This window comes from Haloferax denitrificans ATCC 35960 (genome assembly GCF_000337795.1).
Lineage (GTDB): Archaea > Halobacteriota > Halobacteria > Halobacteriales > Haloferacaceae > Haloferax > Haloferax denitrificans.
The window spans coordinates 1-55,308 of record NZ_AOLP01000012.1 but is presented as its reverse complement, the minus strand read 5'-3'; the positions used below and the strand labels follow the sequence as shown (position 1 = coordinate 55,308).

The window sequence follows — 55,308 nt, the reverse complement described above, 5'->3', positions numbered from 1 at the left end:
GTCGTCCTCGGGATGGACGAGGCGCACAACTTCCTCACCGACGCCGACTCGGTGCAGGCGCGGAAGGTCATCCAGAAGTTCACCGAGGCGGCAAAGCAGGGCCGAAAGGAGCGACTCGGGCTGTTTCTCATCACGCAGGACCCACAGGACATCGCCGACCCGGTGTTCAAGCAGGTGAACACGAAGGTCGTGCTCAACCTCGGCGACGAGGACGCCATCAAGAGCGTCAACATCCCGCCGAACCTCGAAGACAAGGTGCCGTACATGGAGAAAGGGCAGATGGTCGTCTACTCGCCCGACAACTCCGAACCCGTCGAACTGACGGGGCTTTCGACCTGCGTGACGCGACACGGCGACTGACGGCCGCGACGCGGCGCGCCGACCGCAGTTCCCTCGGGACGGGCGCACTCCGACGCGGCGCGCTCGCCGGGCGGCTTTTTAGCGGTCGGCCGAGTAGTCCGCGACATGGCCGAACACGTGCTCGTTCCGACCGACGGGTCGCCGCAGTCGGTCGCCGCGGTTCGCTTCGCCGCCTCGGAGTGGCCCGACGCCGAACTCACGCTCTTGAACGTCATCAACCCCGCCGACGCCGACTACAGAGAGCGGGCGCTCAGCGGCTCCGAAGAGTGGTTCCAAGCGGAGAAACGGAAGGCGAGAGAGACGTTCGCCGAGGTGAAAGCCGAGGTCGGAATCGTCGACGCCGACAGGGCGGTGACCGACCGCATCGAAGTCGGCAGTCCCCAGAAGGTCATCGTCGAGGTGCTGGGCGGCGACGACGCCGACTACGACCACGTCGTGATGGGGAGCCACGGCCGGACCGGCGTCTCGCGCATCCTGCTCGGGAGCGTCGCGGAAGAGGTCCTCCGGCGGTCGCCCGTGCCGGTGACCATCGTCAGGTGAGCCGCGACGGGCGGACGCCGTCAGCGCGCCGCGTCTCCGACCGCCCACGGTAACACCGACGCCACCCGGTCGCGTTCCGATACGAGGACTGCGAGCACACCGGAATCGGCCGGTTCGACCGGATTGCAACGCCCTATTTCCGTTCCGTCCCTGTCGGGAACCGATGGATTTCACAGAGGTCGTGACGACCCGCCGCTCGATTCACGAGTACGCCGACGAGCCGCTCGACGACGAGACCCTCCGGACGATATTCGAAACCGCCGTGCAGGCCCCGTCGAGCTACAACCTCCAGCCGTGGGAGTTCGTCGTGCTCCGCGACGACGAGACACAGCAGGCGCTCCGCGAGGCGGCCTACGACCAGGAACACGTCACCGGTGCCGCCGCGTCCGTCATCGTGCTCGGAAACAAGGACCCCGAGGCGCACGCCGAGACCGTCGCCGACGACATGCTGGAGAAGGGCTACCTGCCCAACGAGGAGGTCCGCGACGGTATCCTCGAGAACATCGCCGGCATGGCCGACCTCCCCGAGCAGGAGCGCCGCGTCTGGACCGTCCGCTCGACGTCGCTCGTCGCGATGTCGCTCATGTACGCCGCGTGGGACGAGGGCGTGGCCACCTGCCCCATCGGCGGCTTCGACGCCGACGCCGTCATCGACGCGTTCGACATCGACGGCGAGCGCTACGAGCCCGTGATGCTCCTGACGATGGGCATCCCCGCCGACGACGCCGGCGAGTTGCAGGCGGAGCGCAAGTACCGCCGCCCGGTCGACGAAGTCGTTCACTTCGAAAGCTTCGAGGAGCAGTCGGCGGAGCCCGCGCCCGCCGACGACTGAGCTATCGACGCCGACGGCGCTTCCGACGGCGTTTCCGACGACGCTTTTTTCTTCGCCGCGGAGGCGCGTGTCCGAGGCCGACGCCGCCGGAAGGCGGAACGCCGGATGCGGGGTCAGAAGATGTTCGCCTGCTGGTAGACGCTGAGACCCTCGTTCGTGAGTTCGTAGGGCTTGGTCTCCCGGGAGTGGTTCGCGTCGCGTATCTTCTGAATCTCGATTGCGAGCCGGGTCTCCCGGAAGTCGTCGCCGCGGACGTACTGGAGGACGAACACGGCGTCCGAGAGGTACTCGACGATGCCGTGTCGGGAGACGTAGGGGGTCGACTGGTCCGCCTCGGAGGTGAGCATCGTCGTCACGCCGGCGTCCTTCAGCGACCGCGTGAAGTTGAACACCTCGCTTCGGCGCTTCGAGGGGTGGTCGTACATCATCTCCAGAAGCGAGACGGAGTCGAGGACGAGCCGGTCGGCACCGAACTCCTCGACCAGCCGCGGGAGGTCGTTGCGGATGCTCGATAGGCTGTTTGCCATCTCGACGGGGTCGAGGTCAATGACGGCCAACCGGCCGTCGGCCTCGTGTTTCGAAAACTCCCACCCCTTCTCGTCGGCCGTGTCGAGGATGCGCTCGCGGCTCTCTTCGAGCGTGATGTAGACGCCGCTCCCGCCGTCATCGAGCGCCTTCCGGAGGAACTGCAGGCCGAACGTCGTCTTGCCGGTCCCGGCGCTCCCGATGGCCACCATCAGCGACCGCTCGGGGACGCCGCCGAGAATCATGTCGTCGAGCCCCTCGATGCCGATATCGATGCGGTCGATGTCGGAGTCGAACTCCTCGTCGTCGAAGGTCGGGGGGTCAGACCCCTCCGGGCCGGGACCGAACCCGAAGTCGTCGTCGGGCGACTCGCCGCCGAACCCGCCGCCCGCGTCGGGCGTCGGCGCGTTCTCGAACGCACTGGCGAAATCGGTCGCAAACGGGTCGTCGTCTGTCGGGCCGTCGTCGCCCTCACTCCCGCCGAACGGACCGCCGCCGAACGACAGCGGTTCGCCCTCGTCTTCGGCCGCGTCTGTCGCGTCGGGCCCGTCGCGTTCGGTCTCGGAGTCGGGTCCCACCGACACCGACGCGTCCGGCGAGTCCGAGTCCGAGTCCGAGCCCGGGCTCGGGCCCGAGTCCGCGGCCCCACCGCGACCCGCCGACCCGTCGGTCTCGCTGTCGTCGCTCTGCTCGCGTTCGTCCGGGTCCGCGTCGTCTGCGTCGGTCTCGCTGTCGTCGCGGTCGCGGAGTGCCCGCTCGAACCAGTCGTCGTCGTCACTCACGGGAACCACCACCGAACGACAGCGCGGCCGGCGTCCGTGCCTGCCATCACCTCATGGTGGGCAGGCGTCGTGATGAACGTTTCCCGTGTGGCCGCCCCGGGGCGTCCCCGTCGGGATGGGATGGGACGGGACGGGACGAGCGGACGCGAGACCGGGCGACGTGACGGTGGGCTTTTGCCCGGGGACGCCAAACCGCGGGGCATGAAGGTCGGCATCGTCGCACAGAAGGGCAACAGCCGGGCCGCGTACCTCGCCGCCGACACGAGCGAGGCGCTCGCCGAGGTCGACGCCGAGGCGGTCGTCGACGCGGCGACCGCCGAGGAGTTGGGAGTCGAGGGCGTCCCCGTGGAGTCGTTCGACTCCTGTGACCTCGTGGTGAGCATCGGCGGCGACGGGACGTTTCTCTACGCCGCCCGCGGTGCCGACGGCGTCCCCATTCTCGGCGTGAACCTCGGCGAGGTCGGCTTCCTGAACGCCGTCTCGCCCGACGACGCCATCGACGAGGTGTTGGCCGAAGTGGCCGCGTTCCGCGAGGGGGACCAGTCGGTTCGAGAGGTGCCCCGAATCGTCGCCACGGGCGACGGCTGGGAGATGGACCCGTCGATGAACGAGGTCGTCGTCCACGGCCCGCGGCGGGGGCACGGCGGCGGTGCGAGCTTGGAGGTCCGCGTGGACGGCTCGCTGTACTCCGGGAGCCACGCCGACGGCGTGCTCGTCACGACGCCCGCGGGGAGTTCCGCCTACAACCTCAGCGAGGGCGGCCCGCTCGTCCACCCCGGCGTCGAGGGGCTCGTCGTCACCGAGATGGCGGCCGACGAGGGGATGCCGCCGCTCGTCGTCCCCCAGGACGCCGCGGTGAGCGTCACCGTCACCGACGCGGCGTCGGCGGTCGTCGTCGGCGACGGCCGGACCCGTCGGACCGTGTCGCCGCCGACGGAGATTCGTATCGAGCGGTCCGACTCGCCGGTTCGACTCGCCGGGCCGACCTCCGACTTCTTCGAGGCGCTCGGCAAACTCGACTGAGCGCGCCGCCAACTACTCCGCGAGTTCTCGCTCTCGTTCTCCGTCGCCCTCGTCGCCCGCGGCCTCGGCCCGGGGGAGCGGCGTCCAGTCGATATCGACCACGTTGTCCGCCCGGCCGCGGAGTCCGGGCCGGGAGACGACCTCGAACGTCCGGTTTTCCGTCTCGCGGGTGAAAAGGGAGTGCGCGAGGACGTTCGCCACGTCGGCGCGGGGGACGCTCCCGCGGACGGAGTCGCCGCCCTCGCCGACGACCACGTCGGCGGTCGCGGGGGCGTCGGTGAGCGCGCCGGGCCTGACAATCGTGTGGTCGAGCGGCGCGTCCCGGAGTCGGGTTTCGCTTCGTTCCTTCGCCGAGAGGACGCCCGACGCGGTGAGAATCGCGCGGAGCGACAGCGGGAGTCCGCCCTTCGAGTCGCCGACGCCGATAGAGGACATGAGGACGAACCGCTGTGCGCCGGAGGCGGTCGCGGCGTCCACGAGGTTCACGACGCCCGCGCCGTCGACGAGGTCGCCGCGGATGGTTTCCAGTCCGGCGGAGACGCCGACCGCGGAGACGACGGCGTCGGCGTCGAGGACCGCCCGGCGGGCGTCGTCGGGGTCGAGGAGGTCGCCGACGACGACCTCGTCCGCGCCGCGCGCTCTGAGGTCCGACTCGGCGTCGGCGTCGCGGGTCAGCGCCCTGACGACGAGGGGCGTCTCGGCCAGCGCGTCGAGGACGTGTCGGCCCGTCCGACCCGTCGCACCGGCGAGGAGGACGCGACCGCGATTGCGTGCCATACCCGCGCATGGGGGCGCGGCTCAATAACCTTCGGGAACGCGTCAAAAGTCCGGGTCGGCGGCGGTCACCGGCCGGGAGAACGGAGAATCGGGTCGGCGGCGAGTCGAGTGGGCCGCGCGCCGTTCTGGCTCCTTACTGGCCCCAGTTGGCGACGACGCGCGGGCGGTCGCCGACCGGGAGCACGTCGATGTCCTCGTCGGCCGCGCCGCGCGCTTCGAGGGCCGCCTTCGCGGAGGCGTACGTCGAGAAGTAGCTGACCTCCTCTTCGACGCAGTCGATGAGCGTGTCGCGGTCGCGGGAGACGACGAAGTCGAAGTCGCCCTCGCGGAGCATCGTGAGGAAGTCGTCGACGTCCTCGGGCGTGAGCACCTCGTAGTACTCGCCGAAGGCGTCGAGCAGTTCCTGTCCGGCCTCGCTGTCGGCGTCGGGGAACTCGGGGTCAGCGAGGTCGACGTAGACGGTGCCGCCGGCCGGAATCGGGTCGTTGGCGGCCGACTGGGCCTTCTCGTAGGCCTTGCCGAACGTGGTCGCGGTGCCCATGACCTCGCCGGTAGACTTCATCTCCGGACCGAGACGCGGGTCCGAACCCGGCAGGCGGTCGAACGGGAGGACGACCTCCTTGACCGACACCTGCTCGGGAATCTGCTCGCTCACGCCGAGGTCGGCAAGCGAGTTGCCGGCCATGACCTTCGCCGCGAGCTTGGCGATGGGGACGCCCGTCGCCTTCGAGACGAACGGGACGGTCCGGGACGACCGCGGGTTGGCTTCGAGGACGTACACCTCGTTCGAGCCCTCGTCGTTTTTCTTGACCGCGAGTTGGACGTTCATCAGGCCGACCGTGTCGAGGGCGCTGGCGATGTCCTCCGTGACCTCGCGGACGCGGGCCATCGTCTCGTCGTCGAGCGAGCGCGGCGGAATCATACACGCGGAGTCGCCGGAGTGGACGCCCGCGGCCTCGACGTGTTCCATCACGCCGCCGATGAGGACGTCTTCGCCGTCGGAGACGGCGTCCACGTCGAGTTCGACGCCGTCGGCGAGGAACTCGTCGATGAGGATGGGCTTGTCGGGGGAGACGCGAACGGCCTCCTCGATGTACTCCTTGAGGTCGTCGTCGGAGTGGACGATTTCCATCGCGCGGCCGCCGAGGACGTACGACGGGCGGACCAACACGGGGTAGCCGAGGTCGTTGGCGAGGTCGAGCGCCTCTTTCTCGCTGGTCGCGGAGCCGCCTTCGGGCTGGAGGATGCCGAGGTCGTCCATCAGGCGGTTGAAGCGGTCGCGGTCCTCGGCGAGGTCCATCGCGTCGATGGTCGTGCCGAGAATCTCGCAGTCGACGCCGCGGCGGTCGAGTTCGGATTCGAGCGGGTGGCCGATGTTGACCGAGGTCTGCCCGCCGAACTGGAGCATGACGCCGTCGGCGTCGATGGCCTCGATGACGTCGGCGACCTCTTCTGCCGTGATGGGCTCGAAAAAGAGGCCGTCGGAGGTGTCGTAGTCGGTCGACACCGTCTCGGGGTTGTTGTTGACGACGTGCGCGTCGATGCCCATGTCGCGGAGCGCCTGCACCGCGTGGACCGAGCAGTAGTCGAACTCGACGCCCTGCCCGATGCGGATGGGACCGCCGCCGACGACGACGACGCTCTCCATGTCGCGGTCGACGCGGAGTTCGTTACCCGCCGAGTCGCCCTCGAAGGGGCCGCGGAAGAACTCGGGCTTGCGCGCGGAGTAGTAGTACGGCGTCTGCGCGGCGAACTCGCCGGCGCAGGTGTCGACCTGTTTGTAGGTGCGGCCGGGGACGTTCTGTTCGACCTCGCCGACGCTCGTGCCGGTCGCCGCGGCGATGCTGGCGTTGGTGTGGCCGGCGGAGGCGGCGGCGGCGAAGTCGCCGTCGGAGGCGGCCTCGACCGCCTCGACGACGCGGCCGAAGCGCTCGACGTACCACTCGTGGATGTCGGTCAGTTCGACCACGTCCTCCGTGGTGTAGCCGCGCTCGAACGCCTCGAAGATGGCGTACGGGCGGTCGGGCGTCGGCGTTTCGAGGTAGTCGGCTTCGAGCTCCTCGTCGGACACCTCGTCCCAGTCGGCGGCGGGGTCGTACTCGGACGACCGGAGCGCCTTCAGAAGCGACTCCTCGAAGGTGCGCCCGATGGACATCGCCTCGCCGGTGGACTTCATGGCCGTCGAGAGCTCGAAGTCCACGTCGGTGAACTTGTCCTTGGGCCACCGCGGCACCTTCGTGACCACGTAGTCGATTGCGGGCTCGAAGGCGGCGGTGGTCTCGCCGGTGATTTCGTTGGTAATCTCGTGGAGGCGCTTGCCGAGGGCGACCTTCGCCGTGACGCGGGCGATGGGGTAGCCGGTCGCCTTCGAGGCGAGCGCGGACGACCGCGAGACGCGCGGGTTCACCTCGACGACGCGGTACTCGCCGCCGGGGGTGCCGTCGTCGTGCCACGCGAACTGGATGTTACAGCCGCCCTGAATGCCGAGTTCGCGGATGACCTGGAGCGCGGCGTCGCGCATCTCCTGGTGGCCCTCGTCGGGGATGACCTGCGAGGGCGTGACGACGGTGGACTCGCCGGTGTGAATCCCCATCGGGTCGATGTTCTCCATGTTGCAGATGATGATACACGAGTCGTCGGCGTCGCGCATCACCTCGTACTCCAGTTCGACCCACCCGGAGATGGACTCCGTGATGAGCACCTCGCTGTTGCGCGAGAGGCGGAGGCCCTTGCGGACGCGGGAGACGAGTTCGTCCATCTCGTGGACGACGCCCGACCCGGAACCGCCGAGGGTGTACGTCGTCCGCGAGATGACCGGCAGGCCGCCGACGGCGTCGACGGAGGCCTCGACGCGCTCTACGAGGGCTTCCTCGGTGATGTTCTCGACCGCCTCGCCTTCCTCCAGCGAGATGGTCGTCGACTTCGGGACGGGCTGGCCGATCTTCTCCATGCGCTGGCGGAACAGGTCGCGGTCCTCCGTCGCGTAGATGGTGTCGAGCGGCGTGCCCATGATTTCCACGTCGAACTCTTCGAGGACGCCCTCCTCCGCGAGTTCGGCCGTGACGTTGAGTCCGGTCTGTCCGCCAAGCCCGGCGATGACGCCGTCGGGGCGCTCGCGCTCGATAATCTCAGAGATGGCCTCGGTCGTAATGGGCTCGATGTAGACCTTGTCGGCCATCTCGGGGTCGGTCATGATGGTCGCGGGGTTCGAGTTGACGAGGACAACTCGCGCGCCTTCCTCTCGGAGCGCGCGGCAGGCCTGCGCGCCGGAGTAGTCGAATTCCGCCGCCTGTCCGATCTGGATTGGGCCGCTTCCGATGAGCAAAATCGTCCGGTCCTCCGTGCCTTCCTGAGGTCCGGTCGAGGTGTCCTCGTCAGTCATCGTCGGAATCCAATCCGCACATCGTAATAAGTCCGGCGAAAAATTACGAGGTCCGAAACTCGATTGCGAATTTCGAAAAGCTCGCCGAACGACCGTGTCGCGGCCGGGGAAGGCTTTTGAGGGGTATCTGAGTAGCGGCTACGCATGCCCGCGGTATTCACCACACCGCCGCCGCTCGACGCCGGGAGCCGGGTGGCGGTCGTCGCGCCGTCGCGGCCCGTCGACGAATCGCATTTGGACCGTGCGTGCGCGCGACTCCGCGACGTGTTCTCGCTCGACCCGGTCGTCTTCGAGTCGGCCCGGCGCGACCGGGAGTGGCTCCGGGACAACCCGGCGGCGCGGGCGGCGGACGTGATGGAGGCCTTCGAGGACCCATCGATACGCGGCGTCATCGCGGTCACCGGCGGCGACGACCAACTGCGGGTGCTCCCGCATCTCGACCCGACCAGACTGACCGCGTCGCCGACGCGGTTCTACGGCTTCAGCGACAACGACAACCTCCGGCTGTTCCTCTGGAACCACGGCATTGTGAGCTACGGCGCGACGCTCCACCCGACGCTCACCGTCGACCCGGAGTTACACCCGTACGTCGAGCGCTACCTCCGGCGGGCGTTCTTCGAGCGCTCCATCGGCGTCGTCGAACCCGCGCCGGAGTGGACCGACGACTGGTTCGACTTCGACACCGAAGCACCGCGGGAGTGGCGCGACAACCCCGGTCGGACGTGGCGGGGCGACGAGCGCGTGACCGGGCGACTCTGGGGCGGCAACTTCAGCGTCGTGAAGTGGCATCTCCAGACGGGGCGTTACCTCCCCGACCCCGACGACCTCGAGGGCGCGGTGCTCGCGCTCGAAACCTCGGAGGACGTGCCGCTCCCGCGCGAGGTCCGCTACACCCTGCGGGCGATGGGCGAACGCGGCTTGCTCGAACGGTTCGACGGTCTCCTGATGGGTCGGCCGCGGACGTACTCGCCCGGGCTAGAGTGGGAGCCGCCGGAAAACTACGGCGAGCAACTCCGCGAGGAAGTCCTGACAGTTCTCGGCGAGTACAACCCCGACGCGACGGCGGTGTTCGACGTGGCGTTCGGCCACGCCGACCCGGCGGTGCCGCTCCCGCTCGGCGCGAAGGCGACGCTGGACCCGGCGGTCGGCCGGCTTCGAATCGACTGAAAAGCGGGGCGTTCCCGCCCGGGCGCTACATGTACGGTTCGGGGTCGAGGTCGCGCTGGGCGCGGTACTGGTCGACGAACTCGCTCACGTCGAACTGCAACATCTTCGACTCGAACTCCGAGACGACGTCGTCGTCGTCGGCGTGGCTGACGGCGTGTTCCATCAGTTCCACGACGAGCTCGACGATTATCTCGTGGAGCCGTCGAGAGTCGAAATCGGTCACCCAGACGATGCCCGCGCCGAGTTCGCCGTCCTCGGAGACGTCCTCGGAGACGACGGCCTCGGGGAACTCTTCGAGGACGATACCCATGAGGTGGGCCGTCCCGAACTCGGGCATGTCGTCGCTCGTGGTCTCGATGGTCTCCTGCAGGATTTCGACGAGGAACTCCGGGAGGAAGCGGTCGGGCGGGTGGACGTCCATGACGACGGCGTGGCTGTCGCCGCACGGACAGTCGAACTCCCGTTTGCCCAAGTCGAGTTCCCGGACGCGCTTCGTCTCGCCGCAGGGGAGGTCCAAGACGGCCCCGCGGCCGCCGGGAACGCTCGGTTCAGACATACCCGTGGGTTGCGGTTCTCGCCGTTTAAACGTCGCGTTCTTCGGAATCGGCGCGCGCAGAACGAGATGACACGGAAGGTCAGTCGCGGTCGGTCGGTCCGTCGTACTGTCGGCGAAAAACGGCGGCGGCTCGATGCGAAACGCGCGGCGGGCGTCCCCTCAGCGACGGCCCGAGACGTAGACGATGGGGCCGACGATGAGGAGCGTGATGCCGAGGAACATGTAGTGCGGCTTGCCCAGCGTCACCGGGGTCAGAAGGAAGATGAGCCCGAACAGCGTGGCGTTGATGCCGAGGACGTGCCGGGACTTCAGCGGTAGGGTTCCGACCGTCGACAGGATGAACACGAGCAACAGCGCCTGCCCGATGTTGTAGTCGAGCAGGAAGGTGTCTACGAGCTGAAGGGGAAGCATCTTGTTTTCTCGGTCGGTTCGAATCGACTATCAAAGTTCCGTTATTCTCGTTGGAAACCGGCGGTCGAACCCCCGGATATTGGGGCCGACGGGGGGTCGGTGCGGTCCCGACGCGCGGCGAACACCGCTGTCGACGCGGGGTGACCTCCGACGCGCGGCGGCGGACTACCCGGACGGACCGGTGATGTCGAGCGGCCGAAGCCACCCGTACCAGACGATAAACACCATCCCCGCGTAGCCGAGCGTGAACACGAGCATCCCGAGGCCGTTGTAGCCGGCCTCGCCGAGCAGGCGGCGAGCCACCCCCGGGAGGACGATGCCGAGCGTCACGACCGCCGCGAGAAGGAGGTTCCCCCGCGACAGAAACGACTGCTTCGTCTCGCTCATGAGCGCCACTCGGGGCCGAGGCGACGTGAATCGCACGGTTCCGAGAGCGACCCCGAACCCCGGTCCCGACGCGCCCGAATCGCTCGACTGCGCGCCCGCGGCACCGAAAACCTATATCGTCCCCCGACGCACCGCGGGTATGCATCTCCGTCCCCTGCCCGAGGAGCACCGCGAGACGTACCGCGAGTTCCTCAACTACGCCTTCCGCCCCGAGAACGGCCCCGACTGGTCGAACGAGCGACTGCCCGACCCGGAGAACCACCGCCCGCGGGGGTTCTACGACGCCCCGCCCGACGCGGCTGTCGAGGACCTCGACGCGGCCGACCTCCGGACGGTCTGTGCCTTCTACGACTTCACGGCTCGCGTCCGCGGCGAGTGGCACCCGCTCCCCGGTATCTCGGCGGTCGCGTCGCCGCCGGAGGCGCGCCGGCAGGGCCACGTCGCCGCGATGCTCGACGGCCTCCTCGCGGAGTTCCGCGACACCGGCCGGTATCTCTCGGCGCTCTGGCCGTTCGAGTACGCCTTCTACCGCCGGTTCGGCTGGGCGACCGCGAACAACTACGCGAAGACGACGGTGCCGCCCGACGAACTCGGGGCGGTCGCCGCCGGCCCGGCCGGGGAGTTCGTCCGACTCGACGCCGACGACTGGGAGCGGGTCAAAGACGTGTACGCGGCCGCGGCGACCGAGGACCTCGCGGTGGACCGAAGCGAGGGCTGGATTCGTCACCGGCTGTTCCGCGGGTGGGAAGACGACCCGTTCGTCTACGGCTGGGAGCGAGACGGCGACCTCCGCGGCTACGTCGTCTACGACGTGACCGGCGACTGGGAGTCGCGGACGCTGTCCGTGGGCGAACTCGTCGCCGTCGACGCCGAGGCCCGCGCTCAGCTGTTTCGGTTCCTGCGGGACCACGACTCACAGGTCGACGAGGTCGTCCTCTCGTCGGAACGCGAATCGACCCGGCTCATCGACGACCTGACCGACCCGCGGGCGGCGACGGTCGAACTCAAGCCCGGGCCGATGGTCCGCATCGTGGACGTTCCGGCGGCCCTCGAAGCCGTCACGTTCCCCGTCGACGCCGCCTGCGACCTCTTCCTCGCGGTCGAAGACGGCCGATGCGACTGGAACAACGGCCCGTTCAGCCTCGTCGTCACCGACGGCGAGGCGAGCGTCGAATCGGTCGGCCGCGACGCCGACCCCGACGCGACCGTCGAAATCGGGGCGCTCTCGCAACTCCTCGTCGGCGCTCGGGCCGTCGAGGCGCTCGCCCGCACCGACCGCCTCTCGGTCGCTGATGCGGAGGCGGCCGACGCCCTCGCCTCGGTGTTCACAGAGCGGGACCGCTACCTGCGCGAGGGGTTCTGAGCGAGCGGAGCGTCGAGCCCGCCACCCGACCGGGTCGGGTTTTTTCTCACCGGCCGCCGAAGTCCGGGCGTGGCATCAGTTCCGATTCTCGTCGGATTCACAGTCGCCGGCGCGATTCTCGCGTGGAAGGGCGGCGACATGCTCGTGCAGGCCTCGGACCGGTTGGGCGCGTACTACGGGCTTCCCGCCATCGTGCAGGGGGCCATCATCGCCGCCGTCGGGTCGAGTTTCCCAGAGCTATCGAGCATCGTCATCGCCACGCTCCGGTACCAGTCGTTCGACATCGGCGTCGGCGCGGTCGTCGGCTCCGCCGTCTACAACATCCTCATCATCCCGGCGGTGTCGGCGCTCGTCGGCGAGGGCCAGCGGCTCGCCTCGAACCGCGACCTCGTCTACAAGGAGGCGCAGTTCTACCTGCTTTCCATCGCCGTCCTCGTGCTCACCTTCTCGCTCGCGGTCATCTACAGCCCCGCCGCCGACACCGCGGGCCTCGACGGGTTCGTCACGCGCTCGCTGGCGCTCATCCCGCTCGGGCTGTACGGGCTGTATCTGTTCATGCAGTACCACGACACGCTGGAGCACCGCGCGGGACTCACCGCCGTCGTCAACGACGTGAGCCCGGCCCGCGAGTGGCTCGCGCTCGTCGGGTCGCTCGCGGTCATCCTCGTCGGGGCCGAACTGCTCGTCCGCGCGGCGGTCGGCCTCGGCGACGCCTTCGGCACGTCGCCGTTCCTCTGGGGGCTGACGGTCGTCGCCGCCGGTACGAGCCTGCCGGACACGTTCGTCAGCGTCGCGGCCGCCCGGCAGGGCAACGCGCCGATGAGCCTCGCCAACGTCTTCGGGAGCAACGTCTTCGCGCTCCTCGTCGCCCTCCCGGTCGGCATCCTCGTCGCCGGGGGCGCGGTCATCAACTTCGAGGAGGTCGTGCCGATGATGAGTTTCCTCACGGGCGCGTCGGTCGTCTTCTTCGCCGTCCTCCGGACCGAGATGGCACTGACGCGCGGCGAGTCGTACGTCCTTCTCGCGACCTACGCGCTGTTCGTCGCGTGGCTGGTCGCCGAAAGCCTCGGCGTGACGAGCGTCCTCGGCTGAGAGGCCGACCGGTCGCGAGCGCGACCGCCGCGACGTCGGCTCAGTCCGGCGGTTCGACCCAGACCGGGCCCGCCCACGCGGTCCCGGGGAACTCGCAGTCACGCGGGACCTGCGTGACCCGGAGATAGTACGCGTCGGCCGCCGAGCGCCGGTCGTCGTCCCAGACCGTCCCCTCGACCGGGTCGTCGTCGGTCCACGAGACGGTCGCCGTGTACGCCGAAAGCGGCGCGTCGGGGTCCGAGGTAATCGCGTGCGACCGCCACGTCTCGCCGTTTTTGACGACCTCGACGCGTTCGAGCGGGGCGGTCCCCGCGACCTCAACTTCGACCTTGCGGGGCTCGTCGCGGGCATCGAGGCGGAGTGAACTGTCGTTCTCGCCCGGTTCGACGCCGCCGACTGAGAGGGACGCGAGGATGCGGTGCGGCTGGGTCGTCCCGTAGACGCGGCGGCTCCGGAGGCTCTCGAACACCGCCTCGCGGGTGAGTTCGGGCGCGCGGAACGCCGAGAGACCGCCCGGGTAGCTCCGCTCGTTCCAGACGCGCCAGATGCTCGACCAGCCGACGCCGTCGTCGACCCACTCGCGGAGCGAGGGAAGGTGCGGGTCGGCGTGGATGAGCGAGTGGCCGGGGTGCGGGCCGTGGTAGTCCGCGCCCGCGACGAGACCGACTCGGTGGCCCATCGAGAGCGCGTCGCGGACGAAGTGACCCGGCTCGTCGGCCTCGCCGCGGCCCATCGCCAGCGGGAACGGGTTCCCCTCGTCGCCCGGGAGTTCGCCGGACCCCCACTGCGAGTACACCTCGACGAGCGGCGCGAGTTCGTCGTCGTACTCGACGGCCGAGAAATCGAACGGATACATGCGCTCGGTCGGGTGGTGCGGAATCGTCACGACCCGCGAGTCGCGGGTCGACTCGAACTCGCGGAGTCGGCTCCAGAGCTTCTCGTAGGTGTCGGTCGTCCCGCCGCGGGAGTCCAGAAGGACGGCGTCGTCGGCGTCCTCGAAGTAGACGTTGACGTGGCCGCCGCAGTTGGGCTGTTTCGTCCACTCGTAGCCGACGAGCGTCACGAACTCGCCGGGGTCGTTGAACCGCTCGGCGACGCGGCGCGAGCGGTCGAAGTACCACCCGTGCATGAGGGCGCGCTGGAGCGACGGCGGGATGAAAAACCCCATCGTGTCGTGGTCGGTGTAGGCGACTACGTCGAGGTCCATCGCGTCACGGCCGAACCGATAGCCCTTCCGCAGGCTCCCCGTCCCGTCCGAGAGCCGCGAGTGCAGGTGGATGTCACCCCAGTAGACGCGCTCGTCGGGGGAGTCGGCGGAGACGGAAACGGGGTTCGAGACGTACCGCTCATCGAAGCCGGGCCGCGAGAAGGTCAGGTAGTGGACGCCGGGCGTCTCGAAGGAGACGGAGTCGGCGAGTCTGACGTACCCCTCGTCGTCGCCGGCGAGGGAGACGCGGTCGGGATACGTCGCGCTATCGTCGGTCGCAGACACCCGCAGGTCGCCGTCGTACGCGCCGTGAAGCCGCTCGTACTCGTCCCACGCCTGCACCGTGAGGTCGAGGGATTCACCGACGGCGACGGTCGACGGGAGGACCGCGTGGACGCGGTCGAGCGAGCCGGTTCGACTGCGCAACAGGTCGCGGACTGACGGCCGCCGCTCGGCGAACACGCGCATCGTCTCCGCGAACTTCCCGAGGGTGCCGGGGGGTTCGGCGTCGAACACGTAAGGGAGTACGAACGCGTCGCTAAAGAAGGACGAGGCCGACGGGAGTCGGATATCGAAGCCACTCTCGGGAGCAGTCGCTCAGAAAACGGAAAACGGACTCGCCGCGGAAAGGGCAGTCGCGGCGAGCGAGGTTGATGACGACTGCACGCGCAGTCGGGGGGTCGGGGTCGGTCCGAATCCTGTTAGTCGCCGGGCGTGTTACCGCGCTGGTACCGGCCGACCATCTTCCACATCGCCGCGTCGAGGTCCTCGCCGTCGGCGGCGGACTCAATCTGGCGGTACAGGTGTTCGGAGACGTCGATGGTTGGCATCACCAACACGTATGGCGTGTACGGATTTAATACTACTGGGATACAGAACTGAGTAAATTTGTCCGAGGCCGCGGGACCTCGAATCGAGAAATCGGAAGACTGCGCCGCCGCTCGGGGTCGTGAGACGGTTATCTCCGAGAGAAACTCGGATTGGAAGACGTGACAGAAACCGGAATGTTCGCTACTGCCGCGCCTGCCGGAGCGACGCGCCGTCGAAGCGCTTCAACGCGAGTTCGCCCACTTCGAGCGGGTCGACGGGCGTGTCGTGTTCGTCGTCCATGTGTTCCATCACGAGAACGCCGACGCTCTCGCGGGAGTCGGCCGTGGAGGTGTGGCCGCACCCGTACAGACAGGTGAGTTCGTATTCCATGTTATTCGGTACCACAATCTATCGCGTGATATAGCTTTCTCTGTATTCGCCCGTTCGACCAGTCATGTGCCGATAAATGCAGACGATTCTGTGCAAATAGGGTCGATATTGAGCTGAATAAGCAGGTATTTGGGTCAGACATTAGTGATTCTCTGTACCGAGACAGTCGCCGCTCGGTCGGCGGAGTCGAGGCTTCGTCGCTGATTCGTCCCGACGGCACGAACGACAGACCGAACGTTCTCTCGGTCAGTGGTATCCGCAGAAGTTGGGTGGCCGGGGAGTTTCAGCCCCTGACTCGCATCGGCAACGAAACGTTATCGATGGGAGTGGGCCAACGCGGATTTGAACCGCGGGCCTCCCGGTTATCAGCCGAGCGCTCAACCTGACTGAGCTATTGGCCCAGGTAAGCGCATTCACTCGTTGTGCGCTGTTGATTTTAAGACTTTCTTTTCGGAGGCGCGTTGGTGCGTGTTAGTGAATGTCGTCGCCGTCGGTCGATTGCGGGACTCGAAACGCGCGGCAATCGCGTGGCTACGCGGATGAAACACCGGAACAGCCGACGCGAGAGCGGAGAAGACGCGCTACGTGGAGTCGTTGCGGTCACCGTCGAAGCGGTAGGAGTCGGGGTCGGCGTCGTAGACGCCGTCACCACCGCTACTCCCGCTACTGCCGCTTCCGCCGGAACCGCTCCCGCCGCTCGGGCCGGGCGAGCCGCCGGGGCCGCCGGGACCGAAGTCGCCCTGCGGGAAGCCGGTCGTCCAGACGTTGCCGGTGACGAAGCCGTCGGCGCGCTTGTCGAGGTACGGCTTGACGACGAAGCGCTTGAGCACCTCGCGGATGGGGTACCGAGTCACGGGGATGGCGAGCAGGAAGCCGATGGTGTCGGTGACGAGCCCCGGCGTGAGGAGGAACGCGCCCGCGGCGATGAGCAGGCCGCCGTCCATGACCTCGTTCGTCGGGAGGTCGCCGCCGGCGAACTTCGACTGGAGGCTTCTGAGGGTGTGTCGCCCCTCGGCGCGGACGATGAGCATCCCGACGAGCCCGGTCAGGACGACGAGCGCGACGGTCGGCACGAGGTTGATGTACTGCGCGACGACCACGAGTAGCAACGCGTCGGAGAGGGGGATGAGGAGCAAGAGCGCCATCAGCGTGCGCGTTCGCATGAGCGACACTACCGGGTCGCGGCCCATAGCCCTTTTGTCCCGCCCGCGGCGCGTCGGTCTCCCGAATCCGTCCGCGACGGTCGTCGAGGAGCTCGCGCGACCCGCCGACGGCGACCGGTCGTGCCACGAGGGCTCGAAGCGCTTACCCGCGTCCACCGCGGATGGGTGGACATGACCGACGAGACGCGCGTCGAATGGCGAGAGTGGGGCCCCGACGCGTTCGCCGAGGCGCGAGCGGCGGACAAGCCGATTCTGCTTTCGCTGTCGGCGACGTGGTGCGAGGACTGTCACGAGATGGACGCCGAGACGTACGCCGAGCCGCGCATCGCGGCCAATCTCAACGACGGCTTCGTCCCGATTCGGGTGAACGTGGACCGCCAGCCGCGCATCCGCGAGCGGTACAACATGGGCGGGTTCCCCTCGACCGTCTTCCTCGCGCCCGACGGCCACCCCATCACGGGCGCGACGTTCATCGGCCCCGACGGCATGCGGCAGGTCATCGACCGCGTGCGCGAGGTGTGGGAGAAGAAGGGCGCAGAGGCCGGGCGGCTCCCGCGGGCGCTCAGGGGCGACCTCCCGCCCGCGGGCGAGGTCTCGCCGCAGATCGAATCGCACCTCGCCGGCCAGTTGGAAGTCGCCTTCGACGAGGCCCACGGCGGCTGGGGCGACGCCGCGAAGTTCCCGCTCCCGCGGACCGTCGAGTTCGCGCTGAAGCGCGACCGAAGCCGGGCGCTCCGGTCGCTCGACGCGGTTCGCGACGGCCTGTACGACCCCGTCGAGGGCGGCTTCTTCCGCTACGCCGACGACGCCGCGTGGTCGAAGCCGAACCGCGAGAAGACGCTCGAATCGAACGCCGCGCTCCTGCGGGCGTTCGCAAACGGCTACCGCTACACCGGCGAGGACGCCTACCTCGACCCGGCCGCGGGGACCGCCGACTTCCTCGTGGACTCGCTGTGGACCGGAACCGGCTTCGCCGGGAGCATGGGTCCCGCGGCGGGAACGGACTACTACCTCCTCGGGGAGGAGGGCCGCGACAACGCCCCCGGCCCGCGGACCGACCTCACGGTGTACGCCGGCGGCAACGCCCTCGCCGCGGACGCGCTGTTGGTGCTGGCGGGCCTCACCGACGACGAACGGGCCCGCGAGTTCGGCTCTCGCGCGCTCTCGCGAGTCGCCGAGGACCTCGTCGACGACGGCGTCGTGACCCACTTCCGGTCCGGCGGCGACGCGGGTGAGGAACTCCTGCTCGAAGACCAAGCGCGCGTGGTCGCCGCGGCCTGTCGCGCCCGGCAGGTGCTCGGCGGCGAGTCGGTGGCGGGCGAACCGGTGCTCGAACTCGCCGCCGCGGTCGCCGACGCCGCCATCGACGAACTGTTCGACGAGGGCTCGTTCCTCGACGGCCCCGCGAGCGGCGAGGCGCTCCTGTCGTCGCCGCTCCGCCCGCTCGACGGGAACGTGGAGATGGCGAACGCGCTTCTCGACCTCGCGGCGCTCACGGGCGACGAGCGCTACCGCGAGGTGGCACAGGAGACCGTCGCCGCGTTCGCGGGCGCGTGGGACCGCATCGGCGTGCAGGTCGCCGCCTACGGGACCGTCGCGGCGCGGTTGCTCCGCGACCCGCTCGTCGTCGAACTCAACGACGGGGTCGGCTCCGACCTCCACCGGGCGGCGCTCCGCGTCGCGGACCACGAGGCGCTCGTCGTCCCCGAGGCCGACGCCGCCGACCTCGCCGCCGGGACCGCGCGCGTCAGCGCCGGCGAGACGACGGTGGAGGCAACCACTCCCGAGGAGTTGATGCAGGCGGTGTCGTCAGTCACGCCCGACGCCTGACTCCAACCCCTGACCGCGACCGGCGGCAACCGAACTCGGGTGTAAACATCCGGTTTGTTTATCAAGGAGAAACGTGACGGACGGTGCATGACCAGTCTGCGAGACCTCGGGCTCTCCGAGTACGAAGCCCGGGCCTACCGCGCGCTCCTGCGGACGGGGGCGACGACGGCCAAGGAGTTATCCCGCGCCAGCGACGTTCCCATGGGCCGCGTCTACGACGTGCTGAACAGCCTCGAACAGTACCACCTCATCCGGAGTCAGGCGGCCAGCCGGCCGAAGAAGTACGTCGCCGTCGAGCCCGACACGGCGCTTGACCGCCTGCTCGAATCGAAGCGCCAAGAGCTGGCCGAGAAGGCCGAACAGTACGAGAACGTCGTCGCCGAGCTGACCGACGAACTCGACGCCGCGGAGCCGGTCCACGACCAGTTCTGGACGGCCGCGGTCGGCGCGGACGAGACCATCGACCTGCTCGTCGAGCGCCTCGCGGCGGCCGACGACTCGCTCGCGATGGTCGCCGGGACGCCCTCGCCGCAGTTCGACCTCGACGCCGTCGGCGACCTCGTCGTCGACGAACTGGAGGCCGCGCTCGACCGCGGGGTCGAAGTGTCGATGCTCATGTCGCCCGGCCTCGTCGACAGCCTGCCCGAGAGCGTCGGCCAGAGCTACATGGACCGGCTGTCGAGCAGGTCGAACTTCCGCGCGCGCACCGCGGAGAACGTCACGGGCGTGTTCAACCTCATCGACGACGTGGAGGTCTGTATCGAGGTGCCGAACCCTCTCGACCCCGGCCGGGCGTTCGCCATGATCGACCTGAAAGACCCAGAGTTCGCCGCCGACCTCCGAGCGACGTTCGACCCGCGTTGGGAGGAAGCGGCACCGTTCTCGCTGTAGCGGCTCGCGGCGGCGGAAACGGGAACTGAAAATCGAGTACGGGACGGGATTCGAAAAACGAGCGTCTCGGGCGTCGAGAGCGTTCAGGCGTCGAGTTCGTCGCGGAGCTGTCCCAGCGTCACCTCGCGCTCGGCGTGGGCGTTGTGCTGGTGAATCGACTCGTCGTTCGACTGTTTCATGTGGACCACCGCGTCGTCGCCGAGGTGGTCGAGCGCGTCGATGGACATCTCGGCCATCGAGCGGACGCAGTCCTCGACGAACTTCGCGTTCGCGTGGGCGTGGTAGGTCATGTGGTCCTCGTCGGGGCGCTTTGCGAGGTTGTAGATGCGCGCCGACATCGAGTCGCGGGCGATGTCGATGAGGTCCATGAGGTCGACCTCGGGCGAGCCCTCCGTCTCGACGGTGAGCGTGGCGTGGCCGCGCTGGGAGTGCCCCGGCTGGGGCACCTTGTCGAGGAACTCCTCGATGGTGTCGTCGTCCACGGAGAGGTCCTGTAACACGTCGCGGGCGCGGGAGGCGGACATGCCCTGCGAGCAGGGACAGACGGTCATGCCGACCACTTCCGCGCCGATTTCCTCGCGGGTGCCCTCGTCGGTCGCGGTGGCGCTGGCGATGATTTGGGCGGTGCTCTGGGTGGACAGGCCGCTGGCGGGGGTGTCCTCGCGGACGACGAGCTCGGCGGTCATGCTGACCTCGGCGGTCGTCGTGTACTCGTGTTTGGCGAGGAGGCGCTCGGCGGCGTCGCCGCACATGTCCTCGACGCGGTAGGCCGGCTCGGAGACGGCGGCTTCGAGAACCTCGTCGATGACCTGCATATTTCGGCTCATGTCGATGCCCTTGCGGCCGCCGGGGAGGTCGACGAACACTTCGAACTCCGCCATCAAGACGAGGGGTCGCTTCCCGTCGCGAGCTATCTTGACGAGCTTCTCGACGCCCGTGACGCCGACCTGGCTCAGCCCGACGGTCACGTCCGGCTGGGAGGCCTGTACGTCAGGCAACTGGTGACTCATCGGAGAATAAGAAGTGCCGTTGCTGATTAGTGCTTTCGATAGGGGAACGGAATCGCGGGCGAACGCGCCGCTGTGTTCCGACTAGGGCCAGTCGTCGCGGCCCTCGTCCTCGAAGGGGTCGGCGGGGGCGTCGTCGTCGCCGGCGAGCACCCACTCGGCGGCCTCGGCGGCGTCCTCGACGGGGAGGTACTCCCAGCCGGTCTCTTCGGCCACCGCGCGGTCCTCGTCGGACGTGCCGACGAAGACGTGCCGGTCGGTGTCGAACTGGCGCATCACGTTTTCGAGGCTCTCTTTGACGCCGCGCGGGCCGGAGAAGAAGTCCTGCCGGATGCGCTCTTTCCGGGTGAAGTTCGTCACGACGTAGGTCGGCTTCTCGCTCACCACGCCGATGTACTTCGTCCACGTCCGCGCGTCCGAAAACGCCGCGTTCGGGTCGCCGAGCCGCTTGAGCGCGGAGAGTTCGAACGCGAGCGTCATCGTTCCTTGGCCGCCACCTGTTGCCATACCCGGCGATAGGCGGCGACGCGTGGAAAACGACTTCGGTCCCGGCCGTCCGCGAGCGGGAGACCGACGGCTCGACGGCGACCGAGACGGGTTGCGAACGCGGGCGACGGGGCGTGCGCAGAGAAATTACTTGACGCGGACGTAGTCGGTGAACACCACGACGTCGCCCCGCGAGAGCCGCGAGGTGGCCGGGTCGATGTCGAGCGACCCGGCGGGGCTGGCGGTCGCAAGCGCGTGTTGGGTCCGCTCGCTCAACTCGTCGAAGTGGTGGACGCGCACGCTGGGCGGGACGTCGGAGACGGGGGCGACGGTCGGCGGCGCGGTGGCGTCCGGAGAAGACGGTTGCTGTCCGTCTTTTGATGACATGTGGTAACACACTCCATGGAGAGAGATAAATGTTTGGCCGTTGGGGCGTGGGACGACGAGGGAACGGGCGGGCTGGCGACGGTGAGCGCGCCGGACGAAAGAGAGCCAAAACGGAAGCGAGCGAACCGCGGACGCGGTCGGGCCCGAGCCGGACCGAGCGGAACACGCGCAGACGCGGCTGGCCGGGTGAAAACAGCGGGAGCGGGTCCCGAGTTACTGTTCGGCCGCCGCGCCTTCGAGGTCGTCGAGCTGGAAGTCCTGCTTGACGAGGACCTCCTTCTGGCCGCTCACGTCGACCTGTTCGCGCATGAGCTTCTTGTACTTCGTCTGCGGCGAGAGGTCGCCGATGAGGACGCCGCCGACGATTTTGCCGTCCTTGATGGCGAGGCGCCGCCACTCGGTGTCGGAGTACTTGGCCTCGACGTGGTCGTCGCCGAGCGTCGGGTGGCCGAACGAGAGGAACGGGAAGTCGAAGTGGGTGATGGAGTACGACGAGACCCAGCGGAACTCCTCGGAGCCGTAGTCGACCATGTTCTTGGCCGCGATGGTGCCCTGCTCTTTGGCGGAGCCCCACGCGCCGTTCTGGGCGCGGTCGCCGAGGATGAGGTCGTGGAACTCGGTGATGTCACCGGCCGCGAAGATGTCGTCGTGGTTCGTCCGCATGAACTCGTCCGTGTAGATGCCGTTGTCGTACTCGATGTCGGTGCCACCGAGAATCTCCGTGTTGAAGTTCAGGCCGATGGCGATGCCGACGAAGTCGGCGTCGTAGCGGTCGCCGTTGGGGTCGACGGCGGTCGTGACGCGGTCGTTCTCGTCGACCTCGAAGTAGTCGACGCCGGAGTCGAAGACGGGTTCGACGTTGCGCTCGCGGAGCGCCTCGTGGATGATTTCCGCGCCCTCCTCGGAGAGCGCGTAGCGCCACCACGCCTTGCCGCGCATGAGATACTTGCCCTCGACCTCCTGAGCGGCCGTGATGGCCGCGAGGTCGATGCCGAGCAGGCCCGCGCCGATGACGACGGAGTTGTCCGCGCCCTCGATGTGCTCTTTGATGTCGCGGGCGTCCTGGAACGTCCAGAAGTGGTGGATGCCCTCGGCGTCGGAGTTCTCGACGGGGAGTTGGGTCGGCGTGCCGCCGATGGCGAGGAGGAGTTTGTCGTAGTCGTACTCGGTGCCGTCGTGGGCGGTGACGGTGTGGCCCTCGGGGTCGATGTCCGTGACGAGCGTGTTGAGTTCGAGGTCCACGTCGCGGTCGTCGTACCACGACTCGTCGTGGATGGAGATGGGGGCCTCGGGCAGTTTGCCCTTGGCGAATTCCTTGATGAGAATGCGGTTGTACAGCGGTTCGCCCTCGTCCGTGATGATGGTGATGTCGGCGTCGGGTTCCTCTTCGCGGAGTGTCTCAGCCGCTGAGGCCCCGGCGATACCGTCGCCGACGATCACGTACGATTGGCTCATGACCCGACGTTTGTATTCGGGGTTAATGTGGATTGCTATCTCCCTCATGATTGTTTCGCAGGCGGAAAACGGGGCGAGATGGGGAGACGGGAGCCGAATCGCGAGCGTTACTGCGTCTCACCGACCCGCTCGGCGAAGCCGCCGTCGGTGGCCGCGGGGCACTCCGACGGTGCCGACGCCGCGTCGTCGCCGCCGCGAGCGGGCGCGTCGCCGACGAGGCCGCGGACGCGGTCGAGAACGGCGCTGGCGGCGACCGCGCGGACGGTCCCGCGGACGCCGGCGACGCCGACGGCGAATCCGAGCGGCCACCCGAGGAACAGCGCCACGAAGCCGAGTCCCGGGGCGACCGGAGCGACGAGCGTCGCAGTGACGCCCGCCGCGAAGACGCCGATAACCGCCGCGACCGCGACGAGAGCGGTCTCCCAAAGCGTCCCGAACCGCCGCGGCATCGTCTCTCGCACGTCGCCGCGGCCGAGGTGAGTGTCGTTGACCATGGTCGTTCTCCTCGTCTGGAGAGACGACCGCCCACACCAAAGTAGTAATCTGAATTACATTTCTGTAAGCGGGCTTACCGGAGCGCACTTATGCAATTTCATCAACAGGTTCGACCGCGGAGTCGACGACCGACAGGTCGCCGTCGAGTTCGACGACGAGCGCCGCGTCGTCCTGTTCGATGCGGACGCGGATGCGCCACGGCTCCTCGGAGACGACGGTGAGCGCGTCGTCGCCGACGACCCACGGGAACCGCCAGAAGGCCGTCCCGCACACGTCGTTGCCCCGCGAGGAGAGGAAGCCGAGGACGGTCGACTCGTCGAGGAGCACCAGTCCCACGGGGGAGACGGCCTCGTAGGCGCACTGGGCACAGCGGTGGGTCACGACCACGTCGAGGTCGAACGGGTCGGCCTCGCGGGTCAGCGAGGTGCTCGTCGTCCCGCCGCACTCGGGGCAGACGCCGTCGGCGGCGAGGCAGTGGAGGTGTCGCACGCGCTGGTCGAACGCCGACAGGAGCGCCTCGGAACTGCGGCCTTCGAGGCCGCCGGGGGGGAACTCCTCGTGGGCGTGGGTGCGCGCGCAGTCGGCACAGGAGATAGTGAGTTTCTCGTCGCCGTAGTCGGCTTCGAGCGAGCCGCCGCAGGCGACGCAGGAGCCGGGTGCCGAAAAGGCGGGGAGGACGGGGTCTTCGTTGAACGTCCCCGCGAGCACGGCGCGGACGACCTTCTCGCCGGCGTGCCGGAAGTCGTAGCCCTCGTCGGTCTTGCGGACGAACTGGCCGCGGAGCTTTCCGAGGTGGTAGTTGAACCGCGCGCTGTCGTCGACGCCGACCCGGCGGCGGAGTTCGGAGAAGGGGACGGGGCGGTCGGGTGACTCCCAGAGCGCTTCGAGGATGGTGAGTCGGGTCTCGTCGGCGACGATGCCGAACGCTTCGGCCGGAGAGATGCAGTCGTCGCAGTCGAGGACCGAGTCCTCGCCGACGGATGCGGAGTCGCTCATACCCCTCACATACGGTCGAGGCGCATTAAATCACGTCGTGAAATCTCGTTCGGGAGGCCCGACTCGCGCCCGACTCGCGCCGGGGGGACCCACGGCGTCGCCCGCGGGACGCGCGACACCGACGCCCCCGGAGACGTGGTCTTTACGTGTATTCGACCCGAAGCGGACGACGAAATGAAGATTCGCCAGAACATCCGCCACTTCGCGACGAAGAAGGCCCTCACGATGCCGGTCATCGGCGACATCGCCACCGAGAAGATGGTGGACCTCCACGTTCGCATCTTCGGCGAGCGCGCGGACCCGGACCGCAGAGACGAGCGCGAGGACCACATGGCGGCGTTCTTCGAGTGCACGTTCGACACCTACATCGCGGCGCTCGACGCGGGCTACCCCGAGGCCGAGGCCCGCGAGATAACCCACGTCCAGGCCAACTTCGACTTCTACAACCACGGCTGGACCGAGATGATGGAGATTCCGGTGGACGAAATCGAGGCCCACTACGAGCGCTACGAGGAGTTCTTCGAGCGCCACGGCATCGACATCGCGGAGCCGCTGGGCGAGTTCCGCACCATCGACATCCCGGACGCGCCCGCGACGCTCGACAAACTCGACGACCCGGACCACCCCCACGCGGAGGGCGGCTTCGCCGACGACGTGTACGTCGAAGACGACTCCGGCGAGGTCGGCGTCGGCGGGACCGACGAGCCCGAAGACGTGGACGTGTCGGCCGCGCCGGGGATGCAGGACGTCGACCGAACCGACGAGAAGACCGCCTAAGAGGGGTCGCTCGGAGGCCCGCGCGGGGGCGGTTCCCGCTCAGTCGTCGGTCGGCACGGCGGGGCCGACGTCGACGACGCTGTTTTTCCACGTCCCGCGGGTGAACCACGCGAAGGCGAGAATCGCCACTCCGACGTTCGAGAAGGCGATGCCGTACCAGATGCCGGTCGGCCCCATGGAGAAGAACTCCACGAGGACGAACGCCGCGGGGATGCGAAGCACCCACAGCGAGATGAGCGAGAACACCATGGCCGTCCGGGTCGAGCCGCTCCCGCGGAACCCGCCGTTGACGACGTTGAACGCCCCGAGGAACAGGAACGTCGGGCCGATGATGCGGAGGTAGTCGACGCCGATGGCGATGACCTCCGCCTCGCCGGGGATGAACACCGAGACGATTGGCTCGGCGAACAGGTACGCGGCGGCGGAGACGAACACCAGCGCGGAGACGATGATGCCGATACCCCAGAACACGGCGCGTTCGGCGCGGTCCGGCTGGTCCGCGCCGAGGTTCTGGCCGACGACCGTCGAGGTCCCCTGCGCGAGGCCGATTGCCGGCAGGAAGACGAGCGAGTTGAGGCGGTTGCCGATACCGAACGCGGCGACCGCGGTCTCGGTGCTGGCCCCGCCGGCGTTGACGGCGGCGTAGGCGACGAGCGCCGTGAGAGCGGTCACGCCGAGCGCGCGGGTCGACTGCTCGATGCTCGACGGCGCGCCGATGCGGACGATGCGCTCGACCGTCTCGCGCTCCGGAATCAGGTCGCGCGGCGAGAGGCTGATGCCGACCCGCCCCGACAGCAGGAGCCAGAAGCCGACGAGCGCGCCGACGCCGCGGGAGAACACCGTGGCGATGGCCGCGCCCTGCACGCCGAAGCCGGTGAAGCCGGTCGCGGCGAAAAGCGACTGTCCGAGGCCTTCGAGGCCGACGAGGCCGAATATCGGGTTCGAGTTGAACCCGAGGATGAGAAACGGGTCGAGGAAGACGTTGATGACGACGCCGAGCGCCATCAGGTACATCGGCGTCCTCGTGTCGCCCCACCCGCGGAGGAGCGCCTGAAAGATGAAGAAGCCGAACATGAACGCGACGCCGAAGAAGATAGTGCGCGTGTAGTCGACCGCCAACTGGTGGACTTCCGTGCCGGGCGTCGTCCCGATGAGCGGGAGCAGTATCGGCGTCAACAGATAGCCGATGACCGCGAACCCGGCCGAGAGCAGGATGACGAACCCGAGGGTCTGGCCGGCGGCGTGGTCGACTTCGTCGTGGTTGCCCGCGCCCTTGTTCTGGGCGACGAGGACCGTCCCCGCGACGGTGAAGCCGCCGCCGAACGAAATCATGAGGAAGACGAGCGGCCACGAAAACGACAGCGCCGAGACGGCCTCGGAGCCGACGCGGCCGACCCAGAAGGTGTCGGCGAGGTTGTACGCCACCTGCATGATCTGCGAGAAGACGAGCGGGAGCGACAGCACCAACATCGGCTTGACGAGGTCGCCGTCGACGAGGTTGACGTCCCGGGCCTTCGCGCTCATTCGTCGCCCCCCTCGCGCACGAGGTTCTCGACGACGAACTCGTCGAGCGCGGCGCGGACCTCGGTCGGCGCGTCGAAAGCGGACTGGCTCGCCGTCTCGGTGCCCGAGGGGTCCGTCACGGCGACGCGCTGGAGGCGCGCGCCGTCGAGCGCGGCGAAGAGGAGCGACGCGGTCCGGTCGGCGTCGACCTCGCGGAAGTCACCCTTCTCGACGCCCTCGCGGATGATGTCGGCGAGCCGGCGGCGGATGACCGCCTCGTTGCGGGCGATCTGCTCGCGGTAGGCCTCGACGTAGGGAGCCTGCGTCCGCAGTTCGTTGAGCGCCAGGCCGAAGCGGTCGTAGTCGCGGTCGTCGTCCGCGCCGGGGACCATCTTGTCGAGGAGGACCCGGAGGCGCGTCTCGGGGGCGTCGCCCTCGGTCGCGGCGACCCGCGCTTCGAAGCGGTCGAACAGGTAGCCGAGAAAGGCGACGAGCAGTTCCTGTTTCGTCCCGTAGTGGTAGTGGAGGAGGGACTTGCTCTTGCCGGCCTCGTCGGCGATTCGTTGCATCGTCAGGTCCGCGTAGCCGTGGGCGCACAGCGCCCGGTAGGTCGCGGCCATCAGTTCTTCGTGGACCTCGTCGGGGACCGACTGGTCCGGCGTTTCGTCTGCACTCACTAACTGACTAGTCAGTCAGCCACTTAAAAAGGGGTTGCGAACGGGAAACCGTTTGCCGGTAAGTGTGCGACTGCGCGGCACGAGAGAACGCGGCACGGCGCGAGCGCCGCGAGCGGGTGAGAAGAGCCTCGAAACTCGGAGCCGACGCCGCTACAGGCTCCGGTCGATTCGGTCTGCGACCTCGTAGCCGGCGACGATACCGCCGTTCAGCGACCGCTCGGGGTACTGCGCTTCGGAGGCCATGCCGGCGTAGTAGACGCCCTCGGCAACGTCGTCGCCGAGGTCGTAGGGGACCACGAGGTCGAGATAGCCCCGCTCGTACACCGGGCCGGCGCGGGGGTTACGCGCGATTTTGAACTCCTCGACCGCTCTGCGGTCGAAGTCGGGGAACATGTCTTCTATCTCGTCGAACCACGCGTCTTCGACCTCCTCGTCGCTCATCTGCCAGAGCTCTTCGTGCGGCCCCTGCACGTAACTGGCGACGTACAGCAGGTGGTCGCCGCCGTAGCGCTCTTTCGGCACGAAGTTCGTGTGCTCGATGAGCGACCCGAACGGCGCGTCGTGGGCGATGTTGAGCCAGTAGGTGTCCATCAGCGACTCCGACATGGTCGCCAGCCCGCAGACCGCCCCCTGGAAGTCGATGTCGCAGGGGAAGCCCGTGAGGTCTTCGAGCACGTTCGGCATCGTCGCCACGACGACCGACTCGACCTCGTGGGTCTCGGTCCCGTCGTCGGTCTCGACGGTCAGCGACGAGACTTCCTCGCCGGCGGTGTCGAGTTCGGTCACGCGCGCGCCGGTTTCGATGTGCTCGCGGCCGACCGCCTCGACGAGCGCGTCGATGAAGGGGGCGAAGCCGCCGTCGAAGTAGCCGAGTTTCTCGCCGCGGAGCAGGTCGCGCTCGCCGCGGAAGCGCACGCGTCCGAGGAACCACGACGCCGACACGTCGTGTTTGCGCTCGCCGAACTTCCCGTCGAGGAGCGGGTCGACGAAGTTGTCGTAGACGCCCCGGGTCGTGTGCTCGACGACGAACTCCTCGATGGGGGTGTGTTCGTACTCGGCGAGGTCCTCGTAGGCGTCGAAGTCGGGGACGCCCCCGCGCACGTCGACGCCGAGGGTGAGCATCCCGAGGCGGAACTTGTCGTAGAGGCTCATGTGGGGGTACGCGGCGATCTGCCACGCGGTGTCCAGCGGGTGGACGACGCCGTCGACGTAGTAGGCGTTCTTGCCGATGCGCCACTCCAAGTCGTCTTCGAGGCCGAGTTCCCCGGCGAGTTCGACGATGGTCTCTTCGGACTTCGAGAGGTGGTGGTAGAACCTCTCGATGTCGTCGCCGTCCGTCTCGTAGGTCGCGGCGAGGCCGCCGAGGGAGTCGGCCGCCTCGAAGACTCGAACGTCGTGACCCCGGTTCTGGAGTCGGTACGCCGCGGCGAGGCCCGCGATGCCGCCGCCGACGATGCCTATCATGCCCCGACGTTCGGCGTCGGGTGGAAAGTCCTTTCTGATTGGCCGGATGCGCCGCCGTCGGAGTCGGCGACCGCGGGGCGCATCATCGCGGCCGCCGAGTGACCGAGACGGGGGTCGGTTGCGACGTTCGCCACATTTTTATCTGCGATAAGGCAACAGCGGGGCATGGTTACGGTCCGCGCACCCGCCACGAGCGCCAACCTCGGAAGTGGGTTCGATGTCTTCGGCGTGGCTCTCGACCGCCCCGCCGACATCGTGCACGTCGAACGGGCGGACCGGACGACGATCGAAGTGACCGGCGTCGGAAGTCAGTACATCCCGACCGACCCCGACCGGAACGTCGTCGGCGCGGTCGCGGAGGCGCTCGACGCCCCCGCGCACATCCGCATCGACAAGGGCGTCCGCCCGTCGTCCGGCCTCGGGTCGTCGGCGGCGAGTTCGGCCGCCGCCGCCCTCGCGCTGAACGAACTGTACGACCGCGGCCTCTCCCGCGAGGAACTCGTCCCCGTCGCCGCCGAGGGCGAGGCGGTCGTCTCCGGCGAGGCCCACGCCGACAACGTCGCGCCCGCGCTCCTCGGCGGCTTCACCGTCGCGACCGACGAGGGCGTGACGACCGTCGACGCCGACATCCCGCTCGTCGCCTGCCTCCCCGAAATCGCCGTCTCGACCCGCGACGCCCGCCGCGTCGTCCCGAGCGACGCCAGCATCGAGGACATGGTCCACACGGTCGGCCGGGCGGCGACCCTCGCGGTTGGCATGTGCCGCCGCGACGCCGACCTCGTCGGCGCGGGGATGGACGACCGCGTCGTCACGCCCGCGCGAGCGGAACTCATCAACGGCTACCACGAGGTCCGCGAGGCCGCCCTCGACGCGGGCGCGACCGGCGTCACCGTCTCCGGTGCCGGCCCGTCGGTCCTCGGCGTCTGCCAAGCCGCCGACCGCACCCGCGTCGCCGGCGCGATGCTCGAAGCGTTCGACGAGGCGGACGTGGACGCCCGCGCCTACAAGACGCGGGTCGGTCGCGGGGCAGAAGTATTCGAATCCTGAGTGGTACAGAGCGAACCACACTCACACTCGGATTTCGGTTTTCATCGTTTCTGAGCCACTGTAACGCGTTATCGCGGTCGCTGGTAACACGATTCCGAGAAGACTTTTCTCACTATCACGATATATTCGAATCATGGAACGAGCACTCGTCGTCGTCTCCCCCGAAGAACGGTCGCACCGAATCCTCCGCGAGGCCGGCGAACTCGCCGCCGGGAGCGGCGCGGAGCTCGTCGTCCTCACCGTCCTCCCCGACGAGGAGTTCGAGCGGACCCGCTCGGCGCTCGCCAGCGTCGGCTCCCCGGACGTGGTGTACGGCATCGACCAAGCTATCGAGTCGGCCACCCGCCGCGCCAAGCGCGTCGCCCGCGAGGCGTTCGAGGGGCTGGACCTCGACTACCGCATCGTCGCCGACATCGGCCCCGAGGCGGACACCATCTTAGAGACGGCCCGCTGGGAGGGCTGTGACCACCTCTTTATCGCCGGTCGCCGCCGGTCGCCCGCCGGGAAGCTCATCTCTCGGGACATGACGCAGTCGGTCATGCTCAACTTCGACGGTCCGGTCACCGTCCTCCTCGGCGAGGAGTCGTCCGACGACGCGAAGGGGAAAAAAGAGGGGAAGTCGGGACTCCTCGCCTGAGACGGGCGTCGCGCCGAGACAGAGAAAAGCGGAATCGGAATCGGAATCGGAATCGAAAACCGAGACGGTGAGTCAGTCGTCGTCCGCCGGGCGTCGCCGCGTTAGACGCCGCGACCCTGCAGTTTGTCCTCGTCGGCCATGCCGACGTTCGCCTCGCCTTTCATGCCCTTGCCGATGCCGGCGGCGATGTCGGCGAGCGTGTCGGGGTCGTCCCAGTTGTTGACGGCCTCGACGATTGCCTCGCCCATCTGTTCGGGGTCCTCCGCGCCGAAGATGCCGGAGCCGACGAAGATGCCGTCGCACTCGTGGTACATCATGAGCGCGGCGTCCGCGGGCGTGGCGATGCCGCCGGCCGCGAAGTTGACGACCGGCAGGCGACCCATCTCGGCCGTCTCGTGGACGAGTTCGGCGGGCGCTTCGTGCTCGCGGGCCCACTTCTCGCGCTCGTCGAAGTTGAGGCCGGTCAGCGACCGAATCTGGTGTTTGATGGTGCGCTGGTGGGTGACGGCCTGGTTCACGTCGCCCGTGCCGGCCTCGCCCTTGGTGCGAATCATCGCCGCGCCCTCGTTGATGCGGCGGAGCGCCTCGGGGAGGTTGCGCGCGCCGCAGACGAACGGCGAGGTGAACTCGCGCTTGTCGATGTGGTAGTCGTTGTCCGCCGGGGTGAGCACCTCGCTCTCGTCTATCATGTCCACGCCGATGGATTCGAGAATCTGTGCCTCGGTGAAGTGGCCGATGCGGGCCTTCCCCATCACCGGAATGGAGACGGCGTCGATGATCTCTTTGACCGTCTCGGGGTCGGCCATGCGTGAGACCCCGCCGCGCTTGCGGATGTCGGCCGGGACGGCTTCGAGCGCCATGACGGCGACCGCGCCGGCTTCCTCGGCGATTTTCGCTTGCTCTGCGTCCACGACGTCCATGATGACGCCGCCCTTCTGCATCTGGGCGAACCCGCGCTTGACGAGTTCGGTCCCGCGCCGAAGCTCCTCCAGGTCGGTCTCCTCTGGCATATCCGTCGGTTGCGACTGGGTTCACTTAAGCGGTCGCTTCCATCCGTCAACCGTTCGCATTCCGCACAGGATGTGGTTCTCGGTCGGTGGCTCGGGTCGTCGTAGCACCGCGATTCCGGCCGCGGTCACCGAGACCGGCACCACTTTTGTGCCCCCCCGCTTCGGCGTGGGTATGGACGCGGCGACCCGACTGCGCCGACTGCTCGACGACCCCCGCCGACTCTTCGCCGACGACAATCTCCCGGCGGGAGCCGACCTCCCGCGGTGGCTCGCGCCCCTGCCGGAGTGGCTGGAGAACTTCGGCCTCAACATCGCGTGGCTCGTGGTCGTCATCAACCTCGTCGGGACCGCCTTCGGCTTCTGGTACTACGGCTACCAGTTCGGCCTCGAGCCGACCGCGATGTGGCCGCTCGTCCCCGACAGCCCCGTCGCCACGCTGTTCATCGCGCTGTCGCTCGCGCTCTGGAAACTCGGGCGCTCGAACGAGTACGTCAACGCCCTCGCGTTCTTCGGCTGTCTCAAACTCGGGCTGTGGACGCCGTACGTCCTCCTCGCGTTCAAAGCCGACTTCTCGTACCTCCACTGGGCGATGTACAACTTCCTCTTTTGGAGCCACCTCGCCATGGTCGTCGAGGCGTTTCTCATCCAGCGGTACGCCGAGTTCCCGTCTCTCGCCGTCCTCGTCGCGGTCGGCTGGTACGCCCTCAACGACCTCGTGGACTACTTCGTCCCCATCGCCGGCACGCCGCATCACACGCTCATCCCGGCCGAGCCAATCGTCGACGGCGTCGTCCAGCACGTCTCGCCCGCCCACGAGTACGCCGCGGCGGGCGCGGTCCTCCTGACGGTCGCGGCGACGTTCCTCGCGCTCGCGACGCGGGTCGCAAAGCTCGAACGAGGCGTCATCGACTGACCGGAAAACGACGCGCCATCGACTGAGTCGGACGTAGCCTTTTGCCTCGGCGCGCCCAACCGACGAGCCATGAGCCTCTTCGACCGCGTGGCCGACCTCCCGGTGACCGTCGAGTCCGTCTCCCGCGACCGCTTCGAGAGCGACACGTCGAGCGGCTTTCTCCGCAAGACGACGGTGTTCTCGCTCGCCGGCGACGGCGCGGTCGGCCGCGGCGAGGACGTGACGTACGACGCCGAGGACCACGACGCCCTCGCGGACGCGCCCGCGGACGCCTTCGACCTCGCCGGACGCTACGACTCCTTCGCCGACTTCTCCGCGGCGCTCGACGGCGTCGACCTGTTCCCGACGAAACCGCCCGAGCGCGAGACGGCCGAACACTACCGGCGTTGGGCGCTCGAATCCGCCGGCCTCGACCTCGCGCTCCGACAGGCCGACACCGACCTCGCGTCCGCCGCCGGCCGCGAGCGCGACCCGGTTCGGTTCGTGGCGAGCACCCGACTCGGCGACCCGCCGTCGGCCGACCGCGTCGAGGCGCTCCTCGACCGCGACCCCGACTGCGAGTTCAAACTCGACCCGACAACTGATTGGCACGACGAGCTTGTGTCGTCGCTCGCCGCGCGCGACTGCGTCCGCATCCTCGACCTCAAAGGGCAGTACGAGGGAACCGAGGTGGACCAAGCCCCGGACCCGGAACTCTACGAGCGCGTCCTGTCGGGTTTCCCCGACGCCGTCGTCGAGGACCCGGCGTTCACCGACGAGACGCGTCCGCTGTTCGACGGCCACGAAGGTCGCGTCTCGTGGGACGCCCCGATTACCGGCGTCGAATCAGTCGAAACCCTCCCGTTTGAGCCGTCGTGGCTAAATATCAAGCCCTCGCGGTTCGGCACGGTCGAGTCGCTGTTCGACACCATCGAGTACGCCGACGCCCGCGGGATGTCGCTGTACGGCGGCGGCCAGTTCGAACTCGACGTGGGCCGTGACCACGTCCAACTGCTCGCGTCGGTGTTCTACCCCGGCGGTCCGAACGACGTGGCCCCCCGCGAGTACAACCTCCCCGACCCGCCGGCGGAACTGCCGACGAGTCCGCTCGTGCCGTCGGCTGACCCGTCCGGGCTGGACTTCTGAGAACCGAAAAACAGTCGCGTCAAACGGACGCGCCGAGGGGTGCGCTGACCGCGCTCACTCGCCTTGCTGGACTTCGAATATCTCGTCGGCGACGAGGCCGTGGGCCTCTTCGTGGACTTTCGCCCCGGCCTCCTTGTTCGGTGCCTCGAAGAGGCAGAACACCGCGCCGTCCGTCTCGTCGACCCAGTAGCGCTTGTAGTTCACCCCGTACTTGCCCTGCGTTTCGAGGTCGGCGCGGTGGGCCTCGGCGACGTCTTTCGCACTTCCCTCTACGTTCCGGTGGACGTCCATGTATAGCGGCATGGTTGCTAGTGTATAGCACTCCGAAGCTCATAACCGTTCTTCGATAGTTACCAGAATATTCTGATATAACCGTCACGACCTCGCCTGCTTGGGGTATCACCGGCTCGAACGCCACAAAATTACTATCAGATAGTTTATTATCCACGCCGCGGCCCGCGGTCGCCGCCGACTCACTCGTCGTCCGTCGCCTACTCGTCGCTGTCGGCGTGGGCGCGGACCCACAGTTCGCCGATGCGGGACAGGCGCGTCCGATAGGACTTCCCGCGTTCCTCCTGTTCGATGTAGCCCTTGCCGCCGGGGCCGAGGCGGTCGACGTTGTAGATGACCTTCGACCGGAAGGAGTCGGTGTACTCCTCGTTCATCTCGCGGGCGAGCGCCTCCGCGAGTTCGGAGACCGACCCGAACTCGCCGTGTTCGCCGAGTTTGAACAGGATGACCTCCTCGAACGGCTTGACGTTGGAGAACGACGCCACCGGGAGTTCGACGATGTGGCGGCCGTCAATCTGCTTCGCGCCGATGGTCGTCCCGCGCTCGTCGAACTCCGACAGCAGGTCGGAGGTGGCGTCGAGGCGCTCGCGGATGCGGTCGGCGTCGATTTCGCCGGATTCGAGCAGGTCCTGTAAGAGGGTGCGCTCGGTTCGCAGTTCCTCGGCGAGTTCGGTTTCGAGGTACTTCTCGGGGGCCGTGTAGTAGGTGTGGATGCGCTCGCGGTCGGCCTGTCGCTCGACCATGATGGAGTGGGCGGCGGTGGCGAAGGCGAAGGAGACCGGCCGGGGCATCGCGCTCACGTTGACCCACACCTCGCCGGGTTCGTCGTCGTCGCCGCGGAGTTCGTCGTCGGCGTCGAGTTCGGCGTTGATGAGGTCGTACGCCTGCTCGAACGCCGCGTCGTAGTCGTACACGTCGTCGACGATGACGCGTTCCGTCTCCGCGCCGAGGAGGTTCTCGAAGTCCTTTTCGAGCTTTCCCGAGAGGTTCCGCGAGTACTCGACGTTCGCCTCGCTCCCGACGGCCCCTTCGAGGAGGATGACGCGGTCCACGTCCAACTGATCGCGGATGAGCGGCGCGATGAGTCGGTCGTAGTCGAAGCCGACGGGAACGATGTGCGTCTGCATACGTGGTACGTCGGCGGGGGTAGTTATGAAACCGACCAACTGAGCCGACTATCACACCCCGTCCCACACCGCGCGACCCCACCGCTCCCACGCCAGCCACGCGACCACGCCGCCGACGAACGCGACGCCCAAATTCACCGCGACGCCGACGACGCCGATAGCGACCACGAGGGGATAGCCGTCCGCGCGGGCCAGACTGGTCAGACTCGTCCGCGCCAGTTGCAAGCCGATAATCGCTAAGACGACGCCGAGCATGGCGACCGGGTAGGCGGCGACCACGTCGGCGGCGAACAGGGCGACGAGGACGTAGCCGACGCCGAGAATCACGTTCGCGCCGGCGGTCCGCGCGCCGAAGGCGTACTTGCCGGCGACGCCGCCACTGCCGTGGCACATGGGAAAGCCGCCGAAGGGGACCGCGAGGAGGTTCATCGCGCCCATGCTGGTGGCGAGTTCGTCGGCGGAGATGTCCCGGTCGAAGTAGTCCGCGAGCAGGACCGACGTGGCGAGCGCGGCGTTGCCGACGGTCATCGCCAACTGGGCGACCGCGGCCTCCGCGGCCGAGAGCGAGAGGTTCCCGAGCGAGAACAGTCCGGCGTCGCCGACCGACGGGACGGTGAGCGACAGGTGGCCCACGTCGGCGAAGGCGACCGCGCCGCCGACCGCGAGGACGGCGAGGGCGCTCACGTTCGAGCGTCTGGTGAGGAGGGCGACGGCGGCGACGGCGACCGCAAGACCGGCGAGCGGGAGGTCACCCGCGCCGAGTTCGAGACCCGTCGAGAGGAGGACGAGCGCGACGCCGAACTGGACGCCGCGGACGACCGGCGCGCCGATATAGCGACTCACGCGACCGAGCGAGCGGGTGCGACCGATAGCGAGGAGGACGACGCCGAGGCCGAATCCGGCGAGGAGCGCCTCGCCGGTCGTGACCGTCTCGGCGAGGACGAGCGCGGCAAGCGCCTTCATCGGTTCGACCGACAGCGGGGCCGCGTAGTACAGCCCCCAGACGACCTGAAACACGCCGAACCAGATGAGCACGACCGCCAACGAGAGGTCGGTCAGGCGGGCGACGGCGACGACGATGGGGAGGACCGTAACCGAATCACCGACCGCGCCGGTGAACTCGTGCCACTCGAAGTCCACCGCGAGTTCGTCGCCGTACGGGAACGAGACGCCCATTTGAGTGGGGATTCCGCGTCAACGGGGAAATGTATTTGCGTAATCGAGATGCGGCACGGTGTCCAGTTCGGGAAACCGAAGGCGGTTACACCAATTCGAGCGGACCCCCGACGCTCACTCGAACGTCGAGAGGTCGAAGTGGACGCCGCCGCGGAGGTAATCGACGCCCATAAACAGCATCACGGGGGCGAGCAGGAGCGCGAACAGGCCGCCGAAGTAGGGGTCGCCGCGGGTGTCGAGGACGGACGAGAGGCCGCCCACGAGTATGGCCAGCCCGAAACAGACGTAGCCCGCGCCCGCGACGACGTGCCACCGGAGGGTCGTCGACCCGAGGGCGACCGACTCGCGGACGCCGGCGACGACCAACAGCACGCCGGCGGCGGCGAACAGCGCGAATCGGGCGACAGAAAGCGGGTGGGCGAGCGCGCCGAGAAGCGCGAGACCGCCCGCGATGAGGAGGTCGAACACCCCGACGACGGCGAGAAATCGGCGGTCCATGTGCGCCGCTCTCGACGCGGAGATGTAAAACCAACTACAATCCAGCGGCCGACAGGTCGGCGGCTCCAGCGGGCTCGCCGCCGACCGCTCACTCCGTCGCCGACAGGTCGGCCGACGCAACGACGGTGGCGAACTCGCCGTTGAGGTGCGCCAGCGCGGTGCGGTGCATCTCGTCGGCCGAGAAGTGCTCGCCGTCGTAGCTCTCGCGTTCGAACGTCGCGGTCGCGTCCGCGGGGACGAACACCTCGAAGCCGAGGTTCTCGGCCATCCGAGTGGTCGTCGAGACGCAGTGGTCGGTCGTGAGACCGCAGACGACGAGCGTCGAGGCGTCGCGCTCGCGGAGCCACGCTTCGAGGTCGGTCCCGATGAAACCGCTGTTGACGCGCTTCGTGAACACCGGTTCGCCGTCGGCGGGTTCGGCTTCCGGCTTCCACGCGAAGCCCTCGCGGTCGCTCCGAAGCGGCGAGTCGGGTTCGGTGGAGTCGTGGCGGACGTGGACGACCGGGCGGTCGGCCGCGCGCCACGCCGCGAGCAGGTCGGCGACGCGCGCCTCCATCTCGGGGTTGTTGCGGTCGCCCCACGCGGGGTCGTCGAAGCCGACCTGCATATCGATACAGACGAGCACGGCGTCGGCCGAGAGGTCGGCGTCGGCCGGGAAGTCGACGGCGGTCATCGGTCGGCCCCCGAATCGGACCCCGACATCAGTCGTCCGCCGGAGCCATCGGCACTTTCGGGTGCTCGCGGGTGATGCGAATCGGGCACTCGTCGGGCGCTTGCGACTCGTCCGACGAGAACATGTACTGCGGCCACTCGCGGTCGCCCTCGACGCCCCAGTCGCCGAGGTCGGCGTGCGGGCAGACGCCGTCGTACTCCTCGATGCGGTTCTGGATGACCTCGCGGGCCTTCTGGCCGGCCTCGGTGTCGGCGGTGATGCCGTCGAACAGCGCGCGCGGCTGGAAGGTGATTTCGAGCCCCCACGGGCAGTAGCGACTGACGCGCTCGTCGTAGAACGGCGCGCGGGTCGTCGGGAACATCGGCTCGCCGCCGAAGGAGAACTCCCACGTCGGGTCGTCGGGGTCGGTCGGGATGTCCGCCGGCCACGGCTCGGGGTCGTTGACGTGGAGGAACTGGAGGATGTGCCAGAGTCGCTCGTGGTAGTCGGCCTCGGAGAGGTCCTCCGCCGGCGGCTTGAAGAACGTGACGAGCGAGCACGCCTCGGAGTAGTCGGGGTACACCTCCAGATATTCGAGGAGGCTCTCGCGGAGCGCCAACAGCGCGTCCTTGTCGGTCATTGAATCCACGAAGGTGTAGAGGGCGTCGCCGTTTCGCTCGGACTCGATACCGAAGTAACACGGGAACGGCGCGCCGTCGCGGTCGCCGAGCATCGTCTCGCGGAACGTCTCGTAGTGCTTTCTCGCCCAGTCGGGGAGGTCGCCGTCGTCGAGGCGGCGGCGGAGCACGTCCTGCTCCATGAGCACTTGGTGACCCGACTCGTTCATGCGCGTCAATTGGAGTCAGCGGCTTTGAGAGTTCGGGTTCGCCGGCCGAACCCGACCCTCGAAACGGCGGGGAACGACCCTCGGTCTGGCGGTCGAAGTCGCCGTCATCCCCAGCTTCAGAGCTGGCGGTCGAGCTTCAGAGCGGGCGGTCAAGCTTCAGATACCGCGTCTCGTACCCCATCGACTCGTAACACGACCGGGCGGCGTCGTTGTCGGCGTGGACGCTCAGGGCGGCCCGCTCGCACCCCCGGTCGCGGCCCCACTCGTGGGCCCGTTCGAGGAGTTCCGTGCCGACGCCCTCGCCTCGGGCCGCGGGCGCGACGTAGAGGTCTTTCACCTTGGCGACCGGCCCGCGGGCGAACACGGGCGGCGACTCGGACGCGGCGACGGTGACGTACCCGCGGAGCGACCTCTCGTCGGAGTCCGGTCCCGCCCCAGACTCCGCCGCCGACTCCCCGTCCGCGACCGCGACGAACGTCTGAACGCCCTCGGTTTCCACCTGCTCGGACCGGTAGTCGAGCGCCTCGGCGCGCACGTCCGCGTCCTCGGCCAGCGCGTCGTAGTCGTCGACATCGCCCATCTCCGCGGCGAACGGGAGCCACAGGTCGTCCACTAAGTCCTCCACCTCGTCGGCTCGGAGCGGTCGAGTTCCCATGAGTCACCGACGACTCGCGGCGGTGTCAAAAGAGTAACTGTATTCGCCGGTCGCTGAAGCGGGTTCCGACCGCCTCACTCGATTTCGAGGCCGCTCGCGTCGGCACCGTCGTCCGCGCCCTCGTCCCATTCGAGTTCGAACTCGACGCTCAGTTCGCCGGGGCTCCCCGCGGGGCCCTCGCGCTCGGCTTTCACCTCGAACGTCGGCGACGCGGGCAGCTCCATCGTCACCGTCTGGTCCCCAGATTTCAGCGTAATCGGCTCGCCCGCGTCGAGTTTGTCGGCGACGGCGCGGAGGTACGAGGCGATTTCGGCGCGGGTCTGTCGGTTCTCGGATTTGAACAGCACTTCTTCGGGCATGGAGAGACGTTACTCGCGCAGGGGGATAAGGTTCGGTACGGTCGAACCCGGACCGGCGGCGGTCCGGGCTCAGTCGGCACGGAGGCCGTCGGTGAAGCGAGACTGGTTCTCCTCGGGCGCGGCGGCGGTCATCGCGGAGACGCCGACGGTCAAGAGCGCCGACAGCGCCATCCCCCAGAGGGCGTAGTCCCACGTGAGGTAGGTCGCGCCGAACAGCGTCACCGACCCGACTTCGATTGCGGGGACGAACACGTGCGCGAGGTAGAACGCCTGCGAGCCGAGGATGCCGGCGAACATGCCCGTTCGGGTCGTCTTCGCCCAGTAGAGCGCGACGATGACCGGCAGGGCCATCTGTGCGAACCCGCCGAAGGCGGTGTCGCCGACCGAGACGAGCGTGCCGGGGCGGAACAGGCTGGCGACGAAGGTGAGCGTGGCGAACAGGGCGACGCCGATGCGGGCCAGCCACGCCTCGCGGGCCTCGCTCGCGTCGGGATTGACGAACGGTCGGTAGAGGTCGCGGGTGAAGTACGACGACCCAGACAGGAGCATCGAGTCCGACGACGACATCATCGCGGCCATCGCGCCGGCGATGACGAGCGCGGCGAACCACACCGGCGTGTACTCGTTGAGGAGCACGGGGAGGACGTTCGCGCCCTCGGGGACGGTGACACCGAGGCCGGCGGCCCACGTGCCGAGGATGAACGCGGGCACGAAAAGCAGGACGACGAGCACGGGCCACAGGGCGAACGAGCGCTTGAGGACGGCGCTCGACTTGGCGACGAAGAAGCGCTGGTTTATCTGCGGGAACATCGCCACGCCGAAGGCGATGGTGACGGCCGACGAGATGATGAACTGCGGCGAGTAGAGGCCGCCGCCGAGCGCGAGGAACTCGGGTTCGTTCGTCGCGAGGGCGTTCGAGAGCGCCGTGGGGCCGCCGGCCGCGGTGGCGACCCAGCCGACCGCGAGCCAGACGACGCCGAGCATGAACAGCCCCTGCAGGGTGTCGGTCCACGCGACGCCGCGGAGCCCCGCGATGACGACGTAGGCAATCATGAACACCGTGATACCGGCCGCGCCGGCCCAGTACGGGACCATCCCGTTGGTCAGGCCGACGATGGCCTCGCCCGCGCCCATCTGCTGGAGCATCACGTACGGGAACAGCCAAAACAGGCTGATGCCGGCGACGAGGGCGCGCAGGCGGGTCGAGCCGAAGCGGTCGCCGAGCATCTCGCCGAGGGTGACGTAGCCGTGGGCGCGGCCGACGAGCCACTGCTTGTAGCCGACGACGTACCAGAGGATTGCGAACAGCACGCCGTCCATGACGCCCATCACGAGAATCCACTCGGGGCCGGCCCGGTAGGCGAGGTCGGGGCCGCCGAAGAACGTGAAGGCAGAGAGGAGCGTCGCGAAGGTCGTAAACAGGAGGACGACGGTGCCGATGGAGCGGCCGGCGAGGTAGTAGTCCTCCGCGTCGCGGCTGGTCAGCCGGTAGGCGAGTAAGCCGACCGCGAGCGCGACCACGAGGTACGCGCCGACGACGCCGAGTTGGATGCCGAGCGCCGAGACCATCAGCGACCCTCCCCGACGATGCCGCGGTCCCACGCCGTCCGGGTGAACAGGTGGAAGACGACCGCGGTCAGGCCCATCCAGCCGATGTGCCACCAGAGCCACAGCGGCAGGCCGGCGAAGACCCTGCTGTCGCCCCAGAGGAACCACGGGACGGCGAACGTCACGAGGATTGCGAAGACGGCAACCCAGCGGTAGTCGATGCGCACTCGCGTCATTCGTAGGAACGATAATCGATAACGAGGCGTAAATCTTACTCTATCGACCTACGTTGCCCCGTATTGAAGAACTATTTTCTTCAACACCGGCCGTCGAACGACCGGGACCACCCACGTCGCGGCCGCGTCGCGGGCGGCGGAGCGGCGGTCTCGTCGGTCGGCCGCGGCGGACCGAGCGCCGAAACAGTTTCCAGCGGCGCGGACGAGCGGACGCACATGAACTTCGGCATCCAGCTCTACTCGCTTCGAGACCTCGACGAGCCGACCGCGGCGCTCGTTCGCCGCGCCGCGGACGCCGGCTTCGACGGGGTGGAGTTCGCGGGCGTCGACGACGCGGCGGCGGTCCGCGCGGCGCTCGACGAGACCGGGGTCGCCGCTCCCGCCGCCCACGTCCCCATCGAGGACCTCGAAGCCGACCTCGACGCGGTCTGCGAGCGCTACGGCGCACTCGGCGTCGAGACGCTCGTGGTGCCGTACCTGCCGCCCGAGGCGTTCGCCGACGCCGACGCGGTCGACGAGACCGCACACCGGCTGGACGACCTGACCGCGAAGTGCGACGACCGGGGCGTCAGACTGCTCTACCACAACCACGACCACGAACTCGTCACGGTCGAGGGCGAGCCCGCGCTCGACCGGCTCGCCGAGGAGTCGGGTATCGGCTTCGAACTCGACCTCGCGTGGGTGCTCGCCGCCGGCTACGACCCCGTCGCGTACGTCGACCGCTACGCCGACCGGACCCCGGTCGTCCACCTGAAAGACGTCGTTCTCGACGCCGACGCGGAGCGCGGCGGGCGACCCGTACCGCTCGGCGAGGGCGAACTGGACATCGACCGCTGTCTCGCGGCCGCCCGCGACGGGTTCGTCGAGTGGGCCGTCGCCGAACACGACTTCCCGGAGGACCCGGCGGCGTTCTGTCGGGACGCCGGGGGTTTCGTCGCGACGCACCGAACCGACGAGGAGGCGTAACGAATCGGGCGGGCGGCGACGCCGGCGGGAGAGCGCCCGTTCGCCGAGGTCACAGCGGGTTCGGGGGCGGCGGCGAGCGGCCGGCCGACGTTCGAACCATCGGCCACGATAGATATTTCCCTCGGGCGCAACTTATATAATGACGTTCGTGGGGTCGGCCCATGACGCCATCACAATCATCACATTACCACCCCAAGCGGGGTGACTTCACCAATGGACGACACTGCAAAATATCTCATTCACGCTTCCATCTCCGCCGACGGGGTCGTCGAACGGAGCGACGTCGTCGGGGCCGTCTTCGGCCAGACCGAGGGCCTCCTCGGCGACGAGCTCGACCTCCGCGACCTCCAACAGTCCTCCAAGGTCGGTCGGATAGACGTACAGATAGACTCGGAAAACGGCCACTCGTTCGGCCAGATGACCATCGCCAGCAGTCTCGACAAAGTCGAGACGGCCATCCTCGCGGCCTCGCTGGAGACGCTGACCCGCGTCGGCCCCTGTCAGGCCGTCATCGAGGTCACGAACATCGAGGACGTGCGCGAGGCCAAGCGCCGGATGATCGTCGAGCGCGCAAAGGAACTCCTCACGGAGTCGTTCGACGACACCGTGATGTCCTCGACCGAGATTCTCGAAGAGGTCAAAGAGAGCGTCCGCGTCGAGGACATCACCGAGTACCACGGCCTGCCGGCCGGCCCCCGCGTCGCCGACTCCGACGCCATCGTCGTCGTCGAGGGGCGCGCCGACGTGCTCACCCTCCTCCGCTACGGCATCAAAAACGCCGTCGCCGTCGAGGGGACGAACGTCCCCGACACGGTCGCCGGCCTCACCCAAGAGCGGACCGTCACGGCGTTCCTCGACGGCGACCGCGGCGGCGAACTCATCCTGCGCGAACTCTCGCAGGTCGGCGACGTGGACTACGTCGCCTTTGCGCCCGACGGCCGGTCGGTCGAGGACCTCGACCGCGCGTCGGTCGTCCGCGCCCTCCGGAACAAGGTCGCGCTCTCGTCGCTCCCCGACGACGGCGACGGGGACTTCCGGGCCGCCGTCGCCGCCGTCAACGGGACGGGGGAGGCCCCGACGGACCCTCGCACGGAGTCGCCGACGACTGAGGCGTCGTCGACTCCATCCGCAGACGGCCCCGCGAACGGGTCGGCCGATGCGGTCAGCGAAGCGCCTGCCGAGGGCGGCAACGGTGGCACCGTCGCGGTCGAAAAGCCCGCGGACGCCACGGGCGCACGCGCCGACATCGACGCCGACGCCGCCCCCGACACGGAGGTGTTCACCGAGTCCGAGGTCGAAGCCGTCGCCGAGGCGGTCGAACCGGCGGTCGAGCGGCCCTCGCTCGCCGACCACGTTCGGGAGGTCATCGCCGACGAGAGCGGCATGGCCCGCCTGTTGGACGCCGACCTCGGCATCGACGACGAGGTCGCGGTCGAGACGGTCTACGACGCCGTCGAGTACGCCGACCCCGCCCCGGCAATCGTCGTCGTCGACGGCGAGGCGAGCCAGAAGCTCGTCGATATCGCGGCCCAGCGCGGCGTCGGACACGTCGTGGCGCGGTCGGCCGGCGAGTACGTGAAAAAGCCCGTCAGCGTCCGCGTCAGAACCGCGGACCAGCTCCTCGACTGAGAGCGGACCACGACATACACGACACACGCGACGCCGACCGAGACGACGACCGGCCTCAATCAGTCGAGAACGAGCCGAAGCCCGTCGTCGCCGTCGAAGGCGTCGGGGACGCGGGCGTCCCGGCGGAACCCGAGCGCCTCGTAGCAGGCGCGCGCGCCGCCGTTCTCCGGATGGACCAGCAACGTGAGCGGCGCGTCAGCCGTATCGGCCGCGTCGGCGTCAGAACGGCGCGCGTCGCGGAAGGCCTCCACGAGCGCGGTGGCGCGCCCCTCGCGCCGGTAGTCGGGCGAGACGGCGAGTTCGACAACGTGCGCGCCGACGCCGAGGAGGTAGCCGACCGGCCGGTCGGCGGCGTCGACGGCGACGAGGAGCGTGCCGACGGCGGGCCACGCGTCCAACAGGTCGGGAGACGGGTGGGAGACGAGCCGCTGGAGCGACTCGACGGCCGGCACGTCGGCGGTGCGGGCGGGGCGAACGCGAGCGTCCGTCACGTCGGCGTCGCCCCCGTCACGGCCGTCCCCCGTCACAGCGGAATCCAGACGACGACCGCGCCCAGCGCGCCGGCGAACGTGGCGAGGAAGTTGACCGCCTGATTGCCGAGGCCGGCCCCCTCGACCGTCGCGCCGAGGAGGCTGTCGACCGTCATGCCGACGAGGCCGCCGGCGAGAATCGCGATTGCGGCCGTCTGCGCCGGCAGGGGAAGGACCAGCACGCTCACGCCCGCGACGAGGGCCGCGCCCAGCGCGCCGGCGACCTCGCCCTGCCACGTCACCGCACCGTCGGTCCCGGCCGGAACGGGCTTGAGCGAGGTGATGAGCCGCGGCTGGTCGAACAGCCCGCCGATTTCGCTGGAGAGCGTGTCGCTCATCGCGGCGGCGGCCGACCCGGCGAACGCGAGGACGAGCAGGTCGCTGACGAACGGATAACCGAGGGTCTGCGCCGCGGCGTAGCCGACGACGGAGACGAGCGAGACGCCCGAGTTGCCGAGGACGTTGCCGGTGCCGCGAGCGCCGTCGTTGCCCTCGGCGACGCCGCGTTCGGCCTTGCTGTCGTACCGGAACTTGGTGGCGAGCGCGCCGACGCCGAAGAAGGAGACGAGCACGAGCGCCCAGCCGAAGCCGCCGAAGACGACCGCGAAGAGCAGGAGGAGCACGCCGGTAATCATGCCGGCGACGGAGGCCGTGCCGAGGGCGTAGGCGGCGTAGCCGAGCGCGACCGTGAGGGCGAGCGCGACCGCGGTCTGCGTCGGCGACACCGGGCCGGCGAGCACCTCGACGCCCCAGAGGACGAGTCCGATAGAGAGCATGACGAGCGGGTCGTCGCGCTCGTAGAGGACCGTCCGAAGCACCGCGCCGACGAGGCCGCCGACGGCCGCGAGCAGGACGAACCGGGAGAGGAGCACGGCGTCGCCCGTCAGCGACGCGATGGCCGCCTGTCCCGCCGTGCCGGCGAGGACCGCACTCCCGACGAAGCCCGCCGCGCGAAGCGACTCGTCGGGCGTTCTCGAATCCACCAGTCGCGCGCCGAGGTTGCCGTAGGCGAGTATCAACACCGCGGCGGCGAACACCGAAAGCGGCATCGTGACGCGCGGGACCGTCGCCAAGAGGGCGAGGCCCGTCGCGGCCAGTGCGAACCCGGCGAGCCCGTTGAGCCGGCCGTCCTGCCGGTCGCCGGGGCGCGCGAACAGCTCGAAGAGGGGGCCGTCGTCGACGACGAAGGCCGCCAAGAGCGCGACTGCGGCGAAGGGCGCGAAGGCGGCCGCGCCGAGACTGGGGGCCGCGAGGGCCAACGTCCCGACGACCGCGAATCCGCCCGCTCGCCGTACCGTGGAAGTCACACCATTCGGTATCCCCGACGCGCACTTAACCCTCCCGACATCACCGACGACCGCGCCACCGCGGGTCCGCGGGCCGGTGTCTGAGGGTCCGAATCTCGGGGGCGACGCCGAACCCGAAGCGTTAGGAGAATCGCCCCGAGAACGACTCTCGTGGGACTGTACGACTCCTATCTCGCCCTCCGGTTCCGCCTCGACGACGCCGACGCCCCCGAGCACGTCGCGCTCGTCATCACCGAGCGCGACCTGCTGGAACAGGGCGCGTACGACACGCTCGAAGCGTTCGTCGGCTGGGCGTTCGAGTTCGGAAGCGACCGCGTCACCATCTCCGTGAGCGTCCTCGACGAGGCGGTCGTCCCGACGCTCGCCCGCGAGCTCCGCGACCTCGACGTGCCCCAGCGGGTCGAGGTCCGCGAGCCGGGCGACACCGAGCGCGCCGACGCCCCCGTGCAGGTCAGCATCGGCCTCGGCGGGAAACGCGAGTTCGCCTCGGTCGTCCAGTCGCTGGCCGAGGAGGTCGAGAAGGGCGCGCTCGACCCCGACGACATCGACGCCGCGGACATCGAACAGCGCCTCGTGTTCCCCGACGAGCCGGACTTCGTGGTCAAGACGGGCGCGGAGCGCCTGTCGGACTTCATGATTTGGCAGTCCGTCTACGCCGAACTCTACTTCACCGACGTGAACTGGCGGGACTTCAGGAAGCGGGACTACCTGCGGGCGCTGCGGGACTATCAGGACCGTCAGCGGAGGTTTGGCCGCTAGGCCGAACCCCGCGCTCGCGACCGCGTCGCCGACCGACTCAGTCGGCCGTCTCGTCGGTCCGCTTCGCCAACTCCGCGGACACCTCGTCGGCCCCCGACGAGGGGAGTTGCTCGCGGAGCCGACCCGCGACGGTTCGGGCGTCCTCTAACTCGACTTCGGCGACGGCCCGGACGAGCGTGACGGCGCGCTCGGTCCGGGTGCGTTGCCACGACTGCTCTCTGGACTCGTAGGTGCGGATGCCGCGGAGGAAGTCGACCTTCGAGAACTCCGGCCAGTAGGGCGCACAGAAGTAGACCGCGGCCTCGTTGCCGTTGGCGTGCCACGGCAGGAAGTTCGAGGTGCGCTCGTCGCCGCCGGGGCGGATGATGAGGTCCACGTCGCGGACGGGCTTTCTGGACAGGCGGCGGTCGACCGCCGACACGTCCACCTCGTCGGGCGAGAGGTCGCCGCGGTCGACCGCCCGGCAGACGTCGCGGGCGGCCCCGAGGAGTTCCGCCCGACCGCCGTACGCGAGTGCGATGTTGAGGGTGAAGCCGTCGTAGTCGGCGGTCCGGGACTCCGCGTAGTCGACGGCGTCGCGGACGCGGTCGGGGAGCATGTCGACCTCGCCGATGGCGCGCACGGCGACCTCGCTTTCGTGGACGCGGTCGGCGTCGGCGAACTCGTAGAGCTTGTCCTCGATGAGGTCGAAGAGGGGTTCGCGCTCGTGGTCCGGCCGGTCGAAGTTCTCGGTCGAGAAGGTGTACAGCGTCAGCTCCTCGATGCCGAGTTCCTCGCACCACGTCAGCACGTCCTCGGTCGTCTGCGCGCCGGCCCTGTGGCCGTCGGGGGCGTCGTCGCCGTTCTTCCGGGCGTACCGGCGGTTGCCGTCCTGAATGATGGCGACGTGGGTCGGTCCGTCGTCTATCTCCCGGTCGAGCACCCGCTCGTAGGCGCGTCGAAAGCCGCGTCGGACCCACCCGAACATGTACCGTCGGTCGTCTCCCGAGGCAATGTGTCTTGTGGGTTACACCGTCGCACGGTGCGCCGGGCGACGAATCGCCACCCGTTTGTACCTCCCCGAGAAGACTCGGACATGAGCGAGACTATCGACGAGGACCTCTACCAGCGGACCCTCGCGCTCCTCGAACCCGGCGACATCGAACTCGTCGGGGCCATCGTCCACACCGACCTCACCAGCCGCGAGGACCTGGAGATGCAGGATCTGACCGTCGAAATCAACGAGGTAATCGCCGAGCACGCGGGGAAGGGCGACGCGTGGATTTACGCCGGCAACGACGACACCGACTTCTCGTCCAACCAGTTCCAGGGCCTCTCCGTCGAGGACGACGAGTTCGTCTGGGAGTGCCAACAGCTCGTCCGCGACGGCACGTTCGACCTCGTGTTCTACTACGAGGCCATCGCCGACCAGGACGCCATCGTCGAGGGGCTCGAAGCGCTCGACGACGTCGACCGCGTCACGCCGGTCCCCTGAGGCGGTCAATCGACGCGGGCCGCGGCCCGTCGACGCTCGAACGTCCTTTTTAACTTCACGAGCGGGGGCGCTCGCCCCGCTCGCGTCGACCGTTCACGGACGGTTCGCCGGGCGTTCGGTTCTGTTCGCCGCGGTGAGAACAAGCGAGGCGTTTATCCGCCTCGCATCCCGAGTGACGCGCATGATACAGGCGGACGTGGACCTCTCTCGTCTCGACCGCGCCATCGTCAACGCCTTCCAGGGCGGGTTCCCCGTCGTCGAACGTCCCTTCGAGCCAGCGGCGGCCGCGCTCCGCGAGCGCGGGGTGGACGTGTCGGCGGCCGACCTCTGCGAGCGGGTGCGGACGCTCGACGAGGAGGGCGTCCTCTCGCGGTTCGGCGCGCTCGTCAACGCCGAGGAAATCGGCGGCACGGCGACGCTCGTCGCCATGCACGCGCCCCCAGAGCGGTTCGACGAGGTGGCCGAGCAGGTGAACGCCCACCGCGAGGTCGCGCACAACTACGAGCGCGAGCACCCCCACCTGAACATGTGGTTCGTCGTCTCGGTCGCCGACGAGTCGCGGGTCGAGGAGGTGCTCGGCGACATCGAAGCCGAGACGGGCCAAGCGACGTACAACATGCCCAAGCGCCGCGAGTTCCACGTCGGCGCGAAGTTCCTCCTCGACGGTCCCATCTCGGACGGCGACCTCGACCTCTCGCATCTCGGCCCCGACGTGGAGCCGACGGACGCGCGCGCACTGACGCCCGACGAGCGCGACCTCGTCATGGAGATTCAGGGCGGCCTGCCGATTACGGAGACGCCCTACGCCGACGTGGCGGAGGCAGTCGGACAGGACCCGGCGTGGGTCGTCGAGACCATCAAGCGGTTCAATCTGGAGGGGAAGGTCCGCCGCGTCGGCGTCATCCCGAACCACTACGCGCTCGGCTACTCGGAAAACGGGATGACCGTCTGGAACGTCCCCGACGACCTCGTGCTGGAGGTCGGCCCCGAAATCGCCGCGCTGGACTTCGTCACCCACTGCTACCGCCGGCCGCGACACGAGGGCGTCTGGCCGTACAACTTCTTCGCGATGACCCACGGCCGCTCCGAGGAGGAAAGCGAGGCCCGCATCGAACAGGTGCGCGAGGTCATGAGCGACTACTGGGACGTCGGCGACGACGACTGGGACACCCTGTTCTCGACGCGCATCCTGAAGAAGACGGGAATCAGGCTGGACGAACGAGCCGAGGCGAACACGGAGTGAGATGATTCCGCTTGTCCACGACCTCTCCGACGAGACGGTCGTCGTCTTCGGCGGGGGGCCCGTCGGCGCGCGGAAGGCCCGCCGGTTCGCCCGCGAGGCGCGGACCGTCGTCGTCAGCCCCGAGTTCGCCGACCGCGACTTCGGCGACGCGGAACTCGTTCGAGCGGCCCCCGCGCCCGACGAGGTGCCCGACTGGGTCGAGCGGTTCGCCCCGGCGCTCGTCGTTGCCGCGACTGACGACGACGCCGTGAACGACGCGGTCGTCGCGGCGGCCCGAGACGCCGGCGCACTCGTCAACCGGGCTGACCGGAGCGGCGAGCGCGACGCGGGGAGCGTGGTCGTCCCGGCCACCGTCGAGGACGGCGACGTGTCAGTGGCGATCACGACCGGCGGCGCGAGCCCGGCCCTCTCGAAGCACCTCCGAGAGCGCGTCGAAGCCGAGTTGGCGGGGGCGGGCGAGATGGCCGCGCTGACCGCGGAGCTTCGCGCGGAGCTCAAGGCGTCCGACCGGTCGCCAACAGAGCGCCGTGATGCGATTCGCGCGGTCGTGCGAGACCCGTCGGTTTGGAAGGCTTTACGTACCGGCGATGCAAACCCCCGACGAGAGGCAGCGCGCGTGATACGAGACACACAGCGAGGTGATTCATGAGAGATTCGGGCGTCATCTCCGGTGTGAGCGTCGCCCACGACCGGGCCAGCGTTCGCGAGATTGAGGCCGCGTCGAGCGACGACGTTCGGACGGTCGTCGAGCGACTCCTCGCCTGCGACGGCGTCTCCGAGGCGTTTTCCCTGCAGACGTGTAACCGCGCCGAGGCGTACGTCGTCACCGACGACGCGGCCGACGGCCGCCGCGCGCTCGACGATTTCGCTCCCGACGTCCGAGACGGGAGCGTCCGCTACATGGACCACGAAGAGACCCTCCGCCACCTCATGCGCGTGGCGTCGGGGCTCGAATCGCTCGTCCTCGGCGAGGACCAGATTCTCGGACAGGTCAAAGCCGGCATCGAGGCCGCCCGCGAACGCGACGCCATCGGCCCGATGCTCGAAGACGCGCTCATGAAGGCCGTCCACGTCGGCGAGCGCGCCCGCGACGAGACGGCAATCAACGAGGGCGCCGTCTCGCTCGGGAGCGCCGCCGTCAGGCTCGCCCGGGCCGAACTCGACGCCCCCGTCGGCGAGGTGGACGCCCTCGTCGTGGGAGCCGGCGAGATGGGCACGCTCGCGACCAAGGCGCTCGCGTCGGTCGACGTGGGCGACCTCGTCGTCGCGAACCGGACGGTCGCCAACGCCCGCCACCTCACCCGCGAGGTGCCGGGCGTCTCGGAGGCCGCGGGACTGGGCGACCTCCGCGGTCGCCTCCGCGACGCCGACCTCGTCATCACGGCGACGAGCAGTCCCGACTACGTCGTCACGCCGGACCAGTTGGACGACGCCGGCGAGACGATGCTCATCGACATCGCCCAGCCGCGGGACGTCGACCCCGCCGCCGCCGACATCGACGGCGTCCGCGTCCGCGACATCGACGATTTGGAGACGGTGACCGACCGGACCGCGGAGCGCCGCGAGGAGGCCGCCCGCGAGGTCGAGGCGATGATAGACGAGGAGTTCGACCGCCTGCTCGCCGCCTACAAGCGCAAGCGCGCCGACGAGGCCATCAGCTCGATGTACGAGGCCGCAGAGCACGTCAAGCGCCGCGAGGTGTCGACGGCGCTGTCAAAGCTCGAAGCGCAGGGCGACCTCACCGACGAACAGCGCGAGACGGTCGAGTCGCTCGCGGACGCGCTCGTCGGCCAGATTCTCGCCGCGCCGACCAAGAGCCTCCGCGACGCCGCCGGCGACGACGACTGGACGACCATCCAGACCGCCATGCGGCTTTTCGACCCCGGCTTCGACGACCTCGGCGGGTCGGACTCCGCCGGGCCGTCCGAGCCGTCCGGGCCGTCCATCGAGTTCTCGGGCGAGCCGCCAGAGGACCTCGACCGTGAGGCGCTCGAAGGCGAGGTGCCCCGGCGCGTCCTCGAACAGCTCTCCGACGACTGACTGGCGGCCGAAGCGGGCGGCGAGCGAACCTTCTTATCCGAACGCGGGACCACCCCGCGTCGATGGGACGCCGACCGAAATCGACGAGCCTCGCGCATCGCTCCCGACTCGACGCCGACCGCCGACGAGCCGCCGCCCGCGCGTGGCCGACCGTCGGCCGGCATCTCGTGACCCGCCTCCGTGCGCGGGCGCGTCGCCGGCTCGTCGAGGCGACCCCGAAACGGCGGGTGTGCGACCTCGACGGCGTCGCACGGGCGACCGTCGTCGGCACCGTCGCGGGAGTCGCGGGCGACGGGCCGGCGGTCGAGGTCTGGCGGGACGACGCGAGCGCCGGCGACCGACGAGGGGAGGCCGGTCGGTCGGTTGTCGGCCGCGCGACGCGCCCGTTCGTTCTCCGTGACCCGACCGGCGAGGTTCGGGTCCGCGTTCCGCCGGCCGGCCACGTCGCGTTCGGCGGCGAGGAAGTGCCGGGGGTCGTCGCCCGCGGCGACGAGGTGTCGGTCACGGGACGCATCGTCCGCGGCCGCGACCGCAAGGGGCGACGGCTCCTGACGGGGCCGCGGTTCGTCCTCCGCGCGGGCGGGACCTGACAGTCCGGCAGAATCCTTATCGGGGTGCCACCCGACGGGTTCGGCATGGCAGACCTGCTCTCGGACGACGAAATCGACGCACAGCTCGGGTCGGGTTGGGAACGCGACGGCGACGAAATCGTCCGCGTCTACGAGTTCGACGACTACCTCGACGGCGTCGCGTTCGCCGCCAGCGTGGGCGAGGTCGCAGAAGAGGAGTTCCACCACCCCGAGATAACGATTCGATATCAAGAGGTCGAAGTCCGCCTCACGAGTCACGAGGAGGGCGGCATCACCGACAAAGACCTCCGGCTCGCCGACCTGTTCGACGACGAGCTGTGACAGACGAGGGGACCGCGGCGCTCACCTACGTCTTCCGGGTCCGCTTCCGCCTCGACGCGGCCGCCGACGTCGAGACCGACCCGCGGGAGTTCGAGACGACGGTCCGCGTCACGCCGCCGCCGCCCGGCGAGGAGGGCTGGCTGTTGTTCCGCGACGCGCTGTGGCGCGGCGAGGTGAACGACGAGCGCCACGCTCGCGACCTCGCGGCGTCGTGGCTCGACGTGAACGTCGTCTCGTGTTCGTTCTCCGAACTCCGGGCCGACGAGGCGTCGCTGGACGCCTTCCGCGAGGCCGTCGCCGCGGACCTCGACGCGTTCAACGCCGACTCGGTCCGGGAGGTGCTCCACAAGTACCTCGGGAGCGCGATTCGCGTCGAATCGAGCGATTCGTGACGCGGGGGAAGACATTTATCCACGCCTGACGTACTGTGTTGTCCGAATGGTCGCCGATGACTACGATTTCTGGCTGTTCGACCTCGACGGAACCCTCGTCGACGCCGACTGGTCGTACACGCGCGACGTGTTCGACCGCGTCGGCGACCGACTGGGCCGGCGGTTCACGGACCGCGAAGCCGAGACCATCTGGCACGGGCTCGGCGGCGCGCGCGACCCGATGCTCCGCGAGTGGGGTATCGACCCCGCCGAGTTCTGGCCCGCGTTCCACCGCGAGGAAGACCCCGCAAAGCGAGCTGAAGTGACGTACCTCCACGACGACGCCGAGCGTCTCATCGAGGAGATTCACGCCGCCGGCCGCCCGGTCGGCATCGTCACCCACTGCCAGCAGTTCCTGACCGACCCCGTGTTGGACCACCTCGACGTGCGCGACTGGTTCGATACCGTCGTCTGCTGTACCGAGGAGACGGGGTGGAAACCCGACGCCGCGCCGGTCCGACGCGCCATCGGCGAACTGGGGCTCGACGACCGGCTCCTGACCGACGGCGGCACCGCGGGCGTGCTCGCCGGCGACGGCGAAAGCGACATCGGGGCCGCGTGGAACGCCGGCTTGGACGGCATCCACGTCGAACGCCACGGCTCGGAACACCGCGGGCGATGCGTGCTCGGCGAGTACCGCGTCGAGAGCTTCGACGACCTCGTCCGGTCCGGCTGAGGTTCGACTCGGCGGGCGAGAAAACGAAGACGAAGACGAAGACGAAAATGAGGAGCCGACGCTCAGGAGAGCGTCCGCTCGGTCGACGGGCGGGCGAAGATGTCGCCGGTGCTCGTGACGGCGACTTGGATGTCCTCGTAGGGGAACCGGACCTCGATGCCGGGGCGCTCTTCGTCTTCGACGACGGGGCGGAGCAGTTCTTCCAGCGCGTCGGTGTCGATGTACTCGTACAGCGGCGTCTCGATGGCCGAGAGTCCGCCGTAGGACTCGACGGACTCCACGATGACGATGCCGAGTTCATCGTCGCCGAGCCACTGCCCGACGAGTTCCCAGTTGTCGTCGAGGCCGAACGACGCCTCGGCGGTCGCGTCGGCGTGTTCTTCGAGGGCCCGCGTGACCGCGGAAACCCCGACGGCGAGCGCGGAGTCGACGCTGTCGTCGTCGACGAGGTCGCGGACCCGCTGGAGGACCGTCGCGAGGTCGCCGGGACCGGCTTTCTGGACGTACTCGGTGACGCCGGCGGTCGCGGCGACGTCGGCGACCTCGGGCCACTCTTTCGCCGTGAACAGGAGGATGGGAATGTCCGCGTGTTTCTGTCGGACTGCCTTGACGAGCGGGACGCCGTTTGGGAGGACGAGCGAGTCGCTCACGACGCAGTCGACCGACTCGGCGGAGATGACGTCGAGCGCCTCGGTCGCCGACTCGGCGGTGCGAAAGGAGACGGCGTCGAGTTGGCGGAACGCGGCGGCCGAGAGGGCGAGCATCTCGGGGTCGTCGTCGACGTGTAGGACCTTCAGAGGGCGGTTCATATACCAGATATACACGCTACGTGGATAAAAACGTTCCACTTAGTTTATACTTCAGCGAAACGCGAATATCTGAACCGCTCCCGGCGGCTTTCTAAAACGTTACCGCGGCGCTTGGCCCCTCTCGACCCCTGCGAGGGCGGCAAACACGTCGTCGCTCGCCGCGAGCGCGTCGCGGAACGAATCGACGCCGGGTTTCTCGGCCCGGTCGGGGTTCGCGAGGACGGCGACCGGCTGTGTCCCGAGCGAGACGAAGTCGAGCCCGAGCGAGTCGGCGGTCGCGCGGAGACCGAGTCCGGCGTCGGCGCGGCCGGCGGCGACCGCCCGCGCGGGGCTTTCGAACGCCTTCGACCCCCGGTCGAACCCCTCGATGGACTCGACGAGTTCGTGGCGGGTCGTCCCGCGCTCGTCGGCGAGAGCGGCGACCGCGTTGCCGAGGTCGGTCCGCAGGCCGGAGTTCGAATCCCGGTTGACGAAGCTGAGGTCGCCGTCCACGAGGTCCGCGAGCCCGGAGACCCCATCGGGGTTGCCGGCGGGCACCACGAGCCCCCACTCGCGGGTCCACGAACCGAGTTCGACCGCGTCGATGCCGTCGATGGCGTCACCCCGGTCGCCCGCGACGACGGCCACGTCGGAGATGCCGTCTCGGAGCCGTCGCAGGCCCTCGCGGGAGCCGAACGGCAGGTACCGCGGCGACGACACGCGGTCGAGGACGCGCGAGAGCGCGGGGTCGTCCTCGCCGACGCCGAGCAGGTCCGGCGCGCGAACGTCGGGCGAGAACAGCTGGACCGTCACCGACTCGCCCTCGGCGAGGTACTCCACGTCTGCCGGGACCTCGACGACGCCGTCGGCCTCGACGAGGCTCGTCGTCGCGCCCGACCCCTTGTCGACGGGGTAGACGAGCGTGTTGCCGTCGCCGTCGTCGACGAGGCCGACGGGCATGAGCCGCGTCCGCCCCTCGGCGTACCGCTCGCGGGCGGCCATCGCGCCCTCGACCGTCGCCGTCCGGGGCTCCGGGAGGCCCGCGGCGTCGCGGACCGCCGGCGCGACGAACGTCCGGAAGATGGTGAGCGCCGACACCGGGTAGCCCGGCAGACCGATGTAGGCGCTCCCCTCGCCGAGCGTGCCGACGAGCATGGGTTTGCCGGGCTTGACGGAGACGCCGTGAAGCAGGAGTTCGCCGCGCTCTTCGACCACGCGGTAGATGACGTCGACCGCGCTCGCGGACGTCGAGCCAGACGAGAGCACGAGGTCGCACTCGTCGGCCGCCCGGCGGAGCAGGCGCTCCATCTCCTCGTAGTCGTCGCCCGCGTGGGGGTAGAGCTTCGGCACGCCGCCGGCCTCTTCGACGCCCGCGGCGATGGTGTAGGAGTTCACGTCGTAGATTTCGCCCGCCTCCGAGCGCAGTTCGTCGCCCGGCCGGACGAGTTCGTCGCCGGTCGAGACGATGCCCACGGTCGGCTTCCCGCGGACCGGCACCTCGTCGACGCCGAGCGCCGACAGCAGGCCGATTTCGCGGGGGGTCAGGCGCGTCCCGGGGCCGAGCGCGCGAGCGCCGGCGGCGATGTCGGTTCCGGCGGGCATCACGCTGTCGCCGGGGGCGACCGCCGAGTAGACGACGAGCGAGCCGTCTCGCTCCTCGGTGCGCTCGACGATGACGACGGCGTCCGCGCCCGGCGG

60 protein-coding genes and 1 tRNA gene (1 of these 61 only partly in view) are annotated in these 55,308 nt (G+C 68.9%); 25 read left to right on the top strand and 36 right to left on the bottom strand.

Annotated features, from left to right (window positions below; translation table 11 throughout):
* The 3 genes from C438_RS12090 to C438_RS12080 form a co-directional block, all read left to right on the top strand.
* Positions 1-360, top strand: the 3' end of a protein-coding gene (locus C438_RS12090; protein ID WP_004969688.1) for an ATP-binding protein. 1,626 nt of this gene lie to the left of the window's left edge; 360 of the gene's 1,986 nt are visible here — the last part of the coding sequence; its start codon lies beyond the left edge, outside the window; it ends in the stop codon at positions 358-360.
* Between the two features lie 105 nt (positions 361-465).
* Positions 466-900, top strand: coding sequence for a universal stress protein (locus C438_RS12085; protein WP_004969687.1), 435 nt, complete (start codon positions 466-468; stop codon positions 898-900).
* A 163-nt stretch (positions 901-1,063) separates the two neighbouring features.
* Positions 1,064-1,732 (top strand): nitroreductase family protein, encoded by a 669-nt coding sequence (locus C438_RS12080; RefSeq protein WP_004969686.1) that lies wholly within the window; start codon positions 1,064-1,066, stop codon positions 1,730-1,732.
* Between the two features lie 113 nt (positions 1,733-1,845).
* Here the strand turns inward: C438_RS12080 and C438_RS12075 are convergent, their stop codons facing one another.
* Positions 1,846-3,039 carry a KaiC domain-containing protein gene (locus C438_RS12075; protein ID WP_049918039.1) on the bottom strand — a complete coding sequence of 398 codons (1,194 nt, stop codon included), beginning with the start codon at positions 3,037-3,039 and terminating at the stop codon, positions 1,846-1,848.
* Between the two features lie 201 nt (positions 3,040-3,240).
* Between C438_RS12075 and C438_RS12070 the strand changes: the two genes are divergently transcribed.
* Positions 3,241-4,062, top strand: coding sequence for an NAD(+)/NADH kinase (locus C438_RS12070; protein WP_004969684.1), 822 nt, complete (start codon positions 3,241-3,243; stop codon positions 4,060-4,062).
* 12 nt (positions 4,063-4,074) lie between these two features.
* Here C438_RS12070 and C438_RS12065 read toward each other — a convergent pair whose 3' ends face one another.
* Positions 4,075-4,839 (bottom strand): SDR family oxidoreductase, encoded by a 765-nt coding sequence (locus C438_RS12065; RefSeq protein WP_004969683.1) that lies wholly within the window; start codon positions 4,837-4,839, stop codon positions 4,075-4,077.
* 133 nt (positions 4,840-4,972) lie between these two features.
* Complete coding sequence (carB, locus tag C438_RS12060) at positions 4,973-8,221, bottom strand: carbamoyl-phosphate synthase large subunit (RefSeq protein WP_004969682.1); 3,249 nt, start codon at positions 8,219-8,221, stop codon at positions 4,973-4,975.
* Between the two features lie 144 nt (positions 8,222-8,365).
* Here carB and C438_RS12055 point away from each other — a divergent pair, with 144 nt between their 5' ends.
* On the top strand, positions 8,366-9,388 hold the full coding sequence (locus tag C438_RS12055; protein ID WP_049918018.1) for a S66 family peptidase: 1,023 nt from the start codon (positions 8,366-8,368) through the stop codon (positions 9,386-9,388).
* 25 nt (positions 9,389-9,413) lie between these two features.
* On the opposite strand, the gene C438_RS12050 is transcribed toward C438_RS12055, so the two are convergent.
* The 3 genes from C438_RS12050 to C438_RS12040 form a co-directional block, all read right to left on the bottom strand.
* On the bottom strand, positions 9,414-9,944 hold the full coding sequence (locus C438_RS12050) for a DUF5815 family protein (RefSeq protein WP_004969680.1): 531 nt from the start codon (positions 9,942-9,944) through the stop codon (positions 9,414-9,416).
* Between the two features lie 159 nt (positions 9,945-10,103).
* The gene (locus tag C438_RS12045; protein ID WP_004969679.1) at positions 10,104-10,355 is read right to left on the bottom strand and encodes a hypothetical protein; all 252 of its coding nucleotides are present in this window, start codon (positions 10,353-10,355) and stop codon (positions 10,104-10,106) included.
* 165 nt (positions 10,356-10,520) lie between these two features.
* Complete coding sequence (locus C438_RS12040) at positions 10,521-10,742, bottom strand: hypothetical protein (RefSeq protein WP_049918016.1); 222 nt, start codon at positions 10,740-10,742, stop codon at positions 10,521-10,523.
* Between the two features lie 139 nt (positions 10,743-10,881).
* On the opposite strand from C438_RS12040, the gene C438_RS12035 reads away from it, so the two are divergent.
* Positions 10,882-12,105, top strand: a complete 1,224-nt coding sequence (locus C438_RS12035) for a GNAT family N-acetyltransferase (RefSeq protein ID WP_004969677.1) — start codon at positions 10,882-10,884, stop codon at positions 12,103-12,105.
* Between the two features lie 69 nt (positions 12,106-12,174).
* On the top strand, positions 12,175-13,197 hold the full coding sequence (locus C438_RS12030) for a sodium:calcium antiporter (protein WP_004969676.1): 1,023 nt from the start codon (positions 12,175-12,177) through the stop codon (positions 13,195-13,197).
* Positions 13,198-13,237: 40 nt separating this feature from the next.
* Here the strand turns inward: C438_RS12030 and C438_RS12025 are convergent, their stop codons facing one another.
* The 5 genes from C438_RS12025 to C438_RS12010 form a co-directional block, all read right to left on the bottom strand.
* Positions 13,238-14,920, bottom strand: coding sequence for a DUF3604 domain-containing protein (locus tag C438_RS12025; protein ID WP_004969675.1), 1,683 nt, complete (start codon positions 14,918-14,920; stop codon positions 13,238-13,240).
* Between the two features lie 185 nt (positions 14,921-15,105).
* Positions 15,106-15,234: a hypothetical protein gene (locus tag C438_RS20095; protein ID WP_004042243.1), complete on the bottom strand. Its 129-nt coding sequence runs from the start codon at positions 15,232-15,234 to the stop codon at positions 15,106-15,108.
* A gap of 181 nt (positions 15,235-15,415) precedes the next feature.
* Positions 15,416-15,604, bottom strand: a complete 189-nt coding sequence (locus C438_RS12020; RefSeq protein ID WP_004969674.1) for a hypothetical protein — start codon at positions 15,602-15,604, stop codon at positions 15,416-15,418.
* Between the two features lie 327 nt (positions 15,605-15,931).
* A tRNA-Ile gene (locus tag C438_RS12015) sits at positions 15,932-16,005 on the bottom strand.
* Positions 16,006-16,185: 180 nt separating this feature from the next.
* Entirely contained in the window at positions 16,186-16,767 is a 582-nt protein-coding gene (locus C438_RS12010; protein ID WP_007274504.1) for an FxsA family protein, read from the bottom strand.
* Between the two features lie 171 nt (positions 16,768-16,938).
* On the opposite strand from C438_RS12010, the gene C438_RS12005 reads away from it, so the two are divergent.
* A complete protein-coding gene (locus C438_RS12005; protein WP_049918013.1) occupies positions 16,939-18,597 on the top strand; it encodes a DUF255 domain-containing protein in 1,659 nt (552 codons plus the stop codon).
* Positions 18,598-18,684: 87 nt separating this feature from the next.
* Entirely contained in the window at positions 18,685-19,488 is an 804-nt protein-coding gene (locus C438_RS12000; RefSeq protein ID WP_004969671.1) for a TrmB family transcriptional regulator, read from the top strand.
* An 83-nt stretch (positions 19,489-19,571) separates the two neighbouring features.
* Here the strand turns inward: C438_RS12000 and mptA are convergent, their stop codons facing one another.
* The 6 genes from mptA to C438_RS11970 all read right to left on the bottom strand — a co-directional run bounded on the left by mptA (position 19,572) and on the right by C438_RS11970 (position 24,314).
* Positions 19,572-20,498: a GTP cyclohydrolase MptA gene (mptA, locus tag C438_RS11995; RefSeq protein ID WP_004969670.1), complete on the bottom strand. Its 927-nt coding sequence runs from the start codon at positions 20,496-20,498 to the stop codon at positions 19,572-19,574.
* Between the two features lie 81 nt (positions 20,499-20,579).
* Positions 20,580-20,975 carry a DUF7124 domain-containing protein gene (locus C438_RS11990; protein ID WP_004969669.1) on the bottom strand — a complete coding sequence of 132 codons (396 nt, stop codon included), beginning with the start codon at positions 20,973-20,975 and terminating at the stop codon, positions 20,580-20,582.
* Between the two features lie 153 nt (positions 20,976-21,128).
* Complete coding sequence (locus C438_RS11985) at positions 21,129-21,368, bottom strand: hypothetical protein (protein ID WP_049918010.1); 240 nt, start codon at positions 21,366-21,368, stop codon at positions 21,129-21,131.
* Between the two features lie 213 nt (positions 21,369-21,581).
* Positions 21,582-22,823: an NAD(P)/FAD-dependent oxidoreductase gene (locus C438_RS11980; protein WP_004969667.1), complete on the bottom strand. Its 1,242-nt coding sequence runs from the start codon at positions 22,821-22,823 to the stop codon at positions 21,582-21,584.
* A gap of 107 nt (positions 22,824-22,930) precedes the next feature.
* Positions 22,931-23,317 (bottom strand): hypothetical protein, encoded by a 387-nt coding sequence (locus tag C438_RS11975; RefSeq protein ID WP_004969666.1) that lies wholly within the window; start codon positions 23,315-23,317, stop codon positions 22,931-22,933.
* An 88-nt stretch (positions 23,318-23,405) separates the two neighbouring features.
* Positions 23,406-24,314, bottom strand: a complete 909-nt coding sequence (locus tag C438_RS11970; RefSeq protein WP_004969665.1) for a winged helix-turn-helix domain-containing protein — start codon at positions 24,312-24,314, stop codon at positions 23,406-23,408.
* A gap of 135 nt (positions 24,315-24,449) precedes the next feature.
* Here C438_RS11970 and C438_RS11965 point away from each other — a divergent pair, with 135 nt between their 5' ends.
* Positions 24,450-25,091 (top strand): DUF6149 family protein, encoded by a 642-nt coding sequence (locus tag C438_RS11965; protein WP_004969664.1) that lies wholly within the window; start codon positions 24,450-24,452, stop codon positions 25,089-25,091.
* A 39-nt stretch (positions 25,092-25,130) separates the two neighbouring features.
* Here C438_RS11965 and C438_RS11960 read toward each other — a convergent pair whose 3' ends face one another.
* The 3 genes from C438_RS11960 to C438_RS11950 form a co-directional block, all read right to left on the bottom strand.
* Positions 25,131-26,615, bottom strand: coding sequence for an MATE family efflux transporter (locus tag C438_RS11960; protein WP_004969663.1), 1,485 nt, complete (start codon positions 26,613-26,615; stop codon positions 25,131-25,133).
* Positions 26,612-27,271: a TetR/AcrR family transcriptional regulator gene (locus C438_RS11955; RefSeq protein ID WP_004969662.1), complete on the bottom strand. Its 660-nt coding sequence runs from the start codon at positions 27,269-27,271 to the stop codon at positions 26,612-26,614. The genes C438_RS11960 and C438_RS11955 overlap by 4 nt, the downstream gene beginning before the upstream one ends.
* Before the next feature lie 150 nt (positions 27,272-27,421).
* Positions 27,422-28,735 carry an NAD(P)/FAD-dependent oxidoreductase gene (locus C438_RS11950; RefSeq protein WP_004969661.1) on the bottom strand — a complete coding sequence of 438 codons (1,314 nt, stop codon included), beginning with the start codon at positions 28,733-28,735 and terminating at the stop codon, positions 27,422-27,424.
* Positions 28,736-28,900: 165 nt separating this feature from the next.
* On the opposite strand from C438_RS11950, the gene C438_RS11945 reads away from it, so the two are divergent.
* Positions 28,901-29,782, top strand: a complete 882-nt coding sequence (locus tag C438_RS11945; RefSeq protein WP_004969660.1) for a homoserine kinase — start codon at positions 28,901-28,903, stop codon at positions 29,780-29,782.
* A gap of 133 nt (positions 29,783-29,915) precedes the next feature.
* The gene (locus tag C438_RS11940; RefSeq protein WP_004969659.1) at positions 29,916-30,419 is read left to right on the top strand and encodes a universal stress protein; all 504 of its coding nucleotides are present in this window, start codon (positions 29,916-29,918) and stop codon (positions 30,417-30,419) included.
* Positions 30,420-30,520: 101 nt separating this feature from the next.
* Here the strand turns inward: C438_RS11940 and pdxS are convergent, their stop codons facing one another.
* Positions 30,521-31,429: a pyridoxal 5'-phosphate synthase lyase subunit PdxS gene (gene pdxS, locus C438_RS11935; protein ID WP_004969658.1), complete on the bottom strand. Its 909-nt coding sequence runs from the start codon at positions 31,427-31,429 to the stop codon at positions 30,521-30,523.
* A 172-nt stretch (positions 31,430-31,601) separates the two neighbouring features.
* On the opposite strand from pdxS, the gene C438_RS11930 reads away from it, so the two are divergent.
* Both C438_RS11930 and C438_RS11925 read left to right on the top strand, forming a co-directional pair.
* Entirely contained in the window at positions 31,602-32,342 is a 741-nt protein-coding gene (locus tag C438_RS11930) for a DUF1405 domain-containing protein (protein WP_004969657.1), read from the top strand.
* A 69-nt stretch (positions 32,343-32,411) separates the two neighbouring features.
* On the top strand, positions 32,412-33,467 hold the full coding sequence (locus tag C438_RS11925; RefSeq protein WP_004969656.1) for a hypothetical protein: 1,056 nt from the start codon (positions 32,412-32,414) through the stop codon (positions 33,465-33,467).
* Between the two features lie 54 nt (positions 33,468-33,521).
* On the opposite strand, the gene C438_RS11920 is transcribed toward C438_RS11925, so the two are convergent.
* From C438_RS11920 to C438_RS11875, 10 genes are all read right to left on the bottom strand, one after another.
* Positions 33,522-33,770, bottom strand: a complete 249-nt coding sequence (locus C438_RS11920) for a DUF4242 domain-containing protein (protein WP_152421770.1) — start codon at positions 33,768-33,770, stop codon at positions 33,522-33,524.
* Between the two features lie 188 nt (positions 33,771-33,958).
* The gene (locus C438_RS11915; RefSeq protein WP_004969654.1) at positions 33,959-34,885 is read right to left on the bottom strand and encodes an HFX_2341 family transcriptional regulator; all 927 of its coding nucleotides are present in this window, start codon (positions 34,883-34,885) and stop codon (positions 33,959-33,961) included.
* Between the two features lie 51 nt (positions 34,886-34,936).
* Entirely contained in the window at positions 34,937-36,061 is a 1,125-nt protein-coding gene (locus C438_RS11910) for a putative sulfate/molybdate transporter (protein WP_004969653.1), read from the bottom strand.
* A 114-nt stretch (positions 36,062-36,175) separates the two neighbouring features.
* Positions 36,176-36,559: a hypothetical protein gene (locus tag C438_RS11905; RefSeq protein ID WP_004969652.1), complete on the bottom strand. Its 384-nt coding sequence runs from the start codon at positions 36,557-36,559 to the stop codon at positions 36,176-36,178.
* An 88-nt stretch (positions 36,560-36,647) separates the two neighbouring features.
* A complete protein-coding gene (locus C438_RS11900) occupies positions 36,648-37,232 on the bottom strand; it encodes a cysteine hydrolase family protein (protein WP_004969651.1) in 585 nt (194 codons plus the stop codon).
* Positions 37,233-37,260: 28 nt separating this feature from the next.
* Positions 37,261-38,058 carry a YqcI/YcgG family protein gene (locus C438_RS11895; protein ID WP_004969650.1) on the bottom strand — a complete coding sequence of 266 codons (798 nt, stop codon included), beginning with the start codon at positions 38,056-38,058 and terminating at the stop codon, positions 37,261-37,263.
* A gap of 136 nt (positions 38,059-38,194) precedes the next feature.
* Positions 38,195-38,713 carry a GNAT family N-acetyltransferase gene (locus C438_RS11890; RefSeq protein WP_004969649.1) on the bottom strand — a complete coding sequence of 173 codons (519 nt, stop codon included), beginning with the start codon at positions 38,711-38,713 and terminating at the stop codon, positions 38,195-38,197.
* 74 nt (positions 38,714-38,787) lie between these two features.
* Positions 38,788-39,072, bottom strand: a complete 285-nt coding sequence (locus C438_RS11885; RefSeq protein ID WP_004969648.1) for an amphi-Trp domain-containing protein — start codon at positions 39,070-39,072, stop codon at positions 38,788-38,790.
* Between the two features lie 69 nt (positions 39,073-39,141).
* Positions 39,142-40,641, bottom strand: coding sequence for a sodium:solute symporter family protein (locus C438_RS11880; RefSeq protein ID WP_004969647.1), 1,500 nt, complete (start codon positions 40,639-40,641; stop codon positions 39,142-39,144).
* Positions 40,641-40,856, bottom strand: a complete 216-nt coding sequence (locus C438_RS11875; RefSeq protein WP_004042215.1) for a DUF3311 domain-containing protein — start codon at positions 40,854-40,856, stop codon at positions 40,641-40,643. The genes C438_RS11880 and C438_RS11875 overlap by 1 nt, the downstream gene beginning before the upstream one ends.
* Positions 40,857-41,072: 216 nt before the next feature.
* Here C438_RS11875 and C438_RS11870 point away from each other — a divergent pair, with 216 nt between their 5' ends.
* Both C438_RS11870 and dnaG read left to right on the top strand, forming a co-directional pair.
* Positions 41,073-41,822: a sugar phosphate isomerase/epimerase family protein gene (locus C438_RS11870; RefSeq protein ID WP_049918038.1), complete on the top strand. Its 750-nt coding sequence runs from the start codon at positions 41,073-41,075 to the stop codon at positions 41,820-41,822.
* Positions 41,823-42,035: 213 nt separating this feature from the next.
* A complete protein-coding gene (gene dnaG, locus C438_RS11865; RefSeq protein ID WP_004969645.1) occupies positions 42,036-43,451 on the top strand; it encodes a DNA primase DnaG in 1,416 nt (471 codons plus the stop codon).
* A 59-nt stretch (positions 43,452-43,510) separates the two neighbouring features.
* Here dnaG and C438_RS11860 read toward each other — a convergent pair whose 3' ends face one another.
* Both C438_RS11860 and C438_RS11855 read right to left on the bottom strand, forming a co-directional pair.
* Positions 43,511-43,978 (bottom strand): GNAT family N-acetyltransferase, encoded by a 468-nt coding sequence (locus tag C438_RS11860; protein ID WP_004969644.1) that lies wholly within the window; start codon positions 43,976-43,978, stop codon positions 43,511-43,513.
* Complete coding sequence (locus C438_RS11855) at positions 43,975-45,288, bottom strand: DUF92 domain-containing protein (protein WP_004969643.1); 1,314 nt, start codon at positions 45,286-45,288, stop codon at positions 43,975-43,977. Before C438_RS11855 ends, C438_RS11860 begins: the two co-directional genes overlap by 4 nt.
* Positions 45,289-45,438: 150 nt before the next feature.
* Between C438_RS11855 and C438_RS11850 the strand changes: the two genes are divergently transcribed.
* Positions 45,439-46,047 (top strand): undecaprenyl diphosphate synthase family protein, encoded by a 609-nt coding sequence (locus C438_RS11850; RefSeq protein ID WP_004969642.1) that lies wholly within the window; start codon positions 45,439-45,441, stop codon positions 46,045-46,047.
* Between the two features lie 37 nt (positions 46,048-46,084).
* On the opposite strand, the gene uppS is transcribed toward C438_RS11850, so the two are convergent.
* Positions 46,085-47,014: a polyprenyl diphosphate synthase gene (gene uppS, locus C438_RS11845; protein ID WP_004969641.1), complete on the bottom strand. Its 930-nt coding sequence runs from the start codon at positions 47,012-47,014 to the stop codon at positions 46,085-46,087.
* 108 nt (positions 47,015-47,122) lie between these two features.
* On the opposite strand from uppS, the gene C438_RS11840 reads away from it, so the two are divergent.
* The 8 genes from C438_RS11840 (at position 47,123) to C438_RS11805 (ending at position 52,822) form a co-directional block, all read left to right on the top strand.
* A complete protein-coding gene (locus C438_RS11840; protein ID WP_004969640.1) occupies positions 47,123-47,521 on the top strand; it encodes a DUF5778 family protein in 399 nt (132 codons plus the stop codon).
* A gap of 181 nt (positions 47,522-47,702) precedes the next feature.
* A complete protein-coding gene (gene ahbB / locus C438_RS11835; RefSeq protein ID WP_004969639.1) occupies positions 47,703-48,764 on the top strand; it encodes a siroheme decarboxylase subunit beta in 1,062 nt (353 codons plus the stop codon).
* A gap of 1 nt (position 48,765) precedes the next feature.
* Positions 48,766-49,413 carry a precorrin-2 dehydrogenase/sirohydrochlorin ferrochelatase family protein gene (locus tag C438_RS11830; protein WP_004969638.1) on the top strand — a complete coding sequence of 216 codons (648 nt, stop codon included), beginning with the start codon at positions 48,766-48,768 and terminating at the stop codon, positions 49,411-49,413.
* Positions 49,410-50,804: a glutamyl-tRNA reductase gene (hemA, locus tag C438_RS11825; protein ID WP_004969637.1), complete on the top strand. Its 1,395-nt coding sequence runs from the start codon at positions 49,410-49,412 to the stop codon at positions 50,802-50,804. The genes C438_RS11830 and hemA overlap by 4 nt, the downstream gene beginning before the upstream one ends.
* Before the next feature lie 62 nt (positions 50,805-50,866).
* Entirely contained in the window at positions 50,867-51,394 is a 528-nt protein-coding gene (locus tag C438_RS11820) for a hypothetical protein (protein WP_004969636.1), read from the top strand.
* Between the two features lie 45 nt (positions 51,395-51,439).
* Complete coding sequence (locus C438_RS11815; RefSeq protein ID WP_004969635.1) at positions 51,440-51,715, top strand: 4a-hydroxytetrahydrobiopterin dehydratase; 276 nt, start codon at positions 51,440-51,442, stop codon at positions 51,713-51,715.
* Positions 51,712-52,107: an LWR-salt protein gene (lwrS, locus tag C438_RS11810; RefSeq protein WP_004969634.1), complete on the top strand. Its 396-nt coding sequence runs from the start codon at positions 51,712-51,714 to the stop codon at positions 52,105-52,107. Before C438_RS11815 ends, lwrS begins: the two co-directional genes overlap by 4 nt.
* 46 nt (positions 52,108-52,153) lie before the next feature.
* Positions 52,154-52,822, top strand: a complete 669-nt coding sequence (locus C438_RS11805) for an HAD family hydrolase (RefSeq protein ID WP_004969633.1) — start codon at positions 52,154-52,156, stop codon at positions 52,820-52,822.
* 62 nt (positions 52,823-52,884) lie between these two features.
* Here the strand turns inward: C438_RS11805 and C438_RS11800 are convergent, their stop codons facing one another.
* Together C438_RS11800 and C438_RS11795 are read right to left on the bottom strand one after the other, a co-directional pair.
* A complete protein-coding gene (locus C438_RS11800; RefSeq protein ID WP_004969632.1) occupies positions 52,885-53,631 on the bottom strand; it encodes a response regulator in 747 nt (248 codons plus the stop codon).
* Between the two features lie 99 nt (positions 53,632-53,730).
* The coding region (locus tag C438_RS11795) for a molybdopterin biosynthesis protein (protein ID WP_004969631.1) at positions 53,731-55,308 on the bottom strand (1,578 nt) is incomplete at its 5' end.

Coding starts and splice junctions, on each gene's coding strand:
- C438_RS12085 (WP_004969687.1), top strand. CDS start 466: ATGGCCGAACACGTGCTCGTTCCGACCGACGGGTCGCCGCAGTCGGTC.
- C438_RS12080 (WP_004969686.1), top strand. CDS start 1,064: ATGGATTTCACAGAGGTCGTGACGACCCGCCGCTCGATTCACGAGTAC.
- C438_RS12070 (WP_004969684.1), top strand. CDS start 3,241: ATGAAGGTCGGCATCGTCGCACAGAAGGGCAACAGCCGGGCCGCGTAC.
- C438_RS12065 (WP_004969683.1), bottom strand. CDS start 4,839: ATGGCACGCAATCGCGGTCGCGTCCTCCTCGCCGGTGCGACGGGTCGG.
- carB (WP_004969682.1), bottom strand. CDS start 8,221: ATGACTGACGAGGACACCTCGACCGGACCTCAGGAAGGCACGGAGGAC.
- C438_RS12055 (WP_049918018.1), top strand. CDS start 8,366: ATGCCCGCGGTATTCACCACACCGCCGCCGCTCGACGCCGGGAGCCGG.
- C438_RS12050 (WP_004969680.1), bottom strand. CDS start 9,944: ATGTCTGAACCGAGCGTTCCCGGCGGCCGCGGGGCCGTCTTGGACCTC.
- C438_RS12045 (WP_004969679.1), bottom strand. CDS start 10,355: ATGCTTCCCCTTCAGCTCGTAGACACCTTCCTGCTCGACTACAACATC.
- C438_RS12040 (WP_049918016.1), bottom strand. CDS start 10,742: ATGAGCGAGACGAAGCAGTCGTTTCTGTCGCGGGGGAACCTCCTTCTC.
- C438_RS12035 (WP_004969677.1), top strand. CDS start 10,882: ATGCATCTCCGTCCCCTGCCCGAGGAGCACCGCGAGACGTACCGCGAG.
- C438_RS20095 (WP_004042243.1), bottom strand. CDS start 15,234: ATGCCAACCATCGACGTCTCCGAACACCTGTACCGCCAGATTGAGTCC.
- C438_RS12020 (WP_004969674.1), bottom strand. CDS start 15,604: ATGGAATACGAACTCACCTGTCTGTACGGGTGCGGCCACACCTCCACG.
- C438_RS12010 (WP_007274504.1), bottom strand. CDS start 16,767: ATGCGAACGCGCACGCTGATGGCGCTCTTGCTCCTCATCCCCCTCTCC.
- C438_RS12005 (WP_049918013.1), top strand. CDS start 16,939: ATGACCGACGAGACGCGCGTCGAATGGCGAGAGTGGGGCCCCGACGCG.
- C438_RS12000 (WP_004969671.1), top strand. CDS start 18,685: ATGACCAGTCTGCGAGACCTCGGGCTCTCCGAGTACGAAGCCCGGGCC.
- mptA (WP_004969670.1), bottom strand. CDS start 20,498: ATGAGTCACCAGTTGCCTGACGTACAGGCCTCCCAGCCGGACGTGACC.
- C438_RS11990 (WP_004969669.1), bottom strand. CDS start 20,975: ATGACGCTCGCGTTCGAACTCTCCGCGCTCAAGCGGCTCGGCGACCCG.
- C438_RS11985 (WP_049918010.1), bottom strand. CDS start 21,368: ATGTCATCAAAAGACGGACAGCAACCGTCTTCTCCGGACGCCACCGCG.
- C438_RS11980 (WP_004969667.1), bottom strand. CDS start 22,823: ATGAGCCAATCGTACGTGATCGTCGGCGACGGTATCGCCGGGGCCTCA.
- C438_RS11975 (WP_004969666.1), bottom strand. CDS start 23,317: ATGGTCAACGACACTCACCTCGGCCGCGGCGACGTGCGAGAGACGATG.
- C438_RS11970 (WP_004969665.1), bottom strand. CDS start 24,314: ATGAGCGACTCCGCATCCGTCGGCGAGGACTCGGTCCTCGACTGCGAC.
- C438_RS11960 (WP_004969663.1), bottom strand. CDS start 26,615: ATGAGCGCGAAGGCCCGGGACGTCAACCTCGTCGACGGCGACCTCGTC.
- C438_RS11950 (WP_004969661.1), bottom strand. CDS start 28,735: ATGATAGGCATCGTCGGCGGCGGCATCGCGGGCCTCGCCGCGGCGTAC.
- C438_RS11945 (WP_004969660.1), top strand. CDS start 28,901: ATGGTTACGGTCCGCGCACCCGCCACGAGCGCCAACCTCGGAAGTGGG.
- C438_RS11940 (WP_004969659.1), top strand. CDS start 29,916: ATGGAACGAGCACTCGTCGTCGTCTCCCCCGAAGAACGGTCGCACCGA.
- pdxS (WP_004969658.1), bottom strand. CDS start 31,429: ATGCCAGAGGAGACCGACCTGGAGGAGCTTCGGCGCGGGACCGAACTC.
- C438_RS11930 (WP_004969657.1), top strand. CDS start 31,602: ATGGACGCGGCGACCCGACTGCGCCGACTGCTCGACGACCCCCGCCGA.
- C438_RS11925 (WP_004969656.1), top strand. CDS start 32,412: ATGAGCCTCTTCGACCGCGTGGCCGACCTCCCGGTGACCGTCGAGTCC.
- C438_RS11920 (WP_152421770.1), bottom strand. CDS start 33,770: ATGCCGCTATACATGGACGTCCACCGGAACGTAGAGGGAAGTGCGAAA.
- C438_RS11915 (WP_004969654.1), bottom strand. CDS start 34,885: ATGCAGACGCACATCGTTCCCGTCGGCTTCGACTACGACCGACTCATC.
- C438_RS11910 (WP_004969653.1), bottom strand. CDS start 36,061: ATGGGCGTCTCGTTCCCGTACGGCGACGAACTCGCGGTGGACTTCGAG.
- C438_RS11905 (WP_004969652.1), bottom strand. CDS start 36,559: ATGGACCGCCGATTTCTCGCCGTCGTCGGGGTGTTCGACCTCCTCATC.
- C438_RS11900 (WP_004969651.1), bottom strand. CDS start 37,232: ATGACCGCCGTCGACTTCCCGGCCGACGCCGACCTCTCGGCCGACGCC.
- C438_RS11895 (WP_004969650.1), bottom strand. CDS start 38,058: ATGAACGAGTCGGGTCACCAAGTGCTCATGGAGCAGGACGTGCTCCGC.
- C438_RS11890 (WP_004969649.1), bottom strand. CDS start 38,713: ATGGGAACTCGACCGCTCCGAGCCGACGAGGTGGAGGACTTAGTGGAC.
- C438_RS11885 (WP_004969648.1), bottom strand. CDS start 39,072: ATGCCCGAAGAAGTGCTGTTCAAATCCGAGAACCGACAGACCCGCGCC.
- C438_RS11880 (WP_004969647.1), bottom strand. CDS start 40,641: ATGGTCTCGGCGCTCGGCATCCAACTCGGCGTCGTCGGCGCGTACCTC.
- C438_RS11875 (WP_004042215.1), bottom strand. CDS start 40,856: ATGACGCGAGTGCGCATCGACTACCGCTGGGTTGCCGTCTTCGCAATC.
- C438_RS11870 (WP_049918038.1), top strand. CDS start 41,073: ATGAACTTCGGCATCCAGCTCTACTCGCTTCGAGACCTCGACGAGCCG.
- dnaG (WP_004969645.1), top strand. CDS start 42,036: ATGGACGACACTGCAAAATATCTCATTCACGCTTCCATCTCCGCCGAC.
- uppS (WP_004969641.1), bottom strand. CDS start 47,014: ATGTTCGGGTGGGTCCGACGCGGCTTTCGACGCGCCTACGAGCGGGTG.
- C438_RS11840 (WP_004969640.1), top strand. CDS start 47,123: ATGAGCGAGACTATCGACGAGGACCTCTACCAGCGGACCCTCGCGCTC.
- ahbB (WP_004969639.1), top strand. CDS start 47,703: ATGATACAGGCGGACGTGGACCTCTCTCGTCTCGACCGCGCCATCGTC.
- C438_RS11830 (WP_004969638.1), top strand. CDS start 48,766: ATGATTCCGCTTGTCCACGACCTCTCCGACGAGACGGTCGTCGTCTTC.
- hemA (WP_004969637.1), top strand. CDS start 49,410: ATGAGAGATTCGGGCGTCATCTCCGGTGTGAGCGTCGCCCACGACCGG.
- C438_RS11820 (WP_004969636.1), top strand. CDS start 50,867: ATGGGACGCCGACCGAAATCGACGAGCCTCGCGCATCGCTCCCGACTC.
- C438_RS11815 (WP_004969635.1), top strand. CDS start 51,440: ATGGCAGACCTGCTCTCGGACGACGAAATCGACGCACAGCTCGGGTCG.
- C438_RS11805 (WP_004969633.1), top strand. CDS start 52,154: ATGGTCGCCGATGACTACGATTTCTGGCTGTTCGACCTCGACGGAACC.
- C438_RS11800 (WP_004969632.1), bottom strand. CDS start 53,631: ATGAACCGCCCTCTGAAGGTCCTACACGTCGACGACGACCCCGAGATG.